Origin of the sequence: Kiloniella sp. EL199 (genome assembly GCF_900313065.1) — a bacterium.
GTDB lineage: Bacteria > Pseudomonadota > Alphaproteobacteria > Kiloniellales > Kiloniellaceae > Kiloniella.
The window spans coordinates 172,187-229,857 of sequence record NZ_OMPU01000008.1 but is presented as its reverse complement, the minus strand read 5'-3'; the positions used below and the strand labels follow the sequence as shown (position 1 = coordinate 229,857).

Here is a 57,671-nt window from a genome sequence, read left to right as displayed (position 1 = left end):
CAAGAGTAACGTTCTCAAGCTTGATGCCAAGATCTTCAGAAACGACAGTACCACCAGTAAGGATAGCAATGTCTTCAAGCATAGCTTTACGACGGTCACCGAAACCAGGTGCTTTAACAGCAGCGATTTTCAGACCACCACGTAGCTTGTTCACAACAAGAGTTGCAAGTGCTTCGCCTTCAACGTCTTCAGCAATGATCAGAAGCGGACGACCGGACTGAACAGCAGCTTCGAGAAGTGGAAGCATTGGCTGAAGGTTAGTTAGTTTAGCTTCGTGAAGAAGAATGTATGGAGCTTCTAGATCAGCAACCATCTTTTCTGCGTTAGTTACGAAGTATGGAGAAAGGTAACCGCGGTCAAACTGCATACCTTCAACAACGTCGAGTTCAGTTGCAAGAGACTTTGCTTCTTCAACAGTGATAACGCCTTCTTTACCAACACGTTCCATAGCTTCAGCAATCATGTTGCCGATTTCGGCTTCGCCGTTAGCAGAGATTGTACCAACCTGTGCAACTTCTTCAGTTGTAGAGATCTGCTTGGCAGAACCTTTAAGGTGCTCAACAGCTGTTGAAACAGCCAGGTCCATACCACGCTTAACGTCCATTGGGTTCATACCAGCAGCAACAGCTTTTGCGCCTTCACGAACAAGACCCTGTGTCAGAACAGTCGCAGTTGTTGTACCATCACCAGCAACATCGTTGGTTTTGGAAGCAACTTCGCGAACCATCTGTGCGCCCATGTTTTCAAACTTATCAGAAAGTTCGATTTCTTTCGCAACAGAAACACCATCTTTGGTGATACGAGGAGCACCAAATGATTTGTCGAGAACAACGTTACGACCTTTAGGGCCGAGAGTTACTTTTACAGCGTTTGCAAGTACATCAACGCCGCGAAGCATTTTGTCGCGGGCTTCAGTACCAAATTTTACGTCTTTAGCAGCCATGATTTTTAAATTCCTTTAATTCAGGGACCAGTAATATTGAATCTATTATTTAGAAACCAATATTATTGAAGAATGCCCATAATGTCGGACTCACGCATGATCAACAGTGTTTTGCCGTCAAGTTTTACTTCAGTGCCGGACCACTTGCCATAAAGAACAGTGTCGCCTTCTTTAACGTCGAGAGGGACAACTTTGCCATCATCGGAACGAGCGCCACTGCCAACAGCAGTAACTTTACCCTGCATTGGTTTTTCTTTTGCAGTATCAGGAATAATGATACCACCTGCAGTTTTTTCTTCCTGGTCTAGCGGCTCAATAACAACACGATCGTGAAGAGGTTTGAAGCTCATAGATCAACTCCATCAGAGTATATTAATACAAAAAATTTCGGGCACTAAAGGTGAGAGTTTTTTGTTGTTAGCACTCCCACCAAATGAGTGCTAAAAGCGATATAGATCTCGGGTAGTAAGATGTCAACCAATGGAGGCAAAAATAATTTAAATGACTTATTACCCTTCTACAGGGTTGATGCCGAATTTACTGATAAATTTATCTGCATCGGCCTGAAGAATAGAAAGAGAAACCCAGACCCCTTCTTCATGATGATCCTGTTCCAGAACTTTGGCATTATCGTGTAACCAGGATAACGCTGCACCATTTTCATAGGGAATTTCAAACTCATATACAAGGTTCTGCGCATCGAGAAGCTGTTCAACCATATGCAAGAACTCAGAACATCCCTCCCCCGTTATTGCTGAACAAAGAAGAGTTGTATCCTGATGGTCAGATTGAATTTCCAAAGAAGATTTTAGTTCTTCAGATAGCAAGTCAGATTTATTCCAGACTTCGATCATGTTCTTTTGAATATCCGGATCCAGTTCCAGGTCGTTCAAAACAGCCTTCACATCATCTTTTTGAGCTTCAGTATCTTCGTGCGAAACATCTCTGACATGAACCAGTACGTTTGCTTCTCTTACCTCTTCCAAAGTCGCCCGGAAAGACGCAATCAAATCTGTCGGCAATTCAGAAATAAATCCGACTGTATCGGACAAGATAATCTCACGCCCAGATGGCAGGTTAACCCGACGCATGGTTGGGTCCAAGGTTGCAAACAACAAATCTTCAGCAAAGACTTTTGACTCGGTCAATCGATTAAATAGTGTCGACTTTCCTGCGTTTGTATACCCGACAAGTGAAACGATCGGAAAAGGCACTTTCCGTCGCGCAGAACGGTGTAACTCGCGCGTTTTTTTGACCATTTCAAGATCGCTTTTCAAACGAACGATTTTTTCATCGATCAAGCGTCTATCAATCTCAATCTGTCGCTCACCCGGACCGCCCATAAACCCTGCACCACCACGTTGACGTTCAAGGTGGGTCCATGATCGCACCAGTCTTGAACGTTGATAACTTAACTGGGCAAGATCAACTTGCAACTTCCCTTCTTTGGTACGGGCGCGTTCACCAAAAATCTCAAGGATAAGACCCGTTCGATCAATGACCTTGGCCTCCCATCCCTTTTCCAGGTTTCTCTGCTGAACTGGCGTCAAAGCTGTATCAACGATAACGACCTCGACCTCATTGGCATGGATGTAGTCGTGATACTTTTCAATTATACCCGAACCAAACAAGGTAGAGGGTTTTGGTCGGGCAACGGCAATGACTTCATGACGGATTATTTCCAAATCAATTGCCAAAGCCAAACCATAAGCCTCTTCCAACCGCGCTTCGGAAGAACGAATTGATTGAGAGCCTTTTTTTAATTCCGGATGAAGTACAATGGCGCGGACCTGTTTTTTACGGTCCACGCCATCATCAATAAGTTTTGAGCCCATATAAATCAGCAAAACCCATTAAAGGCTTAAGATGCTGCTCCGCCTTCGTCGTCTTTGCCTGGATCAAAAAGTTGAATTGGTGTCGCAGGCATAATTGTTGAAATCGCGTGTTTATATACGAGTTGTGCATGTGCATCACGGCGAAGCAATACAGAGAAATTATCAAACCAAGAGATAATGCCTTGCAGCTTGACGCCATTTACCAAAAAGACCGTTACCGGGACTTTGTTTTTGCGAATCGTATTCAGGAATACATCCTGTACGTTCTGTGATTTTTCCGCGGCCATCGCGTTTAATCCCCTTTTTGTTTTTATTGCGTGTTTTTATTGGTTGGTATCGTTAGCTTTTGGGGGTATGTCCGAAAATCGGACAAGAGGAATTCTTTATCATTATGCTGAGGAAATACAACCCCTCATCAACATTGAACTTAAAAATCTTCTGATTTTCTATGATAAAAACGCTTTTATTTCGCCGCAGGACGCAAAATGACGTTCTGGTTTGCAATTTATAAATTCGTCATCCTCAGGAGGTTCCGGACGGATTAAAACCGGATAACAGGCGCTATTATAAGCACATTGAAGATCTATATCCGTATCCCCGGCAAACCAGACGTCCTTACCCAGAGAAACACCACTCCCTTTCAGGGCTAAATCCATAACGCCTGGGTCCGGCTTGTCTTTTAAAGCATCATTTGCGCCGATTATATTTTGAAAAAAGATATCCCATCCCAAATGAGCAACTTCTTTGCGAAGGATGTATCCTTTTTTATTGCTCACGATCGCAAGATAAACCCCATTTGAAACAAGAAACTCCAGAAGCTCTTTTGCCTGAGGCAAAGGCGTCAAGACATCCAAGTGGCTTGCTTCGTAAGTATCGTAGAAAATTTTGGTCGCGGCTTCGACTTTATCACCAAAAATATGGGGAAAGCTCTCACGTGCCGAAGAACGAACTCTATCCTTGGCTTCTTCAAGAGTCCAGGGAACCATATCCATTTCCCTGAAAGTAACAGAAAGTGCATGATGGATCGAAATCCAGCTATCGATCAAGGTATTATCCCAATCAAAAACAACCGCTTTGGGGAATGGAAATGCCATAAAACAAAATATCTCTAATAATTTACAATGATAACTTTTCTAAAGTATATTCTTAGAAAAACTCAAGCTTCACAGCAAATAGCTTTTCTATCTTCTTAACAGCTTCGGCAGCAGAGAAAATCACAACCAGATCATGAGAGCGCACAATTGTTCCACCTCTTGGAATAATTACTTCTCCTTCTCTGACAATTGCACCGACAATAACACCGGGCGGGAGCTTTGCTTCACGGATTGGGACACCAACAAGGCTTGATGTTTCAAGTGCTTCAGCTTCAATAACCTCTCCAAGGCCATCCGCGATTGTATGCACGGACCGAATGCGTCCTCTTCGTACATGTTGCAGGATATTAGACACAGTAATACTACGGGGATTAACAACTGTATCAATACCCAAAGTACTTATAAGCGGCGCATAGGATGTTGTGTTAATCAATGTCACTGCGCGTTTACAACCATGTCGCTTTGCCAGCAATGATGTGAGGATATTAACCTCATCATCATTGGTGACGGCAACAATTGTTTCCGTTGTTGATATATTGGCCTCGTTCAAAATCTCGGCATCGAGTGAATCACCATGAATAACAACAGTTCGCTTCAGTGATTTAGCAACAAATTCAGCACGTTTCTTGTCGAGTTCGATAAGCTTGAGTTTTACTTGAGGGTGGTTTTCTTCAACGGTTCTCGCAAGGTACAGACCAATATTACCACCACCGATAATAACAACTCTGCGCGCCTCTGACTCTGAATGACCAAAAGCATCCATTGTCCTGTTTAGGTGTCCATGATCCAAGACAAGATATACGTCATCACCAGGACGAAGTTCGTCATCAGGTGTTGGAACAAACCCTTTGCCTTGACGGAAAATACCGACGACGACAACGTTCAGTGTTGGGAATAGCTCCGTTAGCTGTCGAAGAGGCGTATGAATAATTGGTGTGTCCTCAGTACAATGCACACCGATCAAACTGACTTTTCCATCTGCCAAGGGATATACATCAAAGGCACCGGGTATTTGAAGGCGCTTTTCAATTGCTGCTGCAACCTCAATTTCCGGCGAAATGATAACGTCAATAGGCATGTGATCACGCGTAAAGAGATCTGACCACATGGGGTCCAGATAATTCTGTTCCCGAATACGTGCAATCTTAGTCGGTACGTCAAACATTGAATGACAGATTTGACACGCAACCATGTTGACTTCATCGGCGTGCGTTACCGCGATAATCATGTCAGCTTCGGATGCGCCAGCCTTTTCCAGAATATTTGGGTGCGAAGCAAAACCAACCACTCCCTTCACATCCAATGAATCAGTGATTTTATTAACCAGAGCCGGATCGCGATCAATCACAGTGATATCGGCATTCTCGCTTGCAAGATAGCGGGCAATGTTAAACCCCACTTGGCCAGCACCACAAATAACTACTTTCATAACAGGATCCTAAATCCGTAAATCTCTTTAGCTTCGATCAGTTGAAATACCAAGCGTTCTTAACTTGCGATGTAGAGCAGATCGCTCCATACCAATAAATGTCGATGTTTTCGAGATATTTCCACCAAACCGCATAATCTGAGCTTCAAGATATCTTTTCTCGAACAACTCTCGCGCCTCTCTTAAAGACAAAGCCATCAAATCTTCCTGCCCAGAGCCACCAGATGAAACAGATGGAGAAATCGATCCAATATCAGGAGGCATCATTTCGGCAGAGATCATCTCATCCCCTTCGCCTGGTGCCATAATCAACAACCAATCAATCACATTTCTGAGCTGTCTGACATTCCCGGGCCATTCATAAGCTTGCAGAGAAGCCATGGCATCTTGGGCCAAGGGACGAGCAGGAATTCCATTGGTTTTCGCAGATAAATCCATGAAGTATTCGATCAAATCAGGAATATCATCCCGCCGATCCACCAATGCAGGAACAACCAACGGTACAACATTCAAGCGATAATAGAGATCTTCCCTGAACTCACCCGCAGCAATCAATTCCTGTAGATCCTTGTTGGTCGAAGCAATAACCCTGACATCAACTTCAACCTCAACATCCCCGCCTACTCGGGTAAAAGATTGCTCTTGCAAGACACGAACGATCTTCCCCTGCGTTTCAAGTGGCATGTCTGCCACCTCATCCAACAATAGAGTGCCTCCATGAGCTTGCTCAAAAGTCCCAACTCTGATGGACGCTTCACCGTCCTCGCCTTTGGTTTCCGTACCAAATAATTCGCTTTCCAGACGATCAGGATGCATTGTTGCGCAATTCAAAGCAACGAACGCGCCATTATGACGGGTGGATTGTTGATGAAGTTGGCGTGCAACGACTTCTTTTCCTGCCCCCGCAGGGCCCGTTATCAAAACACGGCTGCCTGTCGGAGCCACCTTATCCAAAGCTTGCTGTAATTGAATCACAGGGCTAGACGAGCCAATTAGTGATGATTGTACTGCTGCACTTACCTTGAGACGCTCGTTCTCTCGTCTTAATTCAGAAAGCTCTATGGCACGATTAATTATCAGAAGTAATCGATCAGACTTGAATGGTTTTTCAACAAAATCAAAAGCCCCGATCTTGATCGCGCTCACTGCAGTCTCAATCGTTCCGTGCCCGGACATCATCACAACGGGCAAATCGATATAATCATGCTTGATTGCTTCGAGAATACCAATACCATCGAGTTCAGAGTTATTCAGCCAAATGTCCAGAACAACCAGGCTTGGACGGCGGGCATGAATTGTAGTCAGAGCTTCCTGACTGTTAGCAGCCTCTCTAACAACATAGCCTTCATCTTCCAAAATACCGCTCAGGGCCATTCTGATATCGGCTTCGTCATCAACAATGAGAATTTCGCGGGTCATCTAATCAATCTGCTTAAATACGTTATAATATTCTATTTAACTTGCAATCGGGAATACCAAGTGCGCTTGTGCACCAATTATTTTTCCAGTTTGATCCAAATTATCTTCGAGGACAAGAGAGCCACCATGATCTTCCATTATTTTCTTCACAATCGCGAGACCTAACCCTGTCCCCTTCTCTCTATTTGTCACATATGGCTCCGTTAACTTTTCACGATCACCAGCAGGCAACCCCTTGCCTGTATCTTGAATAGAGATAGAAACTTCAGCATCTGATCTTTCGAGAACGACCTTGATATGTGCCGCTTTATCATCACGCCCCTCTTCCAGTTTCCCTTCAATAGATTCCCCTGCATTCAACAATAAGTTTGTCAGTACTCTGTTAATTTGCTCGGTATCACAAGACATTAAAACATTCTCGTCAGGAACTATTGTTTCAAATTTAATCCCTTGCTGAGCAGTGTCTTGAAGAAAAACAGCCTCCTTGATAAGCTTATTCAGGTCTGTTTCTTTCATCTTTGGAACAGGCATCCGAGCAAACGAAGAAAACTCGTTTACCATTGTACCAATATCGGTCACATGTCGGATAATGGTATCAATGCAAAGTTCAAATGTTTTAGTATCACTTCCAATTTCCTTCAGATACTTCCGCTTTAAACGTTCTGCTGATAATTGAATTGGCGTAAGAGGGTTTTTAATCTCGTGAGCAATGCGTCTGGCGACGTCTGACCACGCTGCTTTACGTTGAGCAGAAACCAACTCGGTAATATCATCAAAAGTGATAACAAATCCAATAATTTCAAAATCATCCCCAAGTTCTGCAACAGTCCGTAACAGCAATGTTCGCTGCACACCATTTTCTTGCGTGTAGGGAATGTGTTTTTCAACGGGGCGCAAAGGTCTGGATTTCGCTTCCTCAACAAATTCAGCAACTTCTGGCATAACAACAGATATATGCCTACCACGAAGATCAGCAAACTGCTCTACAAAGAATGCCGATGCGGATCTATTGGGAAGCGTTATTTCCCCTTTTGCATTCAAACCAATTACGCCAGCAGTCACGCCACCCAAAACAGCCTCAATAAACCTTGTGCGTTCATCGAGCTGTGCATTGGTACTCATCAACTCTTGTTGTTGACGCTGCAATTCACCCGTCATTAAGTTAAAAGTACGAGACAACCGACCGATTTCATCTTCGGATTTATTCGAAATGACCCGAGTTTCCAGATCGCCTTCACGCACTTTTTCGGCTGCGGCAATCAAGTTCCCGATCGGTCCTGTAAGGTTATTAGAAAACGCAAGCCCAACCCACACAGATGCCAAAAGAATCATCAGCGCAACAATTGCAAAAATCATTGCGAAAGTAAGCACAAATCCAGAGCGCTGCCCCTCAAGATCAGTATAAAGGGCAACCGCACTTTTCGCGCGTTCAATATGTTTTAAAATGTTGGGGTCAATCGGGCGTCCAACAATCAGAAACGATCCGTCAAAACCACCGAGATAAACAAGTGCCCGAACCCGGCCATTATCCTCTGTTGAAAGAATAATAACCTCACCATTAATCGCATTTTTAATAGCAAAATCAGGTATTTCTGGAGCAAAATTAAGAAGAAAACTAAAAGCAGCCTTTCCTTGAACCTGTCCTGATTGATCAAAAACCACAGCCTCGGTTAAATTCAAACGGTTAGCGCGTTCAGTTAAAAAAGCATCAAGCTGCTCTTCATTCTGTATCAGTAGATTTAACGATTGCCCCAAATCAGACGAAACTGATAAAGCATCGGCGACAATCCCTTGCTGATGTTCGTTTAGATAAGCTTCAGCAACTGCGTGTGATTCTTTCACAGCAGTACTCACTTTTTCGTTGAACCAGCCCTGTAAACCAAACTCAAAAAAACCAACAGAAACCACAGCAACAATGATAGTTGGCGTAACAGCCACAAGACTAAAAAGGCCAACCAATCTTGAATGAAGCTTTGCACCGGCAAGTCCACGCTTTCTTTCCAGCCATAAAAGAACAAGCCGCCTGACAACAATCGCTAACAACGCCATCAACAGGATAAAATCGGTAGTTAGAAGCAAAAGAATCAACTGCGGATCATTCGCTTGCGACAAATCACCGGAAAGGGCAGAAAAAGTTGTAATGCCGCTAATACTCGTTGCAATGAAGAGGATTATAGCAAGCTTTCTCTCCAGCCCTACCCGCTTTGCCCAAAGAGATGCCTTTATCCAGAAACCGCTACTTTCGGATACTCTGTCATTGTCAAGAGGCTCAGAGGCCAGATTATTTTGGATCTCTTCAACCATTTATCTACTGCCCTTGATCACAGATACTTCCAACTCTTTAATCTTCTTTCTTAAGGTATTTCTATTCATTCCAAGTAACTTAGATGCTTGAATTTGATTCCCATTTGTAGAAGCAAGTGATAATTCTATTAAGGGTTTTTCAATTTCTTTTAAAATTCTATCGTAAAGTCCTGTCGCTGGCAGATCGGGGAAATGGGCAGCAAAGTACTCACTCAAATGTCGTTCAACTGCTTCACCGAGAGATTCATTTAACGCAGGTGCAACGGGTAAATTAACGTTACCTTCCTCGACACTCGCCCCTTTTGAAATCAAACTAAGTTCGTGCTCGACAATATCCTGTGAAATCACATCCTGGCTGTAAAGAACCGTCAACCGCCTGACCACATTCTCCAATTCACGGATATTACCCGGCCAATAATTGCCTCTTAAAGACGCCATTGCCCCTTGGTCAATGACCTTACCCGGTAAACCTTCTTGCTCACATAATCTCAGAAAGTGCGACACGAGTTCCGGGATATCTTCAGCCCGTTCTCTGAGTGGTGGTAATCTCAGCGGCACCACACTTAGTCGGTAATATAAATCTTCCCTGAAGTTCCCCTGCTCGACCATTTGCGCAAGATCTCTATGCGTAGCTGTGATAATGCGGACATCAGCTTTTATCGGTACACGTCCACCAACTGTCGTGAATTCATTTTCCTGTAAAACCCGCAAAAGCCTTGTTTGCGCTTCCAGTGGCATGTCGCCAATTTCATCAAGAAACAAAGTCCCGCCAGCGGCTTGTTCAAAGCGTCCAGAATACCGTGCCGTTGCCCCCGTAAAAGCCCCCTTTTCATGCCCAAAAAGCTCACTCTCAATAAGTTCCTTGGGAATGGCCGCCATATTAACAGCAACAAAAGGACCACTTTTCCTTTTCCCATAATCATGAAGCGCGCGAGATATAAGCTCTTTGCCTGTTCCTGATTCACCTGTGACCATAACCGTCAAATCAGTGGCCATTAATCGCGCCATGACACGGTAAATTTCCTGCATAGCCACAGAACGACCGATAAGGGGCAGCTGATCTTCCTGATCATCACCTTCTTCATCAACAACATCAATTGGCTCTGAAAGAGCACGTTTAACAGTTACAGATAACTCTTTGAGATCAAAAGGCTTTGGGAGATATTCAAATGCTCCACGCTCTGTTGCTTTCACTGCCGTTAGCAAAGTGTTCTGTGCAGACATGACAATGATACGCAGATCAGGCCTGATCTTTTTGATCCGCGGAATAAGGTCCAGTCCATTTTCATCCGGCATCACAACATCAGTAATGACAAGATCGCCTTCGCCCTTGGCAACCCACTGCCATAGTGATGCCGCGCTACTGGCTGCTTGCACCCGATACCCCTCCCGACCCAATGCGTGTGTCAGAACAGTTCTTATCGCCTGATCATCGTCAGCAATCAAGATTGTCGCATCACTCATGCAGGATCCCTTAATTCATTATCAGGTTGTGCCTGTTTTATATTTCGGAAATCTTTTGGCACTAATGGTAAGCTAATGGAAAATTTGGTGGCACGTGGCACGCTTTCTAATTCAATTACACCACCATGTTCTTCAACAACTTTTGAAACCAGCGCCAACCCAAGCCCCTTCCCTCCGGCTTTTGTAGAAACGAAGGGATCAAAAAGATGTTCATGCAAATCATCTGGAATACCTGGCCCACTATCTTCGATAGTCACCAATAAGGGGAGATCCATTCGGTCTTCCCCCCCTTGTAAACGCATTCTCACCCCTTGCTGATAGCTTGTTGACAAGGTGACTTCTCCGCCTTCTTTCCCAAGAGCTTCAACAGCATTCTTAATAAGGTTGAGAAAAGCTTGTATAAGAAGATCTCTGTTACCATAAACTTCCGGAAGCGAAGGATCATATTTCTCAGCAAATTTTACATTCTGACCAAACCCTGTTTCAGCAAGAAGCCTTACGTGGGCCAGAATCTCGTGAATGTTCACAGCATCTCGTTCCATGGGGCGTGTATCAGAGAACATTTCGATACGATCAACCAAAGTCACGATGCGATCAGCTTCATCACAAATCAGCTTGGTTAATTGTCGGTCATCTTCGCCTGCACTTAATTCCAGCAACTGAGCGGCCCCCCTGATGCCAGACAGAGGATTTTTCACTTCGTGCGCAAGCATGGCCCCCATGGCAGTAATTGAGCGTGCAGCGTTACGGTGAACAAGTTGGTGGTCAATTTTGCGAGCAATTGATTGTTGCTGGAGTGTAACGACACTAAAGCCAGAATTATCATGCATTGGTGAAATAACAACCGTCACCAGATGCGTACCAATTCGTGGTGTTTCCAATCGCACCCCATACTCTGCAAGGGAACTTTCTTCTTTTTGTGTTTGTTCAATCAAATGAATAATCTGAGAGTCATCAGAAAAATAAGTACTTAAATGACTACCAAGCAAAACAATCTTACTAGATTGCAAGAACTGTTCAGCAGCTTGATTAACAAACGCGATTGTCTTGTCTGACCCAACAACAAAAACTGGATCAGTTAAAGAGTTCAATATATTAAAAGACAAGAGAAGTTCTTGATCTGCCTGAGTATCAGGCCTGCTCGGCGCTTTATCTAATATATCGCTATTCATAAATGTTTGTGTCATGCGGCTTTATCAATGTAAGGCTGAAAATACTCCCCTAACATTTTGATCACCACATCAGGCTCATTGACTTTGTTAATTTCCGCTCGAAAAGCAGCAGAGTCAGGCAATCCTTTACAGTACCAGGCCAAATGCTTTCGTGCGATAGCAACTCCTTTACGAACACCATAATGAGACAACATCGCCTCATAATGTTCACAAATAAGTTCAAAAACCTCTTTTAGCTCCGGATCACTCACATGAGTTCCATCTCTTAGATACTGGCTGACTTCTCGTAAAAGCCATGGCTTGCCATAGCACCCACGACCAATCATCACACCGTCCGCACCAGAAACATTCATAGCCTCTTTTGCATCTTCCGGGGTCAAGATATCTCCATTAATGATAACGGGTACCTTCACAGCCTCTTTTACGGCCCTCACAGCTTCCCAATCTGCCTCACCTTTATACATCTGGTTTCTTGTGCGCCCATGAACAGTAATCATTTGAATACCAACATTCTCTGCACGTTTCGCCAACTCGGGCGCGTTACGATTGGTGTCGTCCCAACCTAACCGCATTTTAACGGTAACCGGTACATCCACAGCTTTAACTGTCGCATCCATAATATCTTCGGCGAGCACTTCATCCTTCATAAGTGCCGACCCGGCATACTTGGAAACAATCTTTTTAACCGGACACCCAAAATTAATATCAATAATTGCTGCGCCACGATCAACATTCATCTTTGCTGCTTCGGCCATAATACTTGGATCACAGCCTGCCAGCTGCACAGCCATAGGGAATTCTTCAGCACAATTTGTACTTAACTTGAGAGATTCCCTACTCTCTTGCAGCATTGCCTTGCTGGCGATCATTTCTGAAATTACCAGCCCAGCACCGTACCGCTTTACCAAACGTCGATAAGGCATATCTGTGACCCCGGACATAGGGGCTAAAAGAACCGGGTCCTCAATTTCAACAGGACCAATTGAAATGCTCATTCGTTGTGCACCATTCACAATCGCCTAAGTTTTAGGCAGATAAGAAAAACTGTTTATACAGTGTTTCTCTGCTCATGCGAAGAGGAATGTGCAAAAACCAAAAACAAATATGGCCTATCAAACTAACAAAATATCTGTCACAAATTTCACACCGGGATAGGCAAGAGTCAGTAATAAGTAAACAGCCAGGACAAAACGAACTGCATTCTGTCCTCGGATACCAATAAATTTGTGCAGCAACAGAAGAACTGCAATCACGACAAAAGCAAGAAGTGCAAGAAGCGACTTATGATCGAGATCCAAATAATAACCAGAGACTGAATACTGCTTGGCAATTCCCGTCAGAATTCCCAAACCAAGAACCACCTCGGCCATCGTCAATAAACTCACCTGAAAACGATCTGAATCATAAACAGAAGGCAGTTTTACCAAAAAAGGGCTTTCAATTTTTTTTAACTTTAAAGCCCGCTCCCTCAACTGTACCGACACAGCTGAAATAGCGGCAAGTGTACAAAGTGCATAAGTCAGGATCGACGCAAGAATATGCAGCACCAACCAATTGTCCATACGATCAATAGGATTGGCAGCAGCCGATTGTCCTCCCCATATGACGGCAAAAAAACCGAGCACAAAAAGGTATGGCACAAGAAGCAAAGAGAGCTTTTCAAACTCCTTAACAAGTAAGGAGAAACACAAGAACAGTAATAGACTGAACGATATCGTAATCCAGAGAGAAATACTCACACCGCCATCCCAATGCCCCATGAGATGAATCATTGTGGTAAAACTAGCCCCAATCAGGGCGAGAAATAAAGCCCCCCTCATAAGAAGGGGTGAACCGTCTGTTTTTGACATCCAGGGCATTAACATTGCTGGCAACATCAGAACAAGGGCAAGCATTCCCCAAAAAACGGTCATAATCTCACCTTCTTACTAGACATCTGATTAGCCTTTGTTACATATCAATTTGTTATTACTGTAAATTAGCCTAAATTGGCAAGAATCGAAATCAGGAGAATATGCCTATGTCCGGTACCTGGGCAATAGTTGTCGCCGCAGGCAGAGGCAGCCGTATAGGAACTGACCTCCCCAAACAGTATCTCAAGTTAGGTGATACCAGTATTCTTGCTTTGACACTCGATAATTTTTTCAAACACCCGAATATCGACGGTGTACTTGTTGTCATTCACGCAGATGACATAGAACTTTTTCAGCGTGCATGTAGTGATTTTGTCGACAAGGTCCATATAGCATATGGCGGCGCAACACGTCAGGAATCAGTTTTAAACGGTTTACAGGCTTTAGAAAGCATTTACCCCAATGTTGTTCTTGTACATGATGCTGCACGCCCCTTTACCGAGCACAAGGTCATCACAGACCTCATTAATGCTAGCATCACAGGAAAGGCAGCCATCGCCGCTTCTCCAGTCGTAGACAGTCTTAAACAAGTTACAAACAACACTATCCTGAATAATATCGATCGGAATGGGCTTTGGCATGCACAAACACCCCAAGCATTTCCCTTTGATATAATACGTGATGCACATCTCTCCGCAGAAGACCTTTCAGATTACACAGACGATGCATCAGTTGCAGAAGCATGCGGACATCAGATATCTATTGTAACATCCGGTAAAGAGAACTTTAAAATTACAACCCCGGAAGATTTGGTTCAAGCATCCATGATCGCCAATAACAAGCAAATTAAAGAGTTAAAAATGGAAAGCAGAACTGGCTTTGGATACGATGTCCACTGCTTTGAAAAAGGTGATCATGTCACCCTTTGCGGGGTTGATATTCCCCATACAAAAAAACTCAAAGGGCACTCCGACGCCGATGTGGGCCTGCACGCACTTACCGATGCCATACTGGGTGCACTTTGCGAAGGTGACATCGGAACTCACTTCCCCCCTAGTGATCCGCAATGGAAGGGTGCCTTGTCAAACCGGTTTCTGATTTTCGCGCGTGACCGGGTTCTTGCAAGGCAGGGTAAAATCATACATGTCGATGTAACACTTGTTTGTGAAAAACCTAAAATAGGTCCAAACAGAGAGCTGATGGTTGCAAAGATGGCTGAAATTCTGGACATTGCCCCGAACCGCGTCAGCATAAAGGCAACCACCTCTGAAAAACTTGGATTTACTGGTCGAGAAGAAGGCATTGCAGCCCAGGCCGTTGCGACAATTCAACTTCCTTCAATCGACTAAACAAGCAAGACAGAACAACAGCGCAAAGACTTGAATATGTCTCAAAAGAAACTCTCATTTTTTCACCCTGTCTCCCTCGTCTCGACATGGTTTGGTTCCGGGCTTATTAAATTTGCTCCGGGCACCTGGGGATCACTAGCAGCACTTCCCTTTGCCTGGGCTATTTCAAGTTACACAGGCTCTCTTGGCTTGATCGTTGCCTCGCTTGTTGCATATGGCGTTGGGATATGGGCAAGTGGTCAGTATTCAACTGCGCTTGGCAAAGAAGATCCCGGGGCTGTTGTCATTGACGAAGTAGCAGGCCAGTGGCTTGCCCTCGCTTTTGTTCCTCTGAACCCAGTTCTTTTTCTGATCAGCTTCCTGATCTTTCGCTTTTTCGACATCGTCAAAGTTTTCCCGGCAAACTGGTTAGACCAAAATATCAAAGGCGGCCTCGGCATTATGTCTGATGATATGGTCGCCGGATTATACGCCTTAATAACATTTTACCTTCTTTATGAATTTCTCCCCTATACTAGTGAGCTATTGCATCACTTCTAGGAGGCCTGCATGTCCTTAACTGTTGAAATTAATACACTTGCAACAGAAGTCCTGGAACTCTGTCGCACCAAGGACCTTCAAATCGCCACAGCTGAATCCTGTACCGGAGGGTTAATCGCAGGCGCCTTAACAGAAATTGCAGGATCATCAGATGTTGTAGATAGAGGTTTTGTCACCTACTCAAACGAAGCCAAACACGAAATGCTCGGCGTCCGCATAGAGCAAATATCCATGCACGGCGCTGTCAGTTCACCGGTAGCATCATCAATGGCCGAAGGTGCCATGAAGTTCTCTAATGCTCAATTAACAGTTTCTGTTACAGGCATCGCTGGCCCAGGTGGCGGCACGTCTCAAAAGCCTGTTGGAACTGTTTACATTGGTACGGCACTGGAAAATGACCGAACACTTTATCAAAGTTACCGCTTTGATGGAGATCGTGCATCTATTCGACAACAAACCGTCCATGCTGCGCTTTCATTTTTAAAAAACAGGCTTTTATGAACAAGCACACTACCTCGCAAGCATCTTCAACAATTCGTGCGCCCTCTCTCACAGACATTCCACTTAGCCAGCTTGTCTTGGCATTTATTGTATTTTTGATCGCCATTAGAGGCATTGCGTACTTTTTATCTGCCTTTTTCTCAACAGCCGAAAATGGTGCATCAGTTTCATTCCCACTGATCCTTTTGGTTTTTATACAGAATTTACTTATTCTGATTATTATTCGATATTTTCTGTTAAAAAAATACAATTTGAATTGGCAAAACTTGGGATTAGTCCCAACAACTACAAGCTGGTATTATCGCGCCGCTCTCCTGACTCTGCCGTTGGTTGTTATTGTTGGCATTGTAAACTCTACCGTCACACAGCTCATAAGTACGGATTTTGTTAATCCCCAGCTTGAAATGCTAGCACCCCAAGGATTTAAGTGGGATGCTTATATACTCACAATGATTGCGACAGGCATTATTGCCCCCTTTGCAGAAGAAATCGTGTTCAGGGGTGTTATTCTGGGATGGCTTGACAAAAAGCTCGGAAAATATCTTGCGATCTTGATCAGTTCGTTTCTTTTTGGGTCAACACACGGCATCCCCGCTTTAATTCCGGCTCTTACGGTTGCAGGCATAGCCTTTTCAGTGATTGTTTATAAAAGCCAATCTCTTTGGCCTGCAATTATCCTACACTCCGGATTTAACATGTTTATGACAACAGCACTTTATTACGCACTTTCTCAAGGCGTATCTCTTCCCGGAGCAAATTAAACGCAAATTAAAGTTCATTATTTAAAAAATGAGAGTGCAGTCACTTTGATATCAGAGCTATCTGATACCCTAGCTTTTTCAAGCAGATGCTAGGTCTTCGCCATCATATGGCTCATACAAACTAGCAGCTCTGGTTTCAAAGGCTTGGACCATACGCCTGACAGCTTCATGGAAAAATGGTTCCATGATCATTTGCAACATTTTTGATTTGAATTCAAAATCTACATGAAAATCTACCAAGCAACCTTCGGGGTGCTCTTCAAAGATCCATGTATTAGTCAGGTATTTAAAAGGGCCATCAACATAAGCAACGTCAATGCGTAATTGTTCCCGATGAAGATCAACTCGACTGGTAAACTTCTCTCTGATCATCTTAAAACCAATGATCAAATCAGCAAATATCGTTATGTCCTGCCGGCGTTTTATTCTCGCGCCCACGCACCAGGGCAAGAAATCTGGATAGCACTCAACATCGGCCACCATTTCGAAAACTTGCTCTGGTTTAAATTTCAGTACTTTTTTTTCAGCGTGAACGGGCATTTCTAATGTCCAAAATCAAGAACGAGACAGCTTTTCTTCTCTGGCTTTTCTCAATTCCTGGAAATCTTCATCAGCATGATAGGATGATCGGGTCAAAGGTGTTGATGCAACATGCAAAAACCCTTTGTTATAGGCCATCTTTTCATAAAATTTGAATTCTTCCGGATCGACAAAGCGATCAACAGGATGATGTTTAGGTGTTGGCTGTAGATATTGGCCGATTGTCAGAAAGTCTATATCAGCCGAACGCATATCATCCATAACCTGAAGCACTTCGTCTTTACTTTCACCCAACCCAACCATCAGGCCAGATTTTGTAAAAAGCGTTGGATCAAGTTCTTTGGCACGATCCAGAATTTTCAAACTGTGATAATAGCGAGCGCCGGGACGTACGGTCGTATACAGACGTGGAACAGTTTCCAGATTGTGGTTAAACACATCTGGTTTTGCCTTTACGACAACTTCCAACGCACCATCTTTATGCCTGAAATCAGGTGTCAAAATTTCAATCGTTGTATCCGGCGCATCTTTACGTGTTGCTGCAATCACCTTTGAGAAATGCTCCGCGCCACCATCATCCAGATCATCTCGATCCACCGATGTAATCACCACATGGCGCAACTGAAGCTTCGCAACCGCAGCTGCAACGCTATAAGGCTCAAGGGGACTTAATGGATTAGGCTTACCGGTTGCAATATTACAAAACGAACAGGCACGGGTACAAATTCCACCCATGATCATCATCGTGGCGTGTTTTTTGGACCAACACTCGCCAATGTTCGGGCACGCGGCTTCTTCACACACAGTATGAAGATTGTTATCACGCATTAGCTTTCGTGTTTCTTGATACCCTTTGGATACCGGAGCTTTTACTCTTATCCAGGATGGTTTTCGCTGGATAGGAGAGTCGGGACGTTTGGCCTTTTCAGGGTGCCGCATCTTCGCACGGTCATCCTTTGAGGAAATAATACGCTCTGCGCGTTCTTTTCCCTCGAGCTGGGATGTTGTTTGTTCTGAAACCATGGTTTCTGTCATCAACTAACTCCGACCATTTCGTGAACCAATCCTACAATGGAAGAGGTTTACACGCCGTTACCAACAGGAAGGCAAAAAACGCCCTCCTGTTACATGCTGCAATACATATGGAATTACAACAAAATCTCAAGCACTAAGATTGCCTGCGGCAAAATCACACCTAGAAGTGAATTGCCCGACCATAAGCATCCAGAACAGATTCATGCATCATTTCGGATAGAGTTGGGTGCGGGAAGACAGTATGCATTAACTCTTCTTCCGTTGTCTCAAGTCCCATCGCCACAACAAATCCCTGAATGAGTTCAGTAACTTCTGCGCCAATCATATGCGCCCCAAGCAATTCACCGGTTTTTGCATCAAAGATTGTTTTGATCAGGCCATCAGCTTCACCAAGCGCAATGGCCTTGCCGTTACCGGCAAAGGGGAAGCGACCAATTTTCACGTCACGGCCTTCTGCCTTGGCGGTCTGTTCGTTCAAACCAACGGATGCAATCTGCGGATGGCAATAGGTACACCCAGGAATCTTGGATTTATCAATTGGATGCGCAGATAAACCCGCAATCTTTTCGATGCAAACAACACCTTCGTGTTCAGCCTTGTGTGCAAGCATTGGTGGACCTGCGACATCTCCGATAGCAAAAACACCGGGGACATTGGTCCGTGAAAATTCATCCGTTACGATGCAACCACGATCAGTTTTGATACCAAGAGCTTCCAAACCGAGGTTTTCGATATTACCAACAACACCAACTGCAGAAATTACACGATCTACGGTGATTTGCTCGGTCTTTCCATTTTTCTCAAGCGTCGCTGTAACCTGATTGGATTTTTTATCCAGCTTACTGACCTTGGTTCCAGTGCGGAACTTCAAACCATGTTTGCCTAACTGCTTTTGAGCCAGTTTTGAAATCTCATCATCTTCTACAGGCAAGATCTTGTCGAAAATTTCAACCACAGTAACATCAGCACCGAGTGTACTGTAGAAATCAGCAAACTCGATACCAATAGCGCCTGAACCGACAACCAGCAATGATTTTGGCATTGTATCAGGACGCAAAGCTTCGCGATAAGTCCAAACCAGTTTGCCATCAGGCTCTAATCCCGGAAGAGTTCGAGCACGAGCACCCGTGGCAATGATAATATTTTTGGCTGTCAAAGCCGTTTTTTTCTTATCCTTACCCTCAACGGTCATTTTGCCAGCAGCCGTTAAAGTACCGGTACCGTCAAAAACAGCTACCTTGTTTTTCTTTAAAAGATGGCCAACACCACCATTAAGCTGTTTGGAAACACCTTTGGAACGTTCAACAATTTTCTGCAGATCAAAACCGACGTTTGACGCGGACAAACCATAATCTTCCGCATGCTTCATGTTACGGTAAATTTCTGCAGAACGCAGTAACGCCTTCGTCGGAATACATCCCCAGTTCAGGCAAATCCCGCCAAGATGATCCTTTTCAACCACAGCCGTTTTCAAACCAAGTTGCGCAGAACGGATTGCCGTCACATAACCACCAGGACCACCGCCGAGAACGATAACGTCAAAGTTAGTATCACTCATAGTTTCATTCTCCTAGAGAAGCATGGAGAGAGGTTCTTGGATCAGGGCCTTGAACGCGGCCATGTACTCTGCACCAACAGCACCATCAACGACACGGTGATCAACAGATAGCGTACAGGTCATCACCGTCGCAATCGCCAAAGCACCATTCTTGACAACGGGGCGCTGCTCACCAGCACCAACAGCAAGAATGCACCCTTGTGGCGGATTAATAATTGCAGAGAAATCCCTAATACCAAACATACCAAGGTTAGAGATAGAGAAAGTTCCCCCCTGATATTCTTCAGGTTTCAGTTTTCCGTCACGTGCACGTCCAGCCAGATCTTTCATTTCTTCAGAAATAACACCAAGGCCTTTGTTTTGAGCAGCTTTGATGATTGGCGTAATCAAACCTGTGGGTGTTGCGACAGCCACAGAGATATCTGCGTTTTTGTAACTGAGAATGCCATCATCACTGAATGATGCATTTGCAGCAGGTACCTTTTTCAAAGCTAAAGCGGCAGCGCGAATAACAAAGTCATTCACTGAAATCTTCACATCGCCGCTTGCATTCAACTCTTTGCGGAATGCCAGCAACTTGTCCATTTCACAATCAACGGAAAGGTAGAAATGTGGGACAGTTTGTTTGGACTCAGTAAGCCTGTTTGCAATCACGCGACGCATGGAACTCAATGGTTCCAGATCGTATTCCATACCAAGCATATCCGCGAGTTCGCGTGCATTTGGTCCCGATGCAACAGGCACAGTCTTAGCTGGAGCCACAGCAGATGTTGCAGCGGGAGCCCCCGCTTTGCCAATTCCCTGTTCCAGAGCGGACAAGATATCAGCCTTTACAATACGACCATGCGGGCCTGTACCACTAATCGCAGCAAGATCCAGATCTTCCTGAGAAGCCATTCTTCTTGCAAGCGGACTGGCAAAAACACGATTGCCACTAGCAGCTACTGGTGCAGCTGGTGCAGGCGCTACAACCGGAGCTGCCGACACCGGAGTTTCAGCAACAGGAGTTTGAGTAGCCACAGGGGCCGGAGCCACTGGAACAGCCGCATCCAACGCACTTGCATCTTCGTCTTCTTCCAGCAATACAGCAATCGTCTGATTAACAGCTACACCCTCGGTTCCGCCGGGTATGAGAATCTTGGCAATTGTCCCCTCATCAACCGCTTCGACTTCCATTGTTGCTTTATCTGTTTCAATTTCCGCAAGAACATCGCCGGAATTAACAGTATCACCTTCATTCACCAGCCAACGAGCCAGTGTACCTTCTGTCATCGTAGGAGACAGGGCGGGCATAAGAATATTTATAGGCATCGTATTTCTCTCCTGCTCTGCTTATGAGCGATAGCAGACTTCTTTGGCCGAAGTAATAATGTGAGAACTCTGTGGTAGCGCTAGCTGTTCAAGGTTCGCGGCATAAGGCAACGGAACATCGACCCCGGCAACACGCTGAACAGGAGCGTCCAGATAATCAAACACCTGTTCCATAACCATTGCTGAAATTTCAGATCCAACGCCAGAGAAAGCCCAACCCTCTTCAACCGTTACCAAGCGATTAGTCTTACGCACAGAATTAAGAATAGTTTCCGTATCCAATGGGCGAATAGTTCTCAAATCGATAACTTCAGCAGAAATACCTTCTTTAGCCAACTCTTCTGCGGCTTCCAAAGCTTTTCCAACCATAATAGAGAAAGTTACTATGGTAACATCTGTCCCCGGACGAACAACTTTGGCTTTGCCGATTGGCACAGTCCAATCATCCGTATCCGGTACATCAAAACTCTGTCCATACAGAAGCTCATTTTCAAGGAAGATCACCGGATTTGGATCGCGGATAGCAGACTTAAGCAACCCTTTGGCATCAGCTGCTGAATAAGGCGACACAACTTTCAATCCCGGACAATGAGCATACCAGCTTGCATAACATTGCGAATGCTGAGCACCTACACGGGATGCAGCACCGTTAGGTCCGCGGAAAACAATCGGGCTGCTAACCTGACCACCAGACATGTAGCGTGTTTTTGCTGCAGAGTTGATGATATGGTCAATCGCCTGCATCGCAAAGTTAAAGGTCATGAATTCAACGATCGGGTTCAGGCCGTAAAACGCAGCACCAACCCCCAAACCAGCAAAACCATGTTCTGTGATTGGCGTATCAATAACACGCTTGGCTCCAAATTCATCAAGAAGCCCCTGACTGATTTTATAAGCACCTTGATATTGGGCAACTTCTTCCCCCATCAAGAAAACCTTTTCATTTCGGCGCATTTCTTCGGCCATCGCGTCACGCAGAGCTTCACGAACAGTCGTACTAACAACTGGACCATCCCACTCACTCTCAGGAGCAATAGCAACAACTTCCGGTGCGGCAACAGCAACAGACGCAGAAGGAACTGTTTCTGCAACAGGTTCCACCACTGGTGCTGCTGGAGCACTTGCAGAGTAGTTGTTGAGATCCGCGTCGCTCTCGCCATCTTCAAGAAGTAAAGCGATCGGCATATTCACAGCAACATTATCGGTATCACCTGCAACGAGGATCTTCCCAAGAACACCGTCATCAACGGCTTCAACTTCCATTGTCGCTTTATCTGTTTCGATTTCGGCCAGAATATCACCTGATGATACGCTGTCGCCTTCGTTTTTCATCCAACGCGCAAGTTTCCCCTCTGTCATTGTGGGGGAAAGCGCAGGCATAAGAATTTCTATTGGCATATTTTTCTCCGGAATGACGGACAGCTTACGCGTCAGCGTACACATCGGTGTAAAGTTCAGAAGGATCTGGTTCGGGGCTAGACTGTGCAAATTCAGCCGACTTGGAAACAATCGCTTTAACATCTTTATCGATTTGCTTCATGCCCGCTTCGTCAATCACATTCTTTTTCACCATAACCGCACGCAGACGTTCAATCGGATCACGTTCTTCACGCACCTTCTGAACTTCTTCTTTGGAACGGTATTTTGCCGGGTCAGACATGGAATGACCTCGATAACGATAGGTCATCATCTCCATGATATAAGGTCCCTTGCCACTTCGCGCATGTTCTACAGCAGTTTTTGCCGCTTCGCGCACCGCGATAACGTCCATACCGTCGACCTGCATACCTGGAATTCCATAGGCACTGCCACGTTGGTAAAGTTCAGTACTGTTCGCAGAAGAGCGTTCTGTTGATGTACCCATGCCATAGCGATTGTTTTCAATGACATAAACAACTGGTAGATTCCACAAAGAAGCCATGTTGAATGACTCGTAAACCTGCCCCTGATTCAACGCACCATCCCCCAGATAGGCGACGTTTACAGCATTTTCTTCCAGATACTTATGAGCAAAGGCAATACCTGTTCCAATTGGAACTTGCGCGCCCACAATACCATGTCCACCGTAGAAGCCTTTTTCTTCGCTGAACATGTGCATGGAACCGCCTTTACCTTTGGAATATCCACCGATACGCCCGGTAAGCTCAGCCATCACACCATCCGGGTCCATTCCGCAAACAAGCATGTGTCCGTGATCGCGATAAGATGTCAGGATCGTATCCCGATCTTCTAATATAGACTGGATACCAACAACGACAGCTTCCTGCCCAATATAAAGGTGGCAAAATCCGCCGATAAGACCCATGCCGTACAATTGTCCGGCTTTTTCTTCGAAACGGCGGATCAACAGCATTTCACGATAAAAATCAAGGATCACTTTATTATTAACATCGGATGGAAGCGCAGAAGAGGCTGTCCGTTTCTTAGGGGCCCGTTTGGTGGGCGTTTTTTTAATCGCCATGCGAGGTTTCCCGTTCAGGTTAGTGTTACGCACTAAGGGGGTTTATTTCTCGCACTTAAAATAAGGGAAAAGTAATTTTATTACAATAGATTTTATATTATTGATTTATAAAGGTTTTCAGTAAATTAACTAAAAATAAGTTAATCGAATAAAATATGTTGCATTGCACAATATTAAGTTAATTCGCCTAACGTCGCCGGATAACCAAATATTCGTTTTCACGGCCATAATTAAGCACATCCCTTGCCCGCTCTTCCAAAAGGTCAGGATCAAGGTTGTCAGGGCGCAAGAGAGCAACCCTTGCCTCTAACTCATGACGATCACCTTGAATATTGAGCATTTCGGTTTGTTTGGCTTGAAGATTCTGCGTTAGATGGATCCACGCCCAAACCCCACGATCACCTTCAATTGTGTGATACGCGAAATAAGCAACCAGCGACGCCCCCAATACTTGCGGAATTACGACACGGGATCGTTTATGAATCTCTCTAAATAAAGACATTTACTCTAAATCAATTTTCTTTGCATGCAGCTAAGGTAATCTAACAGATAAAATAGTTATTGGGAATAAACAAAGCATTAATGACCTTTTTATAAGGGAATAAATAAAATTGACAATTGTTATGTTATAACATACCAATTATTTAAACGTCTGATTTGAGGTGAAACAATGAACAAACTAAACGTAACGGTCCTATCCGGTTTTCTTGGGGCTGGCAAAACAACTCTCTTAAACGAAATTCTAAACAACACTGACCTTGAAAGAGTTGCTGTTATCGTTAACGATATGAGCGAGATCAATATTGATTCCGATATACTTCAATATAAAAACGCGTCTCTATCACAAACCGATGAAAACCTAGTCGAAATGACAAACGGTTGCATCTGCTGCACCTTAAGAGAAGATTTACTCCGAGAAGTTACCAAACTTGCTACATCAGGAAACTTTGATCATTTAATCATTGAATCATCAGGGATTTCAGAACCCCTACCCGTCGCGACAACATTTGAATTTAGAGATGAAAACGGGTTTAGTCTCTCAGATGTCACTACTTTGGATAACATGGTTACCGTCATTGATGCCGGTAACATTCTGAGTGATTATTCATCATCAGATTTACTCTTGGACAGAGGTGAAGCTCTTGGTCCAGAGGACCAACGATCTCTCGTTAACCTGCTTGTAGAACAAATAGAATTTTCAAATACAATTATCCTGAACAAAACAGATCTCGTATCTCAAGATACGATTACAGAAATCCGCCAAGTAATCAAAGCACTCAACCCTGATGCAACCTTGGTTGAAAGCGTGCAATCACAAGTTCCATTAGAACAGTTGATAAACACTAGGCGTTTCAGTTTTGCAAAAGCACATGAACACCCTCTGTGGGCAAAAGAACTTTATGGGTACGAAAACCACGTCCCCGAAACCGAAGAGTATGGCATTAACAGTTTCGTTTATCGGTCAAAAAAACCTTTTATTCCAGAAAAAATTGCAGGCTTTTTTAAACAGGAACAGTCTGGTGTTTTAAGGTCAAAGGGCCACTTCTGGCTTTCAAACAGACCAGACCAAGTCGGCGAAATGTCACAAGCAGGCAAATACACGACCACAGAACTGATTGGTAAATGGTGGTCTGCTGTGCCAAAAAACAGATGGCCAGATGACCAAGATTTCATCGCACACATTAAGAAAAACTGGGACACATCATTTGGAGATCGCAGGAACGAGATCGTTTTTATTGGTTTTCAGATGAATAAGGAAGAAATAACCGAGCGTCTCAACGACTGTTTGGTTAAAGAAAATGAATTTCTTCCTGAAACTTGGCAATCACAACACAAGGATTGCTTCAATCACTGGGCGTAACAGGCCCCAGCACATTAACATCCATAGAATAAAGACATTTAACTACGATGAGAAAACTTCTTCCCGCCCTATTATTTGCCCTTTTACCAACTGCTAGTTTTGCCCATGGTATCTGGATTACTGATCGATTTGGAGAACCATCAATTGTCTATGGCCACGGAGCATCAGATGACGCCTATCAGGCAGAAAAATTGAAATCAGTTCAAATACACACATCAGACGGCAAGGTGAGCAAAGGAGAAACACGCGAAACAGATAGTTATATCAAGCTTAAAATCCCACAGAAAACACAAGCTGTAACCGCAGCTTTTGATAATGGTTACTGGACAAAAGATGCCAAAGGAAAGTGGCATAACCTAAAGAAATCAGAGGTAGAAAACCCCGTCTCATCGGGGCATTACTTTAAATATACCACCCATATTCCTCTAGGTGCCACAGCTTTAGAAAAACCTTTCGGTCTTCCATTAGAAATTTATCCCTTGCAAAACCCACATACCATGGAACAGGGAGACAAGCTCGCTCTGCGGGTTCTTCTGAATAATGAGCCTGCTAAGGGGTTAAAAGTTATAGCAGATTACATCAATGACGAGGCGGCAACGAAACTTATCACTGATGACAAAGGCGAAGTGTCTATTACAATAAGAAATCAAGAACTTAACGTTATTGCTGTTTCAACAACCAAAGAACTGAAAGACAAAACCCACGCAGATGAAGAGGGGTATTTCTCAACACTTTCATTCACACTGGAACACAAACACCACTAATTCTGATACTTAAACAAAAACAGGGGTCCGGATAATTCCGAGGCCCCTGCTGCTTTTAAGATATCAATACCCAAAGGATATTAATTATTTTCTCAAAACACTGCGTCCAGCATAATGAGCCATTGAACCCAACTCTTCTTCGATACGGATGAGTTGGTTGTATTTAGCGATACGGTCAGAACGGGACAGAGAACCTGTTTTAATCTGTCCACAGTTCGTTGCCACGGCCAAATCAGCAATAGTGCTGTCTTCCGTTTCACCGGAACGATGTGACATAACCGCTGTATAGCCAGCTTTGTGCGCCATATCGACAGCCTCAAGCGTTTCTGAAAGCGTACCGATCTGATTGACTTTGATCAAAATAGAGTTCGCTGTATCTGTTTCCAGACCACGAAGCAGGCGTTTTGGGTTCGTCACAAAAAGATCATCACCAACCAACTGTACTTTATTCCCAATTGCCTGTGTCAAAGATTTCCAGCCATCCCAGTCATCTTCGGCCATACCATCTTCAATAGAAAGAATTGGATAGCGGTTAACAAGATCTTCTAGATAACGAACCATCTCGTCCGCCCCCAGAGACTTACCTTCACCAGCAAGTTCATATTTACCGTCTTTAAAGTATTCTGAAGAAGCACAGTCAAGTGCCAACATCACGTCATCACCCAGATTGTATCCTGCGTTGCCAACAGCTTTCGTAATAAAGTTCAAAGCTTCGTCTGTAGACGCAAGACTTGGCGCAAAACCACCCTCATCACCAACATTGGTGTTATGCCCAGCATCACTCAGTGATTTTTTCAATGAGTGAAAAATCTCTGCCCCCATCCGAATAGCATCTGAACCAGACGATGCCCCAACAGGCATAACCATAAATTCCTGAATATCAATTGGATTGTCAGCATGCGCACCACCATTGATAATATTCATCATCGGCACCGGAAGTGTTCGCGCAAAAGAACCACCAACATAACGGTATAAAGGCAAACCGGCATCTTCGGCAGAAGCCTTTGCAACAGCCAAGCTTACGCCCAGAATAGCATTTGCGCCTAAACGGGATTTGTTCTCGGTCCCATCTAGATCAATCATAACCTGATCAATCAAAAGCTGGTCTTCGGCATCCAGGCCAATCAGAGCTTCAAGAAGCTCTTCGTTTACAGATTCAACCGCCTTTAAAACACCCTTACCAAGATAACGCCCCTTATCCTGATCGCGAAGCTCAACAGCCTCATAAATCCCGGTTGAAGCACCGGATGGCACAGCTGCACGCCCAAAGGCGCCACTTTCCAAAAGAACGTCAACTTCTACGGTAGGGTTGCCACGAGAATCGAGGATCTCACGACCTTGTATGTCGATGATCGCCGTCATTTTATTCTATCTCCGTTAAGAAAGTTGAGGCGCAGAGAGGGGCAGGCCTCGGTATCATAGTTAAGCAATAGACACAGGATGTGCTTTTGCCAGTTTGTCGAGCTCGACCAGAAGCGAAAGAAGCTCTGGAAGCTCTTGCACGCGGATCATGTTTGGCCCATCACATGGGGCATTATCAGGATCCTGATGCGTTTCCATAAAAAGCCCCGCAACACCAACAGACACAGCTGCGCGCGCTAATACAGAAATAAACTCTCTCTGGCCGCCAGAGGTCGCGCCCTGACCACCGGGCTGAGCGACAGAATGCGTTGCATCAAACACAACAGGGCACCCTGTTCCCATTGCCATGATAGGTAAAGAGCGCATATCTGAAACCAGCGTGTTATATCCAAAAGATGCCCCGCGTTCGCATACCATTACCTTGTCATTGCCTGATTCGATAATTTTTTGCGAGACGTTTGCCATATCCCAAGGAGCCAGAAACTGCCCTTTTTTGACATTAATTGCCCGCCCTGTTTTTGCGGCAGCAACCAACAAATCAGTCTGGCGACACAAAAAGGCCGGAATTTGTAAAACATCAACAACCTGAGCAACGGGCTCACATTGATGTGCAGCATGAACATCGGTAATAACCGGACATCCGAATTTGGATTTGATTTCCTCAAAAACGGACAAAGCTTCTTCCATACCAATACCGCGAGAAGAGCTAAGGCTGGTACGGTTCGCTTTATCAAAAGAAGATTTGTAGATCAGGGGGATAGAAAGCTTTTCACAGGCCTTGGTTAACGTTTCGGCCATTTCCAGTGCATGTGCTCTGCCTTCCATCTGGCAAGGACCTGCAATCAATACAAATGGTAAATCATTACCAAAAGTAACATTACCAACTTTCACGTGCCGTGATTGAAGATCTGCATGCACTGCCATAAAAGTAACTTCCTATTTTATCCTGTAAATTTATACCACCTGATTCGTTTAATCCAAATTTTAAACCAGGCGAGACTGTTCTATCGCGGCTTTCACAAAAGAAGTGAAAAGCGGGTGCGGATCAAACGGTCTGGATTTGAGTTCAGGATGGAACTGAACACCAATAAACCAAGGGTGATCTTCCAACTCAACAATTTCAGGAAGTTTACCATCCGGTGACAATCCAGAGAACTTAAGACCTGAAGCTTCGAGTTTTTCGCGATAATTAATGTTTACTTCATAACGATGACGATGACGTTCTTCGATAAGCTCCGTGCCATAGGCTTCACGAACTCTAGATCCTTCGGAAAGCGTACAAGGATAGCTTCCCAAACGCATAGTACCGCCGAGATCACTGCCGTCAGAACGTTGTTCAAGCTCATTACCACGCGCCCACTCCGTCATAATACCCACAAGAGGTTCATCACAGGGACCAAACTCGGATGAACTGGCATTAGTTAAGCCGGCAAGGTTACGTGCGGCATCAAGAACAGCCATCTGCATACCAAAACAAATACCAAAATAGGGCACATTTGTTTTACGTGCAAAGCCAGCTGCTGCGATCTTTCCTTCAGAGCCACGCTCTCCAAAACCGCCCGGGACAAGAATACCATGAACGTTTTCGAGAGCCTCAATTGCTCCTTCACTTTCAAAGACCTGAGAATCCAGCCAGTTAATTTTGACTTTAACGTTATTGGCGATACCACCGTGGACCAAAGCCTCGGCAAGCGATTTATATGCGTCCAACAAAGAAGTATATTTACCGACAACACCAATCGTTACTTCGCCATCGGGTTCACGGATAATTTGTGTCACCTGATCCCAACGAGACAAGTCGAGTTCTTTTTTAGGCTCAATACCAAAATGGCGGCAAACCTCTTCGTCCAACCCCTGTTCATGATATGCCCTAGGCACGGCATAAATCGTATCAACATCAAGGGCCGGAATGACGGCTGTTTCGCGCACATTACAGAATTGGGCAATCTTGCGAAGTGCTCCTTCCGGAATATCTTGCTCACAGCGACACAAAAGCATATCCGGCTGAATACCAACAGATTGCAGTTCTTTCACAGAATGCTGCGTTGGTTTTGTCTTTAACTCGCCAGCAGCTTTCAGATAAGGAATAAGTGTCAAATGAATAAACAGGCTGCGCTCACGACCTAACTCATTTCCTAACTGACGAATTGCCTCCAGAAAAGGAAGCCCTTCGATATCTCCGACAGTTCCACCGATCTCGCAAAGGATAAAATCTTCATCCCCCAGATCAGACATTACAAACTCTTTAATTGCATTTGTAATATGCGGGATAACCTGAATAGTCGCCCCTAGATAGTCACCACGACGTTCTTTCGCCAAAACCTCGGAATAGATTTTCCCGGTTGTTACGTTATCACTTTTACGGGCAGAGACCCCCGTATAGCGCTCGTAGTGTCCAAGATCCAAATCAGTTTCTGCACCGTCATCGGTCACAAAAACTTCGCCATGTTGATAGGGGCTCATCGTGCCGGGATCAACATTGAGGTAAGGATCCAGTTTACGTAGGCGGACCTTGTAGCCACGTGCCTGAAGCAGCGCACCAACAGCCGCGGAGGTCAACCCCTTCCCCAAAGAAGAAGTCACACCACCGGTAATAAATATAAAGCGCGTCATGAAACTCGTTGTCACTTAATTCAGTTTCAACAAAACCGGGACCCTGTTGGTCCCGGTCAATGATAGTACGTAACGGAAATAATCCGAAACTTATTCTGAAACCGGCGGAGCAACAGGTTGCTCTGTCTCGGTTTGAATTGCAGGAACAGTAATATCATCTGTGATAGAGCGTGTTGTACGCCCTGTGTCTGCAAGGATTGTCAGCAGCAGACTAGAAGCGATAAAAGCTGTGGCCAAAATTGCTGTGGTACGGGTTAGCAGATTTGCAGTGCTTTGCCCGGTGAGGAAACCACCAAAGCCGCCTGAACCACCACCGGAACCGCTTCCTCCCATTCCAAGGGCACCACCTTCGCTCTTCTGCACAAGGACGACACCAATAAGGGACAAAGTAATCAACAAATGAATGACCAAAAGGACGTTGTTCATCGTTAGTAGTCTCTCAAACTTTCCGGGATATACTATCCCTATTCAACACTAAACCACACACCCCAAAATGAACCCAGAGTGTGCAGTTATCATGCGCCTATTCAAAACTTAACAGGCTATTTAGCCTTTTCCGATCGATATGACCAGTGTCATCTAGCACCAATCGCCCAAAAATCTTCTACTTTTAAACTCGCACCACCGACCAAAGCACCGTCAACATTAGACACAGCAAGGAGTTCAGCTGCATTTGCCGGCTTCACAGATCCACCATAAAGTATCCGAATCTTTTTTGCAGCATCTTCGCCAAAACGTTCATTCAGAAGCCCACGAATGAAATTATGCACGTCAGCAACATCAGCCGGTGTAGCTGTTTTACCTGTGCCAATGGCCCATACAGGCTCGTATGCAAGTACAATGTTATTCGGATCACAGTCGCCAGGTAGAGATTCTGTAACCTGCGCCTTGATCACGCTCAAAGTATCACCTGATACACGCTCTTCTTCTGTTTCGCCAATGCAGATGATTGGGGTCAGCCCTGCTTTAAGTGCAGCGGCACTCTTTGCATTTACATCTGCATTTGTCTCACCATAATCCGTACGTCTTTCCGAGTGCCCTGTGATGACGTATCCACAGCCGATTTCTTTGAGTAATTCAGCAGAGGTATCACCGGTGTGAGCACCAGATACATTAGCGTGGCAGTCCTGGCCACCAACAGCAAGATCAGTATCTTTTGTCAGAGAGAGAACAGTGCCAAGCAAAGCCGCTGGTGGGCACACAACAAAATCAGCAGATACGGAATCCTCATTTATTTTCCCTAAAAGTCCCTCTACCAACTCAGTAGCAAAGGACACAGATCCGTTCATCTTCCAGTTACCAGCAATGAGTTTGCCTGCCATATTCGATTCTCCCTAAAAATTATGGGCACATCTATACAGTGTCGTTCACAACAATCCAAGGCTGCTGACCAAGACTGCAGGAATTTTTAATGCGCAAAGCAACTTGATCATGACAAACCGGTTAAAAACTTCACAACACTGTAATATGAGGCATATTCTTTAAAAACGCTGTTGCCCAGCCTTTGCTCCACCCCTAAGATGCCCCGCACGATTATGTATATGAAATAAACTTAATAAAGATTTCACGGGTAAGTTATGGCTCAAAAAAAACCAGGCCTTTTAAAACGTATTGTTGTATTGGCTCTCTTTTGTCTGTTGATCCTGAGTTTTGCTGCTTGGGGTATTCAGGATATTTTCCTGAACCTCGGCAACAATCAAACGGTCGCGAAGGTTGGTGATATTGAAATCACTCAAGCCGAGTTTGCCAGCGATTTTTCCCGTGAAACCAGCGCCCTCTCTCAACAGCTTGGACGCGCCCTGGATGCACAGGAAGCCCAGCAATTAGGCCTGGACAATCGTGTTGTCTCACGTCTGGTTGCCAGAGCGATTTCGCAAGTACAATCGGATGAAATGGGATTAACCGTTTCGCGTGAACAACAGCAAAAAGAAATCCAAAAGATTGACGCCTTTAAAAATGAGGCGGGCCTTTTTGATGCAGCACGCTTTCAAGCCACACTTTATCAAGCTGGTCTTTCTGAAGCAGCATTTCTTGCTGATTTGAGCAGTGACATAGAAAGGCAACAACTCAACAACGCTATCACCGGTGCTATTCCTGTACCGCAAAAAATGGCTGAGCGTCTTTACAGTTACCAAACTGAAAAGCGAGTTGTTGATTATATCGAAATTCCTTACAGCAGATTTTCACAAATTGCTGATCCGACTGATGCCGAACTTGCATCATATTATGAAAACGAAAAGCAAAACCATCTGGCCCCGGAATATAAATCAGTCAGCTACATTTTTCTTGATCCGTCAAAAACTGCACAGAATGTCGTCTTGACCGACGATCAAGTTCAGGAAGAGTTTCTGGCGCAAAAAGACAGTCTTTCCCTTCCTGATCGCCGTAAACTTGTGCAAATGCTGATCAATGATGAAGCAAAAGCAAATGAAGCATATGAAAAAGTCAACAATGGCGCAGACTTCGATACAATCGCGACAGAAGTAACGGGTTCAGCGGGCGTTGATCTTGGGATCATGGAGCGATCTGATTTGCTGCCAGAACTACAGGATGCTGTTTTTGGTCTCGAAAATGCAGGCGTTGTTGCTCCAATCAAATCTCCCTTGGGGTGGCACATTGTTTCCGTTCAGGAAATCTCTCCTACGCGCGAAGCTCAGTTTGAAGAAGTCGAAGAGCAAATCAAGAAAGATGCCGCATTACGCATCGCAACGGATGAAATAATTTCCATTGCCAATCAGCTTGATGATGAAATTGCTTCCGGCGCGACACTTGAAGAAGCAGCGAGCAAACTTGGGCAAGAAATACTAAGCTACGAGGCAATTGATGCAGAAGGCCTTGATCGCAACGGCTTACCACAATTTGGTCTGGCAGAAGATGCTAGGTTCCGCGAAATTATCGCGCAAACAGAATCAGGCTCTGATAGCTTGCTGACAGAACTCGAAAATGGCGGATATTTCCTCCTTAAAGTCAATTCAGTCACACCTCCATCACCTCGCCCATTGGAAGAGGTAAAAACTCAACTCGTGAGCTCTTGGCTTGAAAACAAAAGAAGCGAGGAAGCAAAAACGATTGCTGACAAACTGGCAGAAGAAGCTAGAAATGGCACACCTTTGCAAGCTGTGACAGATGAAGCTGCCGAATTGATCAAGTTTGGTGTTGAAATGAACCGCTTCTCTGCAAGCATCGGTGAAGCCTTGGCTCCAGCACTGGTAAGAGACATATATAAAGCTGAAAAAGGTGACGTACTGACTGGTCAGGCTGATAATGGCTATTTGGTTGTAAGTTTAACAAAAATTGAGCAACCGGATTTGTCCATTGTTACTGAAGAAATCGAGAGCACAAAAGGTGCAATTGAAAACTCCTATAAAAACGATGTCTATACACAGTATATATCAGCTCTTGAGAAAGACTTTGGCGTTGAGATCAATCAAACCTCAATCAATCAAGCTATTAACCCTTATGGTCATTCAAACTAACAATGAAGAACCCTGTTACATTTGAGGCGTTTCTAGAAGCTTACAATCAACAAAAACCACAGGTCGTGTGGACAACGTTGATTGCAGATCTGGAAACGCCCGTTTCTGCCTTCTTAAAATTGGCAGAACGCCGCACCAATAGTTTCCTTTTTGAATCTGTCGAAGGCGGAAACACGATTGGACGCTACTCTTTTATCGGCTTTGACCCCGATCTGGTGTGGCGATGTAACGGATCAAAAGCTGAAATTAATCGTCAGTATCAAACATCACCAGACTCCTTTGTCGATGAAAACGACACAGCCCTGGAAAGTTTGCGCAAACTGGTAGCGGAATGCAGATTTGATTTGCCCGAAGACTTCCCGCCTATGGCTGCCGGTATTGTTGGCTACATGGGGTATGAAACTGTACGACAAATGGAACACTTACCCACGGATAATCCCGATACACTGGGGTTACCCGAAGGTATGTATCTACGTCCGACAGTAACAGCAATCTTTGATCGCGTAGAAGATCAGATTTTGGTCACGACAACTATCTGGCCAAATAACAAGATCAGTGCCCGCGATGCATTTGAAGCTGCACACAATCGACTAGCCTCTGTAACTGCCGATTTCAATGCACCTCTGCAACACAAACCAGATGCATTTGAAGGTGATCTGGTCATGCCCGAAACGACATCGAACCTGACACGAGAAGAATTTCACGGCATTGTTGAACGCGCAAAAGAGTACATTCTAGCTGGCGATATCTTTCAGGTTGTCCTATCACAGCGATTTTCTGTTCCCTTTACGCTTCCGCCCTTTGCACTCTATCGAGCATTGAGAAGGTTGAACCCCTCACCTTTTTTGTTCTTCCTGAACTTTGGTGATTTTTCTGTTGTCGGGTCCAGTCCCGAAATCCTTGTTCGTGTAAGAAATGGCAAAGTCACGATCCGTCCTATTGCCGGTACACGAAAACGCGGAGCCAACGCTGCTGAAGACAAAGAGCTTGCCGCAGATCTTTTGTCTGATCCTAAAGAGCTTGCAGAGCATTTAATGCTGCTTGATCTCGGGCGCAATGATGTAGGTCGCGTTGCCGAAGTAGGCAGCATTGAGGTAACCGAGCGCATGATTATTGAACTCTACAGTCATGTCATGCATATCGTCTCAAACGTCGAAGGCATTTTAGATACCAAACGCGCCGATATGATTGATGCGCTTGCCGCAGGTTTCCCGGCAGGTACCGTATCCGGCGCACCCAAAGTACGCGCGATGGAAATTATTGATGAACTGGAACCAGAGCGTCGTGGCATCTATGGTGGTGCTGTCGGATATTTTGGTGCCGGTGGCGGTATGGATACCTGTATTGCCTTGCGTACGGCAATCGTCAAAGATCAAACCATGTACATTCAGGCTGGCGCTGGTGTCGTCGCGGACTCTGTTGCTGAATCTGAATATCAGGAATGCCACAACAAAGCCCGCGCCCTTATTCGTTCAGCTGAAGAAGCTGTTCGTTTTGCAGCCCAGAAAAACAATGTCTAGGATATTGAATAATATTCGAGGTATTATTGAGAAGTTCTCATTTATTTATGAGAAAAGTTCAGGGGTCTCTTAGGTTCAGGAAAGTTCGGTAAGATGTCAGGTGTAAAAACTCCTTTCATAACCGCAGGCCTTTCTTTCATAGCAAAGTACCAGGTATTTAAGTAAGAATAATTGGTTATGCCAAACCCCATGTGAACAGCAGTATAAACCCAACCAAAGATAGCCATATCAACAATTGAATAGCTTTTGAGGAACCATTTTTCTGATCTGGACAGGTATTTATCCATGACACCATAAAGACGCTCTCCCTCTTTGCTGTAACGTTCTAAAGCGTATTCATTATTGGTATCCCCGGCATGAAAAGAAAAATGTGCTCTCTGACCAAACAAAGGCCCAATTGACGCAGCCTGAAAAAACAACAACTCCATACCTTTGGCCCGTTCGGATTTATCCGATGGAAAAAACTGTTCTGTTTTTTCTGCCAAATAATGCAAAATTGCATTTGATTCCGAAATTGTAATATTGGCATCAGAATCATGTAAGATTGGAATCTTCGCATTTGGATTCATCTCAATAATAGCAGGATCAAACTGTTTCCCTGACCTTACATCAACAGTTTCCAGACGATAAGGAAGCCCCATTTCCTCCAAACCAATAGTAACTTTATATACATTTGGTGTGTTCAACCCATAAAGCGTGAGCATGTTCCCCCCTCCTAATTTAAACGTTGATGGCTGGATACTATGGTGTAGGGATGAAAATCAGGTGTTGCCATCGTAAAAACTTTTGCCATTTCGGGGGCATCCCCGGCTTGAAGTTTTACAATAAAAGCTTCAAGTGAAGCTTTATCCTGCCATTGTGCGTAGTTAACTACATGCTTTGAATCAAGAGACCGATGAACATTTCCTGATATAAAACCAGGCTCATGGATCATTGTTTTTTGTAGCGCGAGTTCAAGCTGCGTAATCAATGCCTCTTGGTCGCCATCAACTGGCGTGAGGATATTAATCATAGTCAGAATATCTGTCTCAGGATCAATCTTTGTTTTTACATCCTGTGCATTAGCGATAGACAAACTTCTCAACAAAATTATCACACCCATAATATAAAAGAATTTTCTATGCATTGTCTTCTCCATTTTTAATTTGTATAGTGATCGTTACACATATAATTTACTCAACACAAGGATTTTTTTAGTGACCGTTACAAATAAAAAACGAGGACGCCCAAGAGGCTTTGATAAAAAAAAAGCACAGGCAATCGCCCTGCAGTTATTTTGGGAAGACGGCTATGAGGCAACTGGTTTATCGAAACTGACAAAAGCAATAGGTGTTGGAGCCCCCAGCCTCTATGCCGCATTTGGGTCAAAAGCCCAGCTGTTTGAAAAGGCAGTTAATTTATATCAGACACAATGCACCCCGTTTTTTCAGGATGCATTTGCAGCTGACAATCTAACTGACTTTACCCACTTACTTTTTGACAGCGCCGTCAAAAGCTATACGCAAGAGAATGCTGGTCGAGGATGCCTTGTTTTAGACGGAACCCGCAATGCATCTGACCCTGAAGCTCTTGAAATAACCCAAAAGATACGAGAAAATTTTCACCAGCAACTCGTAGAAAAATTGACGCAACTCGGCGTAAAAAAACCACAACAGACAGCCGATGTTTGTCAGACAACAATGACCGGACTCTCAGGAGCAGCACGTCACGGCTTACCCCGCGACAAGATGCATAATGTCGCCCAAACGCTTGCACAGGGTATTTGTGCAAAACCATAATCAGTGATCGGCTATAAACTTTCTAAAAGCTGTCTGCTATCCCGGAATATTCTCTGAAGCATGGTAAAAGATGGAATCAAAAATCAGTTGTAAAAATTATTGGTTTACTTGTTTAAATGATCTTCTTAATGCCATAATCCGGGAAATAGGAACGATATCAAACCCGCGCGCTTCAGCTTCCTTAATCCATTTATGTAAAACTTCTACAGTTGATTTATGTGGGTGACCAATTGCAATGGCATGGCCATTTTTTTTTGCAATGTTCTCAGCCTGTTTTAGCTGTTTTAAAATTTCCAGCGTGTTCTTGTAATCATTATCAATAAAGACATCCCGTCTAAGAACTGGAACCCCCATTGAAGCTGCGACTGAAGCCGCAACACTACGTGGAGAGGTTCTTGAATCCATAAAGAAGTGATCAGTTTGCTCTATTCTGGACATCACAACTTCCATCCCTTGTCTCCACCCTGTGAATTTGCTGCCCATATGGTTATTGATGCCAATATAACCATCAAACTGCGCCATTCCCCATTCCAGACGAGAGAGTATTTCCTCATCACTTAATCCGGTTAGCAAAGCTTTAGGACCGGGATCAGCAGAACCAAGAGGTTCCATAGGAACATGCAGCATTAATTCATGTCCCTTCCTGCGCGCTTCATCAGCCATTTCCTTAACATCGGGTGCATAGGTCATAAAGGCCAAGGTGATTGCTCCGGGCAATTCTATCGCAAGTTCAGCCCCCCTTTTATTTACACCTACATCATCTAGCACCACGGCAATCATAGGACGCTCTGGCTTTATCCATTCAATACGCTGGTCAGGTTCGACCAATGTTTTCTGCTGTGGCGGCAAAGAAGCAACCTGATCGTTATTGTTCTGAGATTGCCCCTCTGACGTAGTCACGGAAGTATCATTTTCTGTCTTGGAAACCTTTACTGACTTTGTAGTCAAATTGTACGCTGATTTTTGAGGAGCTGGCTTCGAGGTTTCTATCTTTTTCGTGGGTTCAGGATCTTTATCCTCACTGACCGTTACACTTGGTGGAAGATTAACAGACTCACTTACACGTCCATCCTCCAAAACGGTATCATCAATAGAAATGTCGCCCAAGTTAATCGGGTGTGGTTTGTTAGCTGGGGCAGCCTCTAAAGCTTTCTTTTTTGCCTGAGCTTCCGTTAATTGAGGTTGAGGTTCAGGCGGCTTGGAATGATCTTTATTCTTTTGAAGAACAAGAACAGAAGAAACAGCAAGCGTAATAAAGAAAAGAAATCCAGCGACAATAAACAAACTTCCACGATGGGAAGAGCTGTTTTTCTTAGCCTTTTTTGGTAAATTTGTTTTATCTGTCTTACGTTTAGCTGTCATGAATCCACTCTACTCAGAGGGATCATATGTATATCAGCCTAACAGGAGTGAACAGTAGAAACTCATAAAACTTGTCATGGGCCTAGAATTCGACGGCCTGTCGAACTCAACGATCAGTCTGAGCAAAATCATTTAATATAGGGCAGTCAGGTCGATGATCTCCCTGACATTTTTCAATCAAATTGCTCAAGGTATCCTTCATGCTTTGCAATTCGGCAATTTTACGATCTATGTCAGCAACATGCTGTTTTGCCAAAGCCTTGACCTGTGAGCTTGCCCTGTTGCGGTCATTCCATAGTGTTAGCAAGGCAGAAACTTCATTAATGGAAAAGCCAAGACTTCTGGCCCTTTGGATAAACTTGAGTGTTTCAATATCCTTTTCCTGATAAGCACGATAGCCAGAAGATGTTCTTCCCGCGGGTTCAATCAAACCGATAGATTCATAATACCGTATCGTTTTTGCCGGCAATCCGGAAACCTCTGCAACTTGACCAATTTTCATCATTAATCAATCCGTTTCAAAGAAGAATAGAGCGATAAAGAGCTTGCCATAACAGTTACTGAGCTTAACGCCATGGCCAATCCGGCCAGCACCGGACTTAATAAACCAGAAGCAGCCAATGGCAATCCAATAACATTATACACAAAAGCTCCAATAAGATTATGTCCAATCTTGGCGTGGATCACCTGACCTGCTCTGATCGTTTTATACACAAGATAAGGATTACTTTGAATAAGAGATGCATCAGCAGTATTAATTGCCACATCGCTGCCATCCCCCATCGCCAAGCCAACATCGGCACCTGCAAGCGCCGGGGCATCATTAATGCCATCACCAACCATGACAACGATTTCATTCTGTTGATGTCGTTCTTTCAGATAAGCCAACTTATCCTCGGGGAGAAGATTTCCCTCTACTTTTTCGATCCCAAGTTTATCCGCAACTTTCTGAGCAGCCAGTTGTTGATCGCCACTCAACATAACCACAGAGATTCCCTTTTCTTTTAAGGCTTGAACGGTTTCAAAGGATTGGGCCTTTATTTTATCCTGCAGCGCAAATCCACCAACAATGGTAATGACATTATCGTTTTCTGTATTATTAGTCTTTCTGGCAACCCAAACCAATGAAGCGCCACGCACATTGTTCTTTTCAATAAAGTCACGGCAGCAATCAAGCCGTGCCCCGATCTGTTCCATATAGCGCTCACTACCCAAATAATAGGTATCTTCAGCAAGCACAGTAAAAAGGCCGAGTCCTGGAACTGCTGTTATTTTTTCAAACTCGTTCGGGTTAACATCGTTATCAATGAACTCTACAATTGCTTTTGATAATGGGTGAGTACTGTCTTTCGTGAGCCCCAAAACCACGGACAAGACGCCTTCATTATCATTAGTTGTGTCACCAACAGGAAAAATTGTTTCAACAACTTCCGGGCGTCCTTCGGTCAAAGTACCGGTTTTATCAAAAACCACTGTCGTCGCTTTTGATAGTTTTTCAATCACATCTGCATTCTTAACCAGAATTCCCATTCGCGCAGCTTGACCACTACCGACCATTATTGCCGTCGGCGTTGCAAGCCCAAGAGCACAAGGACAGGCAATTACAAGAACTGTAACGGCATTTATAATTGCGACTTCAATACTAACGCTACCTAACATCCACCATCCCAGGAATGTTAATAATGAAAGCGCCAGAACTCCAGGTACAAAAACGGCACTGACCTTATCAACTAACTTCTGGATTCTCGGTTTGGTATTACGCGCTGTTTTAACCTGTTCAATAATCAATGACAGTCGAGAGTTTTCCCCCAGTGTCGTAGGAACAAGATATAGCACCCCCTCCCCATTTAAAGTTCCCCCGATAACAGCGTCGCCGATATTTTTTACCACGGGCATGGCCTCACCCGTAATCATGGCCTCATCAACCTGGCTTGTACCCTTACGTATCTCGCCATCAACCGGAACAACATCGCCCGGCCTGACGATGACGATATCATCGGCAACGACCTGTATTGCAGGAACGGTTAATTGCTTTTCATTGCGAATAACTGTTGCATTCAAAGGTTGAAGCCGAATCAGAGCTTCCAGTGCTTTGTTGGTCTTTCCCTTGGCTTTTTCTTCAAGAACTTTCCCTAAAAGAACCAAGGTGATGACTGCAGCCGATGCTTCGAAGTAAAGCTCGTGCGCCTGATGTGATGACCAGGACATCCATTCGGAAGCATCACTTAACAAAATAAAAACGGACAATCCAAAAGCCGCAGAAGTACCTATAGCGACAAGAGTATCCATATTACTTTGGCCATACCTTACAGCTTGCCAGATGCCTTTATAAAAGCGTGCACCTGCAAATACTTGAACAGGTAACGCCAATACAAACTGGATCAAAGGTGGAATGGAATAATTAATATCCAAGGGCAATAAAACCATTTGCCCGACCAAGGGGAAAGTCAGAAGTAATGCCAAAACAAACAATCGAGTGTCCGATACTTCCGGATCAACAGCTTGTAATTCAGTTCCATCAGAAGTAGCTGATTTCTGGACAAAAGAAGCTTGATAGCCTTTATCCGCCAAACTTTTAAGCAATAGGTTTTGATCAATACTGCCTGCAAAAGTAACTGTTGCCGTGCTACTGATTAAATCAGGAGATGCGCTAATGACACCCTCGACCGCTGTTAAAGCTTTTTCGACAGAGCGAACACATCCGGCACAGGACATTCCCTTTACCGTTAACTCAATGGCTTTTGACATAAAAATATACACTTCCAGTTTGATATTAAGATAAATATGAGGCTTACAGTTACGGGAAGGTCAAGCCACAAGTCATAAGAAGCGTGATATAAAGAGTATTAAAATATCAAAACTTAAAATAAATCAGATTTTTCCTTATTTCTTCGACATAATCTTGCTGCTATAACTTTTTGCAATCTTACTGTAGCAATCAGCGAAAGCCCGTGTGCCGAAATGTTATTACTGATCGATAATTACGACAGCTTTACTTATAATCTTTACCATTTCCTTGGGGAATTGGGCGCGACCATATCCGTCGAGCGCAACGATCAGATTTCTGTAGATGAGGTAATAGACCTTAATCCAGAGAGAATTGTTATCTCACCGGGCCCTTGTGACCCATCATCAGCCGGCATATGCCTAGAGCTTGTAGAGCGTGTAGCAGGTAAAATTCCTGTATTAGGTGTTTGTCTTGGGCATCAGTCAATAGGACAGGCATTCGGAGCCAAGGTTGTGCGCGCCCCAAGTCCGATGCATGGTAAAACCAGCCCCGTTAAACACAACGGGAAAAGTGTTTTTAAGGGATTGCCTGATCCACTAACTGTTACCCGCTACCATTCATTGACAATCGAACCAGACAGCATGCCCGATTGTCTGGAAGTTACGGCCTGGACTGAAGATGGTGTCATCATGGGACTTCAACACAAAGAACTTCCCTTGCATGGCGTTCAATTTCATCCCGAAAGCATCGCCTCTGAAAAAGGCCATGATCTCTTGAAGAACTTTCTGACGGTATAAAACAACCGTTCAATACATCTGAACAGATAATAAGGAGGCCTGTTCCATGTCAGGGGAACTGAGCGACATAAAATCATTTATCGCCTATGTAGCTGACGGCAACAATCTAACAGCCGAGCAATCAGAAAGAGCCTTTGATTTGTTAATGACAGGTGAAGCCACTTCAGCGCAGGTTGCCGGTTTTTTGATGAGCTTGCGTGTCAAAGGCGAGACTGTCGATGAGATAACAGGCGCAGCACGCTCTATGCGCAGTAAAATGCTGACCATCAAAGCACCAAAAGATGCCATTGATGTCTGTGGTACTGGTGGCGATGCAAAAGGCACACTTAACGTTTCAACAGCCACAGCTTTTGTCGTAGCCGGCGCCGGTGCTATTGTTGCAAAGCATGGCAATAGAGCCGCTTCCTCTAAAAGTGGTGCATCTGATGTTTTAGGTGCGCTTGGTATTGGCCTTGAAGCAAGTGTTGATGCAGTTGAAACAGCTCTGACTAAAAATGGAACCGCTTTTCTCGCAGCTCCTTTATATCATTCTGCTATGCGTCATGTCGGCCCAACGCGGGCTGAACTTGGTACCCGGACAATCTTCAACCTTCTAGGTCCTCTCTCAAACCCAGGAAAAGTAACCCGCCAGATTACAGGCGTTTTTGGTCGAGAATGGGTAGAACCATTGGCACAGGTATTAAAAGCCATAGGACATGAAAAAGCCTGGGTCGTGCACGGAGCAGAAGGTCTGGATGAATTATCAATTTCCGGCCTCAGTTATATTTCTGAGCTGGATCAAGGACAGATCAAAAACTTTGAGATAATTCCAGAAATGGCCGGATTGGAAAGATCCCCAATAGAAGAGATTATTGGCAGCGATGCTGCTTACAATGCTGTTGCAATGCGAGAAATGCTTGGTGGTAAAAAGAATGCTTATCGCGATGCAGTTGTCCTGAATTCAGCCGGGGCATTAATCGTCGCTGGATTAACCAATGATCTCAAAGAAGGCGCTGTGATAGCAGCAAAGTCAATTGATAGTGGTGCCGCTCTGGCAAAGCTTGATGGTTTGGCTTCATATACGAACAAGGAAACAACTCAGTGAGTGATGTTTTAAAACGCATTTGTGATGACAAGCTCGACTTTGTACGAGTCAGAAAAGGTAAAGTTTCCCTTTCTGAATTGGAAGCAAAGGCAGCCGACCAAGATGCTCCCCGTGGCTTTTACAAAGCACTAAAATCCAAATACGAGCAAGGCAAGTATGGCTTGATCAGTGAGATCAAAAAAGCATCTCCAAGCAAAGGCCTCATTCGAGCAGACTTTGATCCTGCATCACTTGCCAAAGCCTATAAAGCTGGCGGCGCAACTTGCCTTTCTGTTTTGACTGACGAGCCTTATTTTCAAGGGGCGGATCAATATTTGCTGGACGCACGTGCAGCTGTGAACCTTCCTGCTTTGCGTAAAGACTTTATGCTAGAACCATATCAAATTGTTGAATCCCGGGCACTTGGCGCTGACTGCATTCTTCTGATTATGGCTGCATTGGAAGATCAACAGGCAAGCGAACTTGAAAGTCTCGCTTTCGATCTGGGCATGGATGTATTGGTCGAGGTTCATAATGCAGAGGAACTGGCAAGAGCCCTTGATACACTCAAGTCCCCTCTTCTTGGTGTTAATAACAGAAACCTGAAAACACTAGAGGTTGATATCGCGACAACAGAAGAGCTGTCAGAAATGGTTCCTCAGGACAAGCTTCTTGTCGCAGAAAGCGGTTTGTATAGCCCGGAAGATCTAAAGCGCATGCAAGCAATTGGAGCAACAACCTTTTTGATCGGGGAGTCCTTAATGCGTCAGGAAGATGTGACCGCCGCCACAATCAACCTATTAAAACAATAACTTGAGCGGAACTCCTGCACTAAAGGTGTGCTCTCTATATTAGATATCTAATCTATAAATAGATATCCTCGTACACAAAGTTGGATACGAAAATGTCATCAGAAAATGAACTTACTCACTTCGATCAAGAGGGCAAAGCTGTCATGGTTGATGTTTCGGATAAGGCCGAAACCGTCAGAACAGCAACCGCCAAAGGTCGTGTGTTGGTTCAGCCTGAAACAATGCAACTTATTCAACAAGGTGGTTTCAAAAAGGGTGACGTTCTCGCAATCGCACGCTTGGCTGGCATCATGGGGGCAAAAAAAACACCCGACCTGATTCCTTTATGCCACCCCCTGATGCTGACATCCGTGAAGGTCGATTTCACTCTGGATCCAGATAATAACGCCATTGAAGTTATGGGAACCTGCAAACTAACAGGCCAAACCGGCGTCGAAATGGAAGCCCTTACCGCGGTATCAATCGCTTCTTTGACGATTTATGATATGTGCAAAGCAGTGGATAAAGGCATTCAGATAACAGACATCAGATTGGTCAAAAAAACTGGTGGTAAATCAGGTACCTACGAGGCAGTATAATGATACGAGTTGAAGAAGCTTTAGAACGGGTTCTCGCAGGTTTTACAGAACTTTCACCCGAAACCGTCTCCCTGCACGATGGCTTGGGGCGAGTTCTGGCGAAAGATATCAAAGCCAGATTGACACAACCACCAAGTGATGTGTCTGCGATGGATGGCTTTGCTGTTAAATCCTCAGATATCCAGTCTGTACCTGTTACTCTCAAAATCAGGGGTGAAGCTCCGGCTGGTGGAAGCTATGAGGCTCAGCTACAAGACGGTGAAGCGGTTCGTATCTTTACTGGTGGCCCTGTTCCTCTTGGTGCTGATTGCATTGTCATTCAGGAAAATACAGACCATGATGATATAAACGTCACCGTTAAACAAAGTGAATCTCCCGGTCGTTACATTCGTCCCGCCGGATTGGATTTTAGCGAGGGTCAAATCGGCCTTGAAAAAGGGACAACACTCACTGCACGAGATCTCGCACTTGCGGCGGCAATGAACCATCCCTGGTTAGAGGTATATCGAAAGCCTAAAGTTGCTATATTAGCTACAGGTAATGAAATTGTACTCCCTGGCGTAACACCGGGTCCGAACCAGATCATTAGCTCCAACACAACGGCCCTGATGTCTTTTGTTAGAGAATGTGGTGGTGAACCAATATCGCTTGGCATTGCCCCAGATGACAAAGAAGCTCTTTCCACAATGGCCAAAGGTGCTGAAGGTGCAGATCTTCTGCTAACAACAGGCGGTGCATCTGTTGGTGACCACGACCTTGTGCGCTCCGTACTTGGGGAACAAGGTCTCGAAATTGATTTCTGGCGGATTGCCATGCGCCCAGGGAAACCGCTGATATTTGGTAAACTTGGGCAAACACCAATGATCGGCCTTCCCGGAAATCCGGTTTCAACATTGGTATGTGCCTACATTTTTGCCCGTCCGGCCTTATGGAAGATGACAGGCAGAAACCCTGATAACCTACAAATTGAAAAAGCTGTTCTCACTCAAAATCTTGGTGAGAATGATAAACGACAGGACTATTTAAGAGCCCAATTGTCAACCAACTCATTCGGGCAACTAGAGGCCACACCTTTTGATCGGCAAGACAGTGCGATGTTAAACCTGCTCCGCAAAGCAGATTGCCTTGTGATCCGCGCTCCCTTTGCTGCACCTGCAGCTAAAGGCACAGAAGTAGAGGTAATTCGGCTTTAAGTACAAGAAACAACTTAAAATCGCTTGACCTGAAACGAGAACTAAAGTAGAACAAAAGATATGTTTTTGTTTTGTTCTACAGAAGCCCAACTCTGTATTTCGGGGGAATTTTAATGCTGACCAAGAAACAACGAGAGCTACTGCTTTACATTCGGGATCACTTGACCCGAACCGGGGTTTCGCCTTCTTTTGATGAAATGAAGGACGCATTGGAATTAAAGTCAAAATCAGGCATCCATCGCCTGATCACAGCGTTGGAAGAGCGCGGTTTTATTCGCAGACTTGCGCACAGAGCACGTGCTGTAGAAATACTGAGATTACCTGAAGATCTGGGGCCAGTACCACAACTTCAAGAGCATGATGCTTTAAATCCAAAAAATAATCCTTTGCTTAACGAAAACATTGAAGCAGCCAATCAATCATCTGATGAAACTGTTCAGCTACCTCTCTATGGGAAAATTGCTGCTGGTACGCCTATCGAAGCATTGAGCGATCCAGCTAACTATGTCGATGTTCCTCTAAACCTTCTGGGTAATGGTGATCACTATGCCCTGACCGTTGAAGGGGATTCCATGATTGAGGCCGGTATTCTTGATGGCGATACAGTGCTGATCAAAAAGTGTGATACCATAGAAAATGGTCAAATTGGTGTAGCTTTTGTTGATAATGCAGAGGCAACCCTTAAACATGTCAGACGTCAAAGCGGCAAAATTGAGCTAGAACCAGCGAATGCTACCTATGAAACGAAAACCTACGAAGCTGGTAGAGTTCAAGTTCAAGGCAAGCTCGTCGGCCTACTAAGAACTTATAATTAACAACCTACTACAGGTAATTTATAACAAATCACTTAAACTTTAATTATCTCTATTCCATGGACGATCGCCAACAAATTCACTGACCGTGTGTATCGTCGGCATCTCCCCTGTAAGAGATATGCTATGCACTCCACCTTTTCTCAATTTCCAATAATCTAGCATGGGATAATCGTCGCCCACCCTACTCCTGTTATTGCACCATCGAGGAACTTTATGTTTTGGCGCAATAAGCAACAGTCCCTGATTACAGTCCTCTGGAAAAGCCGTACCGTCATTTATTAAAGAAACTTCCATTCCCTGCAATGTTAGGTGACAGGATTCTGCGTCACATTTCAGGTAATCACGGGATAACTCATCCCAAGATTTCACATTGTTCAAAGCAAGATCCTGCTTCCAGATCCGTGAAACAAATCTCGAGCGCTTTGTGCTATTAAGATACAGTGTATCATTTATGGTAATGCCGACTAATTGGCTTTTCGGATCAACTAAAACATCAGGTTTTTCTATAAATACATTGATATAAATAACAAATAATAAAACAGGAACAGCCCCATACCACCTGAGTTTTGTTTTAATAAGGCACAGCCAAATGCCACCTAATGTTACAATCGTCAGCGCTGAAACAGGAAAAGCACCTAACCTCCATTCTCCATAAGGAATATGGGCAACCACCCGTGCAACCCACAACAAGAATTCAAACGCCTGTCCCAGCACCTGAATAATTAATCCTTCTGCTCCTAAAGGAAGAAAAACATAACAAATTAAAACCAATGGCATTAGGACGAAAGCCGTAAAAGGAACGGCTACCAGGTTTGCAAGAATCCCGAACAAAGGCAGGCTGTGAAAATGATAAAGAACAAAGGGCGCAGTTGCTAACGAAGCAACAAGAGAGCAATAACAGGTTAACTTTATGTTGTGTACGATTTTTCCGATAAATTTCTGCTCAGGTTTTTTCTGAGAATACCACTCAAAAAAAGCAACAAGTGCCAACACAGCTGAAAATGACATCTGAAAGCTGGCTGAAATCAAAACTTCTGGATAGATCAATAACAAGAATACCGCCGCCACAGAAACCGTTCTAATAGAAAGTGCCTTACGATCCAGTACGACAGCTGTCAAACTAACCGCGACCATAATAAATGCCCGTTGAGCTGACAGCGGGTGATTAATCAACAACAAATAGAAAAAACAAAAAACAATCGCGGCCATCGCCGCAATCTTTTTGATTGGAAAATTCAACGCGACACGCGGAAACAAAGCTAAAATAAAGCGAATAACAAAGAAAAGAATTCCAGCCATTAAGCCCATATGCAACCCGGAAATGGCGAGAAGATGAGCCAAACCTGCATCGCGAATTTCTTCTTTGGTTCCTTTCGAAAGCCCCCCCTTTTGTCCTGTTAAAAATGTCACGACAAGATCCTTTTGATCTCCGTCCAAATGTTTACCTACTTTTCTGACAATTGAATTTCGAACTTCTGCCGCCGTCATTCCTATGTCATTAGCGATATATTGCTTATCGTTCGATGGTTGCTCTTCAACAATCTTTACCTTGCCAAGAATATATCCAACGGCACCGATCTTCTGATAATAGGCATGCCTCGCATAGTTAAACCCGCCGGGAATATTGGGGCGCGATGGCGGTTGAATAACAGCAAGAACCCGCACCCGCATGCCAACGCGGATGTTTTCCTGTTCCAGGTTCGATTTCAAGCGGATGATCTGAGGCGTACTGAGCCACTTAAAAGCTTTTCCGGTCAAATTATCCAGTAAATACCTCTGCCCCGGTGAACTTGGTTCTATTTGAATAATCCGTCCTTCAAAGTAGCTGGGACCAAATTCTCGTTCAAGGATAGGCGCGGCCACGCTATCGGTTCTGTAGGCCGCAGATGCAAACCCCGTAGAAGCCAAAGCAACAGCAATCAAAAAGTACTTTACCAGTACATATGTAGCTTCAGACGAACCATGTAACGTAGCAGCTGAGTGAAAGAAAATTCTCCCTAGAACCATCCCCCATAATCCTAGAGAAGTCACAAGCGACAACGTTAGACTTGGTTCAAAGGGCAGTGAAAAATAAAGGCCAATTCCCGCCCCGATAAAGACAGGAAACCAGTTGGCAAAAGCACCTTGCTCGTTGGTAAAGACCTGTGACAGCACAAAAATAATCCCCCTTTTGCCAGTTTATTACAACCGAAGGGAAAAACATCATCTTTTTTCAACCTATTACAATTATTGTTTGTCTATGATTTTATCTTCCGTCGCATTGTGTCGAAATACATATCAATGATATGGTAAAGCAACACAATTTGGGCCTGCCTATTTGCGAGATAGGTAACAATGTGTTACACCTCCGGCGAAACAAAGTCTTTGTTATCCAGATAGAAAGTTTAACTAAACTTCGCAGATACCGGATAATCCTCACTAAGACTAACACCCAAAACCTCTGGATTATCGGAAGATTGTCATGAGCCATCCCACGAAACAGGTCGTGACCCGTTTTGCACCTTCACCAACTGGATTTCTTCATATTGGTGGCGCCCGTACAGCCCTATTCAACTGGCTTTTTGCCAAGCACCATGGTGGCAAATATTTATTGCGGATTGAAGATACTGATCGCAAACGTTCAACGCCCGAGGCCATCGAAGCTATTATTGATGGCTTGGATTGGTTGGGACTAAAACATGATGATGAAATCACCTATCAGTTTGCCCGTGCAGAACGACATCAACAGGTCGCTCAACAACTTCTGTCTGAAGGTAAAGCTTATCACTGCTATTGCAGCCCGGAAGAGTTGACTGAAATGCGCGAAACCGCGCGTGCCGAAGGCCGACCGATGAAATATGATGGCCGTTGGCGTGACCGTCCGGCCTCAGAAGCGCCCGAAGGAGTAAAGCCTGTCGTGCGCCTCAAAATGCCGCAGGAAGGCGAAACTCTTATCAAAGATCTTGTGCAAGGTGATGTTACAGTCGCCAACAGTCAACTTGATGATATGGTTTTGCTAAGGGCAGATGGCACCCCAACCTATATGCTGTCTGTTGTTGTTGACGATCACGACATGGGTATTACACATATTATCCGTGGCGATGATCATCTCACAAACGCTTTCAGACAGACACAGCTTTTCAAGGCAATGGGGTGGGAACTCCCCGACTTTGCCCATATCCCTCTCATCCATGGGGCAGATGGTGCTAAACTTTCAAAACGCCATGGTGCTTTGGGTGTTGAGGCTTACCGTGATGAAATGGGGTACTTGCCCGAAGCTCTGCGTAACTATTTGCTGCGACTAGGATGGGGGCATGGCGACGAAGAAGTAATTTCAACAGAGCAAGCTATTAAATGGTATGATATTGATGGTGTTGGTAAATCACCATCTCGCTTTGATTTTGCCAAGCTTGAAAATCTGAACGGCATCTATATTCGTAATGCCGATGATAGTTATCTGGCAGACATTATCTCTCCTCTTATTTCCGAAAAGGAAGAGATAACAATATCTGCTGATCAAAAATCTGTTCTCGTCAAGGGAATGGCTGGCCTGAAAGAACGGGCAAAAACGATCATCGATCTTGCAGATAGCGCCGCTTTTTATGTTAAAGATCGTCCCTTACGGTTAAACGATAAAGCCAAGAAGCTTCTGTCAGACGAAGGTAAAGAAAACCTGAAAAATCTGTTACCAGTTCTCCAAAATCTTCCCACCTGGGAAGAAGACTTGCTGGAAAATACAGTAAAAAGCTTTGCTGAAGAACATGAATTAAAGCTTGGCAAAGTTGCCCAGCCATTACGCGCTGCGCTTAGCGGCTCTAATGTTTCTCCTGGAATCTTTGAAGTCATGGCAATATTGGGTAAAGACGAATCAATCAACAGAATTACGGATCAAGTTTGAGGAAATAATTAATCAAAAATATTGCAGCGCACAATTTGATCTTAAGTAGCAAAAGTATTATGCTGCTGCGCAACAAACCAGAATAATAACAAAGAGCAGAGGTTCCAAATATGTCAGATACCGACAACAAAAACAGCGTTACCGTTACGGACAACCGCACCGGACACAGTTGGGATATGCCAATCCTTGAAGGAACTTGTGGGCCAAATGTTATCGATGTTAGAAAACTATATAGTGAATCTGGTTGTTTTACTTATGACCCTGGCTTCACCTCAACGGGTAGTTGTGATTCTTCCATCACCTACATTGATGGAGACAAAGGCATATTGCGCCACAGAGGATATTCTATTGAAGATCTAGCTTCTAAAAGCGATTACATGGAAACATGTTATCTTCTTCTGAATGGTGAGCTACCGACAAAAGCAGAATCAGACGAATTCAAAAAGCAAATCACCTATCACACAATGCTGCACGAGCAGATGTTGAATTTCTATCGTGGTTTCCGTCGTGATTCACACCCCATGTCAATCATGGTTGGTGTTGTTGGTGCTCTTTCAGCTTTTTATCACGATTCAACCGATATACGTGACCCACAGCAGCGTCTGATTGCATCGCATCGTCTTATTGCGAAGATGCCCACGATTGCTGCTTATGCTTACAAATATTCTATTGGTCAACCCTTCGTGTATCCAAAAAATGATCTAAGCTATGCTGAAAACTTCCTTCACATGACCTTCTCAGTTCCTTGTGAAGAATACAAAGCAAGCCCTGCACTTGTCCGTGCGATGGATCGTATCTTTATCCTCCATGCTGATCATGAACAGAACGCTTCAACTTCTACAGTACGTATCGCAGGTTCAAGTGGTGCAAATCCTTTTGCGTGTATTGCCGCAGGTATTGCATCGCTCTGGGGCCCTGCGCATGGTGGTGCAAACGAAGCTGTTCTTAACATGCTTCAGCAAATTGGGCATAAAGACAACATTCCAAAATTCATCGAACGCGCCAAAGACAAAAACGACCCGTTCCGCCTGATGGGCTTTGGCCATCGTGTATACAAGAACTACGATCCTCGTGCTTCTGTCATGCGTGAATCCTGTCATGAAGTCCTTGAAGAGCTTGGCATTAACGATCCTCTTCTGGAACTTGCTATGGAACTTGAAAAAGTTGCTGTCTCAGATCCATACTTTGCCGAGAAGAAATTGTTCCCGAATGTGGATTTCTATTCAGGTATCATTCTTCGCGCGATGAATTTCCCAACTTCTATGTTCACTGTTCTCTTTGCCTTGGCAAGAACGGTTGGTTGGGTTGCTCAGTGGAAAGAAATGATTGAAGATCCCAACCATAAAATCAGCCGCCCTCGCCAGCTTTATTTGGGATCTGGAGAACGTGATTTTATAGCTGTCGAAGATCGCTAGACTTAAATAAGTTTACTTATAATTCAAAAAGCCAGTTGCTCTCAGTAACTGGCTTTTTTTATGAGATCTATTCATCTCAATTTTTCCGAGCCTTACAAGGTCGATGAAACATTTACTACAGAGCTTGCATTCCTCTCGTGAGACATATCCCCTATGCCGAAACAAAACATTACACCGACATCAGATAATAAAAAAGCGGCCCCAAAGGGAGCCGCTTTTTAAAGATAAATACACAGAGGAAATTAGTGTGCCAGAATCTGGCTCAGGAATTTCTGTGTTCGTTCTGATTGAGGATTATTGAAGAACTCTTCTGGTTCGTTTTGTTCAATAATCTCACCGCCATCCATAAAGATAACTCTGTCCGCAACTTTACGCGCAAAGCCCATTTCGTGAGTCACACAAAGCATTGTCATGCCTGTTTCAGCAAGCTCAATCATTGTGTCCAGAACTTCAGCGATCATTTCTGGATCAAGAGCAGATGTTGGCTCATCAAACAGCATGATGCGTGGGTTCATACAAAGAGAACGAGCAATCGCAACACGTTGTTGCTGACCACCAGAAAGCTGTCCTGGGAACTTGGATGCCTGATCTGGAATTTTTACACGTTCCAGATAGTGCATTGCAATTTCTTCGGCTTCTTTCTTTGGCATCTTGCGAACCCAGATTGGTGCAAGAGTACAATTCTCAAGAACACTTAGATGCGGGAAGAGGTTAAAGTGCTGGAAGCACATCCCTACTTCGCGGCGAATTGCGTCAATGTTTTTCAGGTTCCCTGTCAGTTCAATATTATCAACAATAATATCTCCCTGTTGATGCTCTTCCAGACGGTTGATGCATCGGATTAGTGTCGATTTACCTGAACCGGAAGGACCACAGATAACAATTCGCTCCCCTCTTTGAACGTTCAAGTTAATATTTTTCAGAACATGAAACTGGCCATACCATTTGTGAACACCGTTCAGCTGGATAGCCACTTCATCTGTTTTTTTCGAGGTATTGGTACTTGTGTTACTCATAATACCACGGGCTCCTTATCTTTTATGACCAGTGTGAAGTTTGTTTTCAAGCCACAGGCTGTAGCGCGACATTGCAAAACAGGAAATGAAAAATAACAACGCGATAAAGGCATACGTTTCCGGTGCCAAACCACGCCATTTAACATCTGCAACTGCCACTAGGCCAATACCAATAAGGTCAAACAAACCGATAATAGATACAAGTGTTGTATCTTTGTACAGACCAATAAAAGTGTTCACAATTCCAGGAATAACAATGCGAAGTGCCTGCGGAAGAATGATCAAACGCATGGACTGCCAATAACTTAGCCCCATTGCATCTGCACCTTCATACTGACCTTTTGGAATAGCTTGAAGACCACCGCGGATCACCTCTGCCATATAGGCAGAAGAGAACAAGGCAACACCAATCAAAGCACGAAGCAACTTGTCAAAGTTCACACCATCCGGCAGGAACAAGGGCAACATATTCGACGCCATGAAGAGAATAGTGATCAATGGTACACCGCGAATAAACTCGATAAAGCAAACACACAATGTCCGGACAATCGGCATATTTGATCGACGCCCAAGTGCCAACACAATACCGATTGGCAAGGAAGCCACAATACCTGTCACCCCCAGAACCAGGGTCAATAACAATCCACCCCATTCATCTGTATCTACTGTCTCCAGTCCCCAACCACCGCTTAAGAGATAAAAAGCGATAAACGGGAATACTGCAGAGAACACAAGGAACTTTCCACGGTGTGGAATGTTATCAAACAGTACAGGGATGATAGCAACAACCATCAATACGAAGGTTAGATTTGGCCGCCAATATTGATCTGTAGGATAGAGACCATACATAAACTGATGGAAACGATCACCAATCACAAGCCAGCAAGCACCACCCAAGTTACAGTCGGCTTTACTCTCGCCTGTAAAGGTAGCGCCCGTTACCGACCAGAAAATGATGGCAGACAATACATGGTATAGAAAAAAGACAGCAACCAAAGTCAGAATGGTATTACTGACACTCGAAAACAGTCTCTTCCTGAACCAGGCAATTATACCGGCCTCTCCCAGAGGAGGAGGAAGATCAGGATGCTCACCAGGAGCATATTGTTGTTCAGTTACACTCATCTGCTCCTCCTACCTTTCTACCAAACGAACACGGTTATTATACCAGTTCATAAATGCTGAAATCAGCAGACTAATTGTCAGATACACAAGCATCGTGATGAAAATCACCTCAATCGCCTGCCCGGTCTGGTTCAATGTCACACCGCCAAAAGACTGCACGATATCCGGATAGCCAATAGCAACCGCAAGTGAAGAGTTTTTAGTCAAGTTGAGGTATTGACTTGTCATCGGAGGAATAATCACACGAAGAGCTTGCGGAAGTATAATCAATCGCATAGTCCAGCTTGGGCGCAGTCCCAATGCTTCCGATGCCTCTGTCTGCCCGTGAGAAACAGATTGAATGCCAGCACGAACAGTCTCGGCCACAAACGCAGCTGTATAGAGACTTAAAGCAAACCAAAGTGCAGTAAATTCTGGTTTGATAACCACACCGCCTTTGAAGTTAAAACCTTTGAGTTCTGCATAAGCAAAATCAAGCGGAAAGCCTGTTACGATAAAAGCAAGAAGCGGTAATCCGATGATCATTGCGATATTTGTCATAAATACCGGATATATCTTACCAGTTGCTTCCTGGTTTTTCTTTGCCCAACGCGCGAAGAAAATACTTGCGACAACAGCAATAACCAAGGCGATTGGCACCAACATAAAGCCATCACCCGGTAGTGGTTCAGGAACGATAAGGCCACGCTTGTTTAAGATAATTGTTTCATTGAACAAGGTTATGCTTTTTTTCACCGCAGGTAATCCGAGGAAAACTGCATACCAAAGAAGAATTTGAAGCAACAAAGGAACGTTACGTGTAAATTCAATATACCAATAAACAATTCTACTCACCAACCAGTTTGGTGACAGACGTAGAACACCGAGGAAAACCCCCAATATTGTTGCCGCGACGATTCCCAAGAAGGAAACCATAAGCGTATTCAACAAACCAACAAGGAACACGCGTCCATGTGTGTGTGTTGCTGTATATTCCATAAAAGGGGAAATGGCGATGTCGTATCCAGCGGCAGTATCAAGAAAAGCGAAACCGGTTTGAATACCGCGTTTTTCGATATTATGCGCTGTGTTAAAAACGATGAATACGAGGAATGCGCCTAGCAGGCCAATTACAAGAGCCTGAAAGAAAAGCGATCTAAACCGCTGATCCGAAAAGAGCGATGCTCCACCCGACCCACGGGCATTTTGTGCAGTTTCAGCCGACATACTGCCTCCTAAATGCTTATTTTTATTAAAATTAAAGCCTGACTAGCTAAGGTAGGGCCACCAATGCTGGCAGCCCTACGCAAAGTAAAATCAGGCTTTAATGTCTCGACTTAGCGCATTGGAGGAGCGTAAAGCAGACCACCATCTTTCCACTGAGCATTGATACCACGCTCAATGTTCAGAGTGTCAGTAAGGTTTGTTTTGAAAGACTCACCATAGTTACCAACGTTTTTAACTACGTTGTATGCCCACTTAGCGTCCAGGCCAAGCTGCTCACCCATGTTGCCTTCAGCACCGATCAGACGAAGAACTGATGGGTTTGTAGAAGAAGACATCTCGTCGATGTTTGCAGAAGTAACACCGAGTTCTTCAGCAATGATCATTGCGTTAAGAGTCCAGCGAGCGATATCGCCCCACTGCTGATCACCGTGACGTACGAGAGGACCGAGTGGCTCTTTGGAAATGATTTCTGGAAGAACAATCTGCTCATCAGGAGCTGAAAGTGTGGAACGAAGAGAATACAAACCGGAAGCGTCAGTTGTGTATACGTCACAACGACCTTCGTCATATACTTTCGCGCCTTCTTCTGCAGTTGCAACTGGAACTGTTTCGTATTTCATGCCTTGAGCACGGAAATAGTCAGCGAGGTTCAACTCAGTTGTTGTACCAGTCTGAACACAAACAGAAGCACCGTCTAGCTCAGTCGCACTGGAAACACCAAGAGATTTATTTACAAGGAAACCTTGTCCATCGTAGTAGTTGATACCTACGAATTCGAAGCCGAGGTTAACATCACGGGAAAGTGTCCACGTGGTGTTACGAGCAAGCATATCAATCTCACCAGACTGAAGAACGGTAAAACGCTCTTTAGAAGTCGTTGGTGTGATTTTTACTTTCATTGGATCGCCGAAGATAGCCGCTGCAACTGCGCGACATACATCTACGTCAAGACCTTCCCAAACGTTTTCTGCGTTAGGAGCAGCAAAACCTGGTAGAGGCGTAGCAACACCACAATTGAGCTCACCGCGTGCCTTGACGTCATCAAGAGTACCAGCCTGAGCTGCTGTTGTCATTGTTGTGGCTGCTGCAGCCGCAAACAGGACTTTTCCGAATTTCATTGTTTGTGTCTTCCCTGCTGTTTAACACGTTTATTGTTTGTTTAAGACGTCGCAAACAGGACATCCCGATTTATTTTTCATCGGCATACAAATGTTCACCAACGCAATAAACATGCTATTACCAGTAACCCATCTAAGCCTCTCAGAAAACAGCATTTTTTACTTTGTTAGGGGACAATTTTCCTTGCCATCAAAAAAAACATTAAAAATCAAAGAATTAGATAAAATCTTTTAATTCAAACTTTCTTCATTTTCTGTAAAAAAATTGTACATACAGCTTATAAATATGGTTAATTTTTTTATTTTTTTGTTTTTTTATCCTTAAAACGTCATTTATTTTGCTACGAAAGAATCCTTTTTTGTCACGCATCATTCAACAAACCTGTTTTCCTCTTCTTGATTATCATAGATTTCCTTGCAATCGCGCTAATCAATCGTGATGCTGCTGCCAAACAGATAAAACCATCGTAATAGAGAATTCCCATGTCGAAGACTAATTTCACTCAAGAAACAAAGGTTACACACCTTGGTCGTGATCCCTTAGCAAACTTTGGAGTTGTTAATCCTCCTGTTTATCACGCATCCACCATTCTCTTTAAAAATATGGCCGAGATGGAACAAAGGGCTGCGACAAAATTCGACAAGGGAACGATGAATTATGGGCGTCAGGGAACCCCGACAATATTTGCTTTGGAAAATGCAGTTGCAGAATTAGAAGGCGGCTATGGTGCCTTCTCTGTCTCTTCTGGTCTTGGCGCTATTACAACAGCAATTTTAAGTGTTGTAGAATCCGGAGACCATATACTTGTTACTGATTCTGTATATGCCCCTACCCGCTTCTTCTGCAAAGATGTGCTCCAGCGTATGGGGGTAGAAACAACCTATTATGATCCGCTTATTGGCAAAGATATAGAAAAACTCATTCGCCCGAATACACGGCTCGTATTCACGGAATCTCCTGGCTCCCACACTTTTGAAATGCAGGATATTCCTGCAATTGCCAAAGCTGCTCACAACAAAGGCGCTTTGGTTATTATGGATAACACCTGGGCAACTCCTCTGCTCTGTAAGTCTTTTGAGCTCGGCGTTGATATTTCGGTTCATGCCGGCACGAAATATATTGTCGGACACTCCGACGCCATGCTTGGTCTTATCATTACAACGGAAGAGCTCTATCAAAAGGTAAAAGAAACAACATTCCATCTAGGACAATGCTCTGGTCCGGATGACGTTTACCTTGCACAGCGAGGGTTGAGAACCATGGCTGTTCGACTGAAGCAGCATCAAGAAAGCGGGCTTGAAGTCGCGAACTGGCTTAAAAGCCGCCCAGAGGTATCCCGTGTCCTTCATCCTGCGCTTGAAAGTGATCCTGGTTATGAAATCTGGAAACGCGATATGTCCGGAGCAAGTGGCCTGTTTAGCTTTATCCTTAATCCAACATCAAAAGAAGCTATCCGCGCGATGGTTGACGATCTCGAACTCTACGGTATGGGCTATAGTTGGGGTGGATTTGAAAGTTTGATACTTCCAAGTGACCCAAGCTCAATTCGCACAGCAACCAAATGGTCTGCCGAAGGACCGTTGATTAGACTCCACATCGGCCTGGAAAATCCAGATGATCTC

General features: G+C 44.4%; 52 protein-coding genes (2 of these 52 running past the window's edge). 18 read left to right on the top strand and 34 right to left on the bottom strand.

Annotated features, from left to right (window positions below):
- From groL to ccsA, 12 genes are all read right to left on the bottom strand, one after another.
- Positions 1 to 943: the 5' portion of a chaperonin GroEL gene (gene groL, locus D9A03_RS07630; RefSeq protein WP_120496606.1), read on the bottom strand. Its footprint begins 716 nt before the window's first position; 943 of the gene's 1,659 nt are visible here — the first part of the coding sequence; it begins with the start codon at positions 941 to 943; its stop codon lies beyond the left edge, outside the window.
- Positions 944 to 1,005: 62 nt separating this feature from the next.
- Complete coding sequence (gene groES / locus D9A03_RS07625) at positions 1,006 to 1,293, bottom strand: co-chaperone GroES (protein WP_046509756.1); 288 nt, start codon at positions 1,291 to 1,293, stop codon at positions 1,006 to 1,008.
- Positions 1,294 to 1,452: 159 nt separating this feature from the next.
- Positions 1,453 to 2,778 (bottom strand): GTPase HflX, encoded by a 1,326-nt coding sequence (gene hflX / locus D9A03_RS07620; RefSeq protein WP_120496605.1) that lies wholly within the window; start codon positions 2,776 to 2,778, stop codon positions 1,453 to 1,455.
- 26 nt (positions 2,779 to 2,804) lie between these two features.
- Positions 2,805 to 3,065: an RNA chaperone Hfq gene (gene hfq, locus D9A03_RS07615; protein WP_120496604.1), complete on the bottom strand. Its 261-nt coding sequence runs from the start codon at positions 3,063 to 3,065 to the stop codon at positions 2,805 to 2,807.
- 159 nt (positions 3,066 to 3,224) lie between these two features.
- Positions 3,225 to 3,872, bottom strand: coding sequence for an HAD family hydrolase (locus D9A03_RS07610; RefSeq protein WP_120496603.1), 648 nt, complete (start codon positions 3,870 to 3,872; stop codon positions 3,225 to 3,227).
- A gap of 52 nt (positions 3,873 to 3,924) precedes the next feature.
- Positions 3,925 to 5,301 carry a Trk system potassium transporter TrkA gene (trkA, locus tag D9A03_RS07605; RefSeq protein WP_120496602.1) on the bottom strand — a complete coding sequence of 459 codons (1,377 nt, stop codon included), beginning with the start codon at positions 5,299 to 5,301 and terminating at the stop codon, positions 3,925 to 3,927.
- A gap of 27 nt (positions 5,302 to 5,328) precedes the next feature.
- Positions 5,329 to 6,720, bottom strand: a complete 1,392-nt coding sequence (locus D9A03_RS07600; RefSeq protein ID WP_120496601.1) for a sigma-54 dependent transcriptional regulator — start codon at positions 6,718 to 6,720, stop codon at positions 5,329 to 5,331.
- A 36-nt stretch (positions 6,721 to 6,756) separates the two neighbouring features.
- On the bottom strand, positions 6,757 to 9,024 hold the full coding sequence (locus D9A03_RS07595; protein WP_120496600.1) for a PAS domain-containing sensor histidine kinase: 2,268 nt from the start codon (positions 9,022 to 9,024) through the stop codon (positions 6,757 to 6,759).
- Complete coding sequence (ntrC, locus tag D9A03_RS07590; protein ID WP_120496599.1) at positions 9,025 to 10,488, bottom strand: nitrogen regulation protein NR(I); 1,464 nt, start codon at positions 10,486 to 10,488, stop codon at positions 9,025 to 9,027. It abuts the gene before it with no gap.
- Positions 10,485 to 11,675 (bottom strand): nitrogen regulation protein NR(II), encoded by a 1,191-nt coding sequence (locus tag D9A03_RS07585; RefSeq protein WP_120496598.1) that lies wholly within the window; start codon positions 11,673 to 11,675, stop codon positions 10,485 to 10,487. The genes ntrC and D9A03_RS07585 overlap by 4 nt, the downstream gene beginning before the upstream one ends.
- Entirely contained in the window at positions 11,672 to 12,655 is a 984-nt protein-coding gene (gene dusB / locus D9A03_RS07580) for a tRNA dihydrouridine synthase DusB (RefSeq protein ID WP_120496597.1), read from the bottom strand. The genes D9A03_RS07585 and dusB overlap by 4 nt, the downstream gene beginning before the upstream one ends.
- Positions 12,656 to 12,772: 117 nt before the next feature.
- Positions 12,773 to 13,573 carry a cytochrome c biogenesis protein CcsA gene (gene ccsA / locus D9A03_RS07575; protein ID WP_120496596.1) on the bottom strand — a complete coding sequence of 267 codons (801 nt, stop codon included), beginning with the start codon at positions 13,571 to 13,573 and terminating at the stop codon, positions 12,773 to 12,775.
- A gap of 107 nt (positions 13,574 to 13,680) precedes the next feature.
- Between ccsA and D9A03_RS07570 the strand changes: the two genes are divergently transcribed.
- Genes D9A03_RS07570 through D9A03_RS07555 form a run of 4 tightly spaced genes read left to right on the top strand, consistent with a single transcriptional unit; the run spans position 13,681 to position 16,664 of the window.
- A complete protein-coding gene (locus D9A03_RS07570) occupies positions 13,681 to 14,862 on the top strand; it encodes a bifunctional 2-C-methyl-D-erythritol 4-phosphate cytidylyltransferase/2-C-methyl-D-erythritol 2,4-cyclodiphosphate synthase (RefSeq protein WP_120496595.1) in 1,182 nt (393 codons plus the stop codon).
- A gap of 36 nt (positions 14,863 to 14,898) precedes the next feature.
- Positions 14,899 to 15,402 (top strand): phosphatidylglycerophosphatase A, encoded by a 504-nt coding sequence (locus D9A03_RS07565; RefSeq protein ID WP_120496594.1) that lies wholly within the window; start codon positions 14,899 to 14,901, stop codon positions 15,400 to 15,402.
- A gap of 9 nt (positions 15,403 to 15,411) precedes the next feature.
- Positions 15,412 to 15,903 (top strand): CinA family protein, encoded by a 492-nt coding sequence (locus D9A03_RS07560; protein WP_120496593.1) that lies wholly within the window; start codon positions 15,412 to 15,414, stop codon positions 15,901 to 15,903.
- Positions 15,900 to 16,664 (top strand): CPBP family intramembrane glutamic endopeptidase, encoded by a 765-nt coding sequence (locus D9A03_RS07555; RefSeq protein WP_120496592.1) that lies wholly within the window; start codon positions 15,900 to 15,902, stop codon positions 16,662 to 16,664. The genes D9A03_RS07560 and D9A03_RS07555 overlap by 4 nt, the downstream gene beginning before the upstream one ends.
- Positions 16,665 to 16,742: 78 nt before the next feature.
- Here D9A03_RS07555 and D9A03_RS07550 read toward each other — a convergent pair whose 3' ends face one another.
- The 7 genes from D9A03_RS07550 to D9A03_RS07520 form a co-directional block, all read right to left on the bottom strand.
- Complete coding sequence (locus tag D9A03_RS07550; protein ID WP_120496591.1) at positions 16,743 to 17,204, bottom strand: type II toxin-antitoxin system RatA family toxin; 462 nt, start codon at positions 17,202 to 17,204, stop codon at positions 16,743 to 16,745.
- A 15-nt stretch (positions 17,205 to 17,219) separates the two neighbouring features.
- Positions 17,220 to 18,239, bottom strand: a complete 1,020-nt coding sequence (lipA, locus tag D9A03_RS07545; protein WP_120496590.1) for a lipoyl synthase — start codon at positions 18,237 to 18,239, stop codon at positions 17,220 to 17,222.
- Between the two features lie 160 nt (positions 18,240 to 18,399).
- Entirely contained in the window at positions 18,400 to 19,797 is a 1,398-nt protein-coding gene (gene lpdA, locus D9A03_RS07540; protein ID WP_120496589.1) for a dihydrolipoyl dehydrogenase, read from the bottom strand.
- A 12-nt stretch (positions 19,798 to 19,809) separates the two neighbouring features.
- On the bottom strand, positions 19,810 to 21,108 hold the full coding sequence (locus tag D9A03_RS07535) for a pyruvate dehydrogenase complex dihydrolipoamide acetyltransferase (protein ID WP_120496588.1): 1,299 nt from the start codon (positions 21,106 to 21,108) through the stop codon (positions 19,810 to 19,812).
- A gap of 21 nt (positions 21,109 to 21,129) precedes the next feature.
- Positions 21,130 to 22,506 (bottom strand): pyruvate dehydrogenase complex E1 component subunit beta, encoded by a 1,377-nt coding sequence (locus D9A03_RS07530; protein ID WP_120496587.1) that lies wholly within the window; start codon positions 22,504 to 22,506, stop codon positions 21,130 to 21,132.
- Positions 22,507 to 22,531: 25 nt separating this feature from the next.
- Complete coding sequence (pdhA, locus tag D9A03_RS07525) at positions 22,532 to 23,569, bottom strand: pyruvate dehydrogenase (acetyl-transferring) E1 component subunit alpha (protein WP_174233638.1); 1,038 nt, start codon at positions 23,567 to 23,569, stop codon at positions 22,532 to 22,534.
- A gap of 187 nt (positions 23,570 to 23,756) precedes the next feature.
- Positions 23,757 to 24,071, bottom strand: coding sequence for a septum formation initiator family protein (locus tag D9A03_RS07520; RefSeq protein ID WP_120496586.1), 315 nt, complete (start codon positions 24,069 to 24,071; stop codon positions 23,757 to 23,759).
- Positions 24,072 to 24,239: 168 nt separating this feature from the next.
- On the opposite strand from D9A03_RS07520, the gene D9A03_RS07515 reads away from it, so the two are divergent.
- On the top strand, positions 24,240 to 25,430 hold the full coding sequence (locus D9A03_RS07515; RefSeq protein WP_120496585.1) for a GTP-binding protein: 1,191 nt from the start codon (positions 24,240 to 24,242) through the stop codon (positions 25,428 to 25,430).
- A gap of 47 nt (positions 25,431 to 25,477) precedes the next feature.
- Entirely contained in the window at positions 25,478 to 26,194 is a 717-nt protein-coding gene (locus D9A03_RS07510; protein WP_120496584.1) for a DUF4198 domain-containing protein, read from the top strand.
- Between the two features lie 84 nt (positions 26,195 to 26,278).
- Here the strand turns inward: D9A03_RS07510 and eno are convergent, their stop codons facing one another.
- The 5 genes from eno to tpiA all read right to left on the bottom strand — a co-directional run bounded on the left by eno (position 26,279) and on the right by tpiA (position 31,491).
- Complete coding sequence (gene eno, locus D9A03_RS07505; protein ID WP_120496583.1) at positions 26,279 to 27,556, bottom strand: phosphopyruvate hydratase; 1,278 nt, start codon at positions 27,554 to 27,556, stop codon at positions 26,279 to 26,281.
- Positions 27,557 to 27,616: 60 nt separating this feature from the next.
- A complete protein-coding gene (gene kdsA / locus D9A03_RS07500) occupies positions 27,617 to 28,480 on the bottom strand; it encodes a 3-deoxy-8-phosphooctulonate synthase (protein WP_120496582.1) in 864 nt (287 codons plus the stop codon).
- Between the two features lie 60 nt (positions 28,481 to 28,540).
- Complete coding sequence (locus D9A03_RS07495; RefSeq protein ID WP_120496581.1) at positions 28,541 to 30,169, bottom strand: CTP synthase; 1,629 nt, start codon at positions 30,167 to 30,169, stop codon at positions 28,541 to 28,543.
- 90 nt (positions 30,170 to 30,259) lie between these two features.
- Entirely contained in the window at positions 30,260 to 30,595 is a 336-nt protein-coding gene (secG, locus tag D9A03_RS07490) for a preprotein translocase subunit SecG (protein ID WP_120496580.1), read from the bottom strand.
- Between the two features lie 149 nt (positions 30,596 to 30,744).
- On the bottom strand, positions 30,745 to 31,491 hold the full coding sequence (gene tpiA, locus D9A03_RS07485; protein ID WP_120496579.1) for a triose-phosphate isomerase: 747 nt from the start codon (positions 31,489 to 31,491) through the stop codon (positions 30,745 to 30,747).
- A 255-nt stretch (positions 31,492 to 31,746) separates the two neighbouring features.
- Here tpiA and D9A03_RS07480 point away from each other — a divergent pair, with 255 nt between their 5' ends.
- Positions 31,747 to 33,645 (top strand): SurA N-terminal domain-containing protein, encoded by a 1,899-nt coding sequence (locus D9A03_RS07480; protein ID WP_120496578.1) that lies wholly within the window; start codon positions 31,747 to 31,749, stop codon positions 33,643 to 33,645.
- A gap of 2 nt (positions 33,646 to 33,647) precedes the next feature.
- Complete coding sequence (trpE, locus tag D9A03_RS07475) at positions 33,648 to 35,165, top strand: anthranilate synthase component I (RefSeq protein ID WP_120496577.1); 1,518 nt, start codon at positions 33,648 to 33,650, stop codon at positions 35,163 to 35,165.
- Positions 35,166 to 35,206: 41 nt separating this feature from the next.
- Here the strand turns inward: trpE and D9A03_RS07470 are convergent, their stop codons facing one another.
- Together D9A03_RS07470 and D9A03_RS07465 are read right to left on the bottom strand one after the other, a co-directional pair.
- Positions 35,207 to 35,869, bottom strand: a complete 663-nt coding sequence (locus tag D9A03_RS07470; RefSeq protein ID WP_120496576.1) for a glutathione S-transferase family protein — start codon at positions 35,867 to 35,869, stop codon at positions 35,207 to 35,209.
- An 11-nt stretch (positions 35,870 to 35,880) separates the two neighbouring features.
- Positions 35,881 to 36,291: an antibiotic biosynthesis monooxygenase gene (locus tag D9A03_RS07465; protein ID WP_216825409.1), complete on the bottom strand. Its 411-nt coding sequence runs from the start codon at positions 36,289 to 36,291 to the stop codon at positions 35,881 to 35,883.
- Positions 36,292 to 36,361: 70 nt separating this feature from the next.
- Between D9A03_RS07465 and D9A03_RS07460 the strand changes: the two genes are divergently transcribed.
- The gene (locus D9A03_RS07460; protein ID WP_162938022.1) at positions 36,362 to 36,943 is read left to right on the top strand and encodes a TetR/AcrR family transcriptional regulator; all 582 of its coding nucleotides are present in this window, start codon (positions 36,362 to 36,364) and stop codon (positions 36,941 to 36,943) included.
- A gap of 96 nt (positions 36,944 to 37,039) precedes the next feature.
- Here D9A03_RS07460 and D9A03_RS07455 read toward each other — a convergent pair whose 3' ends face one another.
- The 3 genes from D9A03_RS07455 to D9A03_RS07445 all read right to left on the bottom strand — a co-directional run bounded on the left by D9A03_RS07455 (position 37,040) and on the right by D9A03_RS07445 (position 41,053).
- Positions 37,040 to 38,305 (bottom strand): divergent polysaccharide deacetylase family protein, encoded by a 1,266-nt coding sequence (locus tag D9A03_RS07455; protein ID WP_120496574.1) that lies wholly within the window; start codon positions 38,303 to 38,305, stop codon positions 37,040 to 37,042.
- 106 nt (positions 38,306 to 38,411) lie between these two features.
- Entirely contained in the window at positions 38,412 to 38,807 is a 396-nt protein-coding gene (gene cueR / locus D9A03_RS07450) for a Cu(I)-responsive transcriptional regulator (RefSeq protein WP_120496761.1), read from the bottom strand.
- A gap of 2 nt (positions 38,808 to 38,809) precedes the next feature.
- Positions 38,810 to 41,053 (bottom strand): cation-translocating P-type ATPase, encoded by a 2,244-nt coding sequence (locus D9A03_RS07445; protein WP_120496573.1) that lies wholly within the window; start codon positions 41,051 to 41,053, stop codon positions 38,810 to 38,812.
- A 213-nt stretch (positions 41,054 to 41,266) separates the two neighbouring features.
- Between D9A03_RS07445 and D9A03_RS07440 the strand changes: the two genes are divergently transcribed.
- The 6 genes from D9A03_RS07440 to lexA all read left to right on the top strand — a co-directional run bounded on the left by D9A03_RS07440 (position 41,267) and on the right by lexA (position 46,291).
- Complete coding sequence (locus D9A03_RS07440; protein ID WP_120496572.1) at positions 41,267 to 41,830, top strand: aminodeoxychorismate/anthranilate synthase component II; 564 nt, start codon at positions 41,267 to 41,269, stop codon at positions 41,828 to 41,830.
- A 46-nt stretch (positions 41,831 to 41,876) separates the two neighbouring features.
- The gene (gene trpD, locus D9A03_RS07435) at positions 41,877 to 42,914 is read left to right on the top strand and encodes an anthranilate phosphoribosyltransferase (protein ID WP_120496571.1); all 1,038 of its coding nucleotides are present in this window, start codon (positions 41,877 to 41,879) and stop codon (positions 42,912 to 42,914) included.
- Positions 42,911 to 43,705: an indole-3-glycerol phosphate synthase TrpC gene (trpC, locus tag D9A03_RS07430; protein WP_120496570.1), complete on the top strand. Its 795-nt coding sequence runs from the start codon at positions 42,911 to 42,913 to the stop codon at positions 43,703 to 43,705. Before trpD ends, trpC begins: the two co-directional genes overlap by 4 nt.
- Before the next feature lie 92 nt (positions 43,706 to 43,797).
- Positions 43,798 to 44,283 carry a cyclic pyranopterin monophosphate synthase MoaC gene (gene moaC / locus D9A03_RS07425; RefSeq protein WP_120496569.1) on the top strand — a complete coding sequence of 162 codons (486 nt, stop codon included), beginning with the start codon at positions 43,798 to 43,800 and terminating at the stop codon, positions 44,281 to 44,283.
- On the top strand, positions 44,283 to 45,476 hold the full coding sequence (glp, locus tag D9A03_RS07420; RefSeq protein WP_120496568.1) for a gephyrin-like molybdotransferase Glp: 1,194 nt from the start codon (positions 44,283 to 44,285) through the stop codon (positions 45,474 to 45,476). Before moaC ends, glp begins: the two co-directional genes overlap by 1 nt.
- Positions 45,477 to 45,589: 113 nt before the next feature.
- Positions 45,590 to 46,291 carry a transcriptional repressor LexA gene (gene lexA / locus D9A03_RS07415; RefSeq protein ID WP_120496567.1) on the top strand — a complete coding sequence of 234 codons (702 nt, stop codon included), beginning with the start codon at positions 45,590 to 45,592 and terminating at the stop codon, positions 46,289 to 46,291.
- Between the two features lie 39 nt (positions 46,292 to 46,330).
- Here the strand turns inward: lexA and D9A03_RS07410 are convergent, their stop codons facing one another.
- Positions 46,331 to 48,445, bottom strand: coding sequence for a ComEC/Rec2 family competence protein (locus D9A03_RS07410; protein WP_120496566.1), 2,115 nt, complete (start codon positions 48,443 to 48,445; stop codon positions 46,331 to 46,333).
- A gap of 307 nt (positions 48,446 to 48,752) precedes the next feature.
- Between D9A03_RS07410 and gltX the strand changes: the two genes are divergently transcribed.
- Positions 48,753 to 50,168 carry a glutamate--tRNA ligase gene (gltX, locus tag D9A03_RS07405; protein ID WP_120496565.1) on the top strand — a complete coding sequence of 472 codons (1,416 nt, stop codon included), beginning with the start codon at positions 48,753 to 48,755 and terminating at the stop codon, positions 50,166 to 50,168.
- A gap of 110 nt (positions 50,169 to 50,278) precedes the next feature.
- Positions 50,279 to 51,583 (top strand): citrate synthase, encoded by a 1,305-nt coding sequence (locus tag D9A03_RS07400; protein WP_120496564.1) that lies wholly within the window; start codon positions 50,279 to 50,281, stop codon positions 51,581 to 51,583.
- A gap of 242 nt (positions 51,584 to 51,825) precedes the next feature.
- On the opposite strand, the gene D9A03_RS07395 is transcribed toward D9A03_RS07400, so the two are convergent.
- The 4 genes from D9A03_RS07395 to D9A03_RS07380 all read right to left on the bottom strand — a co-directional run bounded on the left by D9A03_RS07395 (position 51,826) and on the right by D9A03_RS07380 (position 56,048).
- Positions 51,826 to 52,599: an amino acid ABC transporter ATP-binding protein gene (locus D9A03_RS07395; RefSeq protein WP_120496563.1), complete on the bottom strand. Its 774-nt coding sequence runs from the start codon at positions 52,597 to 52,599 to the stop codon at positions 51,826 to 51,828.
- A gap of 15 nt (positions 52,600 to 52,614) precedes the next feature.
- Entirely contained in the window at positions 52,615 to 53,724 is a 1,110-nt protein-coding gene (locus D9A03_RS07390) for an amino acid ABC transporter permease (protein WP_162938021.1), read from the bottom strand.
- Positions 53,725 to 53,733: 9 nt separating this feature from the next.
- Positions 53,734 to 54,930: an amino acid ABC transporter permease gene (locus D9A03_RS07385; RefSeq protein WP_120496562.1), complete on the bottom strand. Its 1,197-nt coding sequence runs from the start codon at positions 54,928 to 54,930 to the stop codon at positions 53,734 to 53,736.
- 110 nt (positions 54,931 to 55,040) lie between these two features.
- The gene (locus D9A03_RS07380; protein WP_120496561.1) at positions 55,041 to 56,048 is read right to left on the bottom strand and encodes an amino acid ABC transporter substrate-binding protein; all 1,008 of its coding nucleotides are present in this window, start codon (positions 56,046 to 56,048) and stop codon (positions 55,041 to 55,043) included.
- A 483-nt stretch (positions 56,049 to 56,531) separates the two neighbouring features.
- Here D9A03_RS07380 and metC point away from each other — a divergent pair, with 483 nt between their 5' ends.
- A protein-coding gene (gene metC, locus D9A03_RS07375; RefSeq protein ID WP_120496560.1) for a cystathionine beta-lyase crosses the window boundary here: on the top strand, positions 56,532 to 57,671 show its 5' portion. It continues 42 nt past the right edge of the window; only the first 1,140 of its 1,182 coding nucleotides appear in the window; the start codon lies at positions 56,532 to 56,534; the stop codon falls past the right edge of the window.

Coding starts and splice junctions, on each gene's coding strand:
- groES (WP_046509756.1), bottom strand. CDS start 1,293: ATGAGCTTCAAACCTCTTCACGATCGTGTTGTTATTGAGCCGCTAGAC.
- hflX (WP_120496605.1), bottom strand. CDS start 2,778: ATGGGCTCAAAACTTATTGATGATGGCGTGGACCGTAAAAAACAGGTC.
- hfq (WP_120496604.1), bottom strand. CDS start 3,065: ATGGCCGCGGAAAAATCACAGAACGTACAGGATGTATTCCTGAATACG.
- D9A03_RS07610 (WP_120496603.1), bottom strand. CDS start 3,872: ATGGCATTTCCATTCCCCAAAGCGGTTGTTTTTGATTGGGATAATACC.
- trkA (WP_120496602.1), bottom strand. CDS start 5,301: ATGAAAGTAGTTATTTGTGGTGCTGGCCAAGTGGGGTTTAACATTGCC.
- D9A03_RS07600 (WP_120496601.1), bottom strand. CDS start 6,720: ATGACCCGCGAAATTCTCATTGTTGATGACGAAGCCGATATCAGAATG.
- D9A03_RS07595 (WP_120496600.1), bottom strand. CDS start 9,024: ATGGTTGAAGAGATCCAAAATAATCTGGCCTCTGAGCCTCTTGACAAT.
- ntrC (WP_120496599.1), bottom strand. CDS start 10,488: ATGAGTGATGCGACAATCTTGATTGCTGACGATGATCAGGCGATAAGA.
- D9A03_RS07585 (WP_120496598.1), bottom strand. CDS start 11,675: ATGACACAAACATTTATGAATAGCGATATATTAGATAAAGCGCCGAGC.
- dusB (WP_120496597.1), bottom strand. CDS start 12,655: ATGAGCATTTCAATTGGTCCTGTTGAAATTGAGGACCCGGTTCTTTTA.
- ccsA (WP_120496596.1), bottom strand. CDS start 13,573: ATGACCGTTTTTTGGGGAATGCTTGCCCTTGTTCTGATGTTGCCAGCA.
- D9A03_RS07570 (WP_120496595.1), top strand. CDS start 13,681: ATGTCCGGTACCTGGGCAATAGTTGTCGCCGCAGGCAGAGGCAGCCGT.
- D9A03_RS07565 (WP_120496594.1), top strand. CDS start 14,899: ATGTCTCAAAAGAAACTCTCATTTTTTCACCCTGTCTCCCTCGTCTCG.
- D9A03_RS07560 (WP_120496593.1), top strand. CDS start 15,412: ATGTCCTTAACTGTTGAAATTAATACACTTGCAACAGAAGTCCTGGAA.
- D9A03_RS07555 (WP_120496592.1), top strand. CDS start 15,900: ATGAACAAGCACACTACCTCGCAAGCATCTTCAACAATTCGTGCGCCC.
- D9A03_RS07550 (WP_120496591.1), bottom strand. CDS start 17,204: ATGCCCGTTCACGCTGAAAAAAAAGTACTGAAATTTAAACCAGAGCAA.
- lipA (WP_120496590.1), bottom strand. CDS start 18,239: ATGACAGAAACCATGGTTTCAGAACAAACAACATCCCAGCTCGAGGGA.
- lpdA (WP_120496589.1), bottom strand. CDS start 19,797: ATGAGTGATACTAACTTTGACGTTATCGTTCTCGGCGGTGGTCCTGGT.
- D9A03_RS07535 (WP_120496588.1), bottom strand. CDS start 21,108: ATGCCTATAAATATTCTTATGCCCGCCCTGTCTCCTACGATGACAGAA.
- D9A03_RS07530 (WP_120496587.1), bottom strand. CDS start 22,506: ATGCCAATAGAAATTCTTATGCCTGCGCTTTCCCCCACAATGACAGAG.
- pdhA (WP_174233638.1), bottom strand. CDS start 23,569: ATGGCGATTAAAAAAACGCCCACCAAACGGGCCCCTAAGAAACGGACA.
- D9A03_RS07520 (WP_120496586.1), bottom strand. CDS start 24,071: ATGTCTTTATTTAGAGAGATTCATAAACGATCCCGTGTCGTAATTCCG.
- D9A03_RS07515 (WP_120496585.1), top strand. CDS start 24,240: ATGAACAAACTAAACGTAACGGTCCTATCCGGTTTTCTTGGGGCTGGC.
- D9A03_RS07510 (WP_120496584.1), top strand. CDS start 25,478: ATGAGAAAACTTCTTCCCGCCCTATTATTTGCCCTTTTACCAACTGCT.
- eno (WP_120496583.1), bottom strand. CDS start 27,556: ATGACGGCGATCATCGACATACAAGGTCGTGAGATCCTCGATTCTCGT.
- kdsA (WP_120496582.1), bottom strand. CDS start 28,480: ATGGCAGTGCATGCAGATCTTCAATCACGGCACGTGAAAGTTGGTAAT.
- D9A03_RS07495 (WP_120496581.1), bottom strand. CDS start 30,169: ATGACGCGCTTTATATTTATTACCGGTGGTGTGACTTCTTCTTTGGGG.
- secG (WP_120496580.1), bottom strand. CDS start 30,595: ATGAACAACGTCCTTTTGGTCATTCATTTGTTGATTACTTTGTCCCTT.
- tpiA (WP_120496579.1), bottom strand. CDS start 31,491: ATGGCAGGCAAACTCATTGCTGGTAACTGGAAGATGAACGGATCTGTG.
- D9A03_RS07480 (WP_120496578.1), top strand. CDS start 31,747: ATGGCTCAAAAAAAACCAGGCCTTTTAAAACGTATTGTTGTATTGGCT.
- trpE (WP_120496577.1), top strand. CDS start 33,648: ATGAAGAACCCTGTTACATTTGAGGCGTTTCTAGAAGCTTACAATCAA.
- D9A03_RS07470 (WP_120496576.1), bottom strand. CDS start 35,869: ATGCTCACGCTTTATGGGTTGAACACACCAAATGTATATAAAGTTACT.
- D9A03_RS07465 (WP_216825409.1), bottom strand. CDS start 36,291: ATGCATAGAAAATTCTTTTATATTATGGGTGTGATAATTTTGTTGAGA.
- D9A03_RS07455 (WP_120496574.1), bottom strand. CDS start 38,305: ATGACAGCTAAACGTAAGACAGATAAAACAAATTTACCAAAAAAGGCT.
- cueR (WP_120496761.1), bottom strand. CDS start 38,807: ATGAAAATTGGTCAAGTTGCAGAGGTTTCCGGATTGCCGGCAAAAACG.
- D9A03_RS07445 (WP_120496573.1), bottom strand. CDS start 41,053: ATGTCAAAAGCCATTGAGTTAACGGTAAAGGGAATGTCCTGTGCCGGA.
- D9A03_RS07440 (WP_120496572.1), top strand. CDS start 41,267: ATGTTATTACTGATCGATAATTACGACAGCTTTACTTATAATCTTTAC.
- trpD (WP_120496571.1), top strand. CDS start 41,877: ATGTCAGGGGAACTGAGCGACATAAAATCATTTATCGCCTATGTAGCT.
- moaC (WP_120496569.1), top strand. CDS start 43,798: ATGTCATCAGAAAATGAACTTACTCACTTCGATCAAGAGGGCAAAGCT.
- glp (WP_120496568.1), top strand. CDS start 44,283: ATGATACGAGTTGAAGAAGCTTTAGAACGGGTTCTCGCAGGTTTTACA.
- lexA (WP_120496567.1), top strand. CDS start 45,590: ATGCTGACCAAGAAACAACGAGAGCTACTGCTTTACATTCGGGATCAC.
- gltX (WP_120496565.1), top strand. CDS start 48,753: ATGAGCCATCCCACGAAACAGGTCGTGACCCGTTTTGCACCTTCACCA.
- D9A03_RS07400 (WP_120496564.1), top strand. CDS start 50,279: ATGTCAGATACCGACAACAAAAACAGCGTTACCGTTACGGACAACCGC.
- D9A03_RS07395 (WP_120496563.1), bottom strand. CDS start 52,599: ATGAGTAACACAAGTACCAATACCTCGAAAAAAACAGATGAAGTGGCT.
- D9A03_RS07390 (WP_162938021.1), bottom strand. CDS start 53,724: ATGAGTGTAACTGAACAACAATATGCTCCTGGTGAGCATCCTGATCTT.
- D9A03_RS07385 (WP_120496562.1), bottom strand. CDS start 54,930: ATGTCGGCTGAAACTGCACAAAATGCCCGTGGGTCGGGTGGAGCATCG.
- D9A03_RS07380 (WP_120496561.1), bottom strand. CDS start 56,048: ATGAAATTCGGAAAAGTCCTGTTTGCGGCTGCAGCAGCCACAACAATG.